This is a genomic window from Ruegeria sp. F12, from assembly GCF_056533885.1.
Map to the genome: position 1 here is coordinate 165,133 of NZ_JBQFOV010000001.1, position 56,051 is coordinate 221,183.

Annotated in this window: 54 protein-coding genes and 1 tRNA gene (2 of these 55 only partly in view); 28 read left to right on the plus strand and 27 right to left on the minus strand. The window is 59.3% G+C overall.

Going from position 1 to position 56,051, the window contains the following annotated elements; all coding sequences use genetic code 11:
- On the minus strand, positions 1-268 hold the 5' portion of the coding sequence (locus ACR0CA_RS00865; RefSeq protein ID WP_480897182.1) for a dipeptidase. Its footprint begins 1,118 nt before the window's first position; 268 of the gene's 1,386 nt are visible here — the first part of the coding sequence; it begins with the start codon at positions 266-268; the stop codon falls past the left edge of the window.
- Between the two features lie 314 nt (positions 269-582).
- Here ACR0CA_RS00865 and hemA point away from each other — a divergent pair, with 314 nt between their 5' ends.
- The 4 genes from hemA to ACR0CA_RS00885 all read left to right on the plus strand — a co-directional run bounded on the left by hemA (position 583) and on the right by ACR0CA_RS00885 (position 5,106).
- The gene (hemA, locus tag ACR0CA_RS00870) at positions 583-1,806 is read left to right on the plus strand and encodes a 5-aminolevulinate synthase (protein WP_170788775.1); all 1,224 of its coding nucleotides are present in this window, start codon (positions 583-585) and stop codon (positions 1,804-1,806) included.
- A 126-nt stretch (positions 1,807-1,932) separates the two neighbouring features.
- Positions 1,933-3,147: a helix-turn-helix domain-containing protein gene (locus ACR0CA_RS00875; protein ID WP_170788774.1), complete on the plus strand. Its 1,215-nt coding sequence runs from the start codon at positions 1,933-1,935 to the stop codon at positions 3,145-3,147.
- 72 nt (positions 3,148-3,219) lie between these two features.
- Positions 3,220-4,341: a flavodoxin-dependent (E)-4-hydroxy-3-methylbut-2-enyl-diphosphate synthase gene (ispG, locus tag ACR0CA_RS00880; RefSeq protein WP_170782593.1), complete on the plus strand. Its 1,122-nt coding sequence runs from the start codon at positions 3,220-3,222 to the stop codon at positions 4,339-4,341.
- Positions 4,342-4,437: 96 nt separating this feature from the next.
- Entirely contained in the window at positions 4,438-5,106 is a 669-nt protein-coding gene (locus ACR0CA_RS00885) for a DUF1194 domain-containing protein (protein ID WP_170782592.1), read from the plus strand.
- 42 nt (positions 5,107-5,148) lie between these two features.
- On the opposite strand, the gene ACR0CA_RS00890 is transcribed toward ACR0CA_RS00885, so the two are convergent.
- Entirely contained in the window at positions 5,149-5,907 is a 759-nt protein-coding gene (locus ACR0CA_RS00890) for a DsbA family protein (RefSeq protein ID WP_480897184.1), read from the minus strand.
- Positions 5,904-7,286 carry a M48 family metalloprotease gene (locus ACR0CA_RS00895; RefSeq protein WP_480897185.1) on the minus strand — a complete coding sequence of 461 codons (1,383 nt, stop codon included), beginning with the start codon at positions 7,284-7,286 and terminating at the stop codon, positions 5,904-5,906. Before ACR0CA_RS00895 ends, ACR0CA_RS00890 begins: the two co-directional genes overlap by 4 nt.
- Here ACR0CA_RS00895 and ACR0CA_RS00900 point away from each other — a divergent pair.
- The 6 genes from ACR0CA_RS00900 to ACR0CA_RS00925 all read left to right on the plus strand — a co-directional run bounded on the left by ACR0CA_RS00900 (position 7,285) and on the right by ACR0CA_RS00925 (position 15,911).
- Entirely contained in the window at positions 7,285-8,439 is a 1,155-nt protein-coding gene (locus ACR0CA_RS00900; protein ID WP_480897186.1) for a pyridoxal phosphate-dependent aminotransferase, read from the plus strand. The two genes, ACR0CA_RS00895 and ACR0CA_RS00900, sit on opposite strands and share 2 nt — an antisense overlap.
- A 66-nt stretch (positions 8,440-8,505) precedes the next feature.
- Positions 8,506-9,726, plus strand: coding sequence for an N-acetylmuramoyl-L-alanine amidase (locus ACR0CA_RS00905; RefSeq protein ID WP_480897187.1), 1,221 nt, complete (start codon positions 8,506-8,508; stop codon positions 9,724-9,726).
- Positions 9,727-9,821: 95 nt separating this feature from the next.
- Positions 9,822-12,308 (plus strand): penicillin-binding protein 1A, encoded by a 2,487-nt coding sequence (locus ACR0CA_RS00910; RefSeq protein WP_480897188.1) that lies wholly within the window; start codon positions 9,822-9,824, stop codon positions 12,306-12,308.
- 90 nt (positions 12,309-12,398) lie between these two features.
- Entirely contained in the window at positions 12,399-13,523 is a 1,125-nt protein-coding gene (gene prfB, locus ACR0CA_RS00915; RefSeq protein WP_170774573.1) for a peptide chain release factor 2, read from the plus strand.
- 186 nt (positions 13,524-13,709) lie between these two features.
- Positions 13,710-15,104 (plus strand): amidase, encoded by a 1,395-nt coding sequence (locus ACR0CA_RS00920; protein WP_480897365.1) that lies wholly within the window; start codon positions 13,710-13,712, stop codon positions 15,102-15,104.
- A 30-nt stretch (positions 15,105-15,134) separates the two neighbouring features.
- Positions 15,135-15,911: a DUF2189 domain-containing protein gene (locus tag ACR0CA_RS00925; protein ID WP_480897189.1), complete on the plus strand. Its 777-nt coding sequence runs from the start codon at positions 15,135-15,137 to the stop codon at positions 15,909-15,911.
- Here ACR0CA_RS00925 and ACR0CA_RS00930 read toward each other — a convergent pair.
- The 3 genes from ACR0CA_RS00930 to ACR0CA_RS00940 all read right to left on the minus strand — a co-directional run bounded on the left by ACR0CA_RS00930 (position 15,908) and on the right by ACR0CA_RS00940 (position 19,318).
- On the minus strand, positions 15,908-16,645 hold the full coding sequence (locus tag ACR0CA_RS00930) for a helix-turn-helix domain-containing protein (RefSeq protein WP_480502531.1): 738 nt from the start codon (positions 16,643-16,645) through the stop codon (positions 15,908-15,910). The genes ACR0CA_RS00925 and ACR0CA_RS00930 overlap by 4 nt on opposite strands.
- A gap of 293 nt (positions 16,646-16,938) precedes the next feature.
- Positions 16,939-17,499 carry an acetolactate synthase small subunit gene (gene ilvN / locus ACR0CA_RS00935; protein WP_170774568.1) on the minus strand — a complete coding sequence of 187 codons (561 nt, stop codon included), beginning with the start codon at positions 17,497-17,499 and terminating at the stop codon, positions 16,939-16,941.
- A 67-nt stretch (positions 17,500-17,566) separates the two neighbouring features.
- Positions 17,567-19,318, minus strand: coding sequence for an acetolactate synthase 3 large subunit (locus tag ACR0CA_RS00940; protein WP_480502530.1), 1,752 nt, complete (start codon positions 19,316-19,318; stop codon positions 17,567-17,569).
- Positions 19,319-19,744: 426 nt separating this feature from the next.
- Between ACR0CA_RS00940 and ACR0CA_RS00945 the strand changes: the two genes are divergently transcribed.
- On the plus strand, positions 19,745-20,587 hold the full coding sequence (locus tag ACR0CA_RS00945; RefSeq protein WP_480897190.1) for a HalD/BesD family halogenase: 843 nt from the start codon (positions 19,745-19,747) through the stop codon (positions 20,585-20,587).
- 83 nt (positions 20,588-20,670) lie between these two features.
- Here the strand turns inward: ACR0CA_RS00945 and ACR0CA_RS00950 are convergent, their stop codons facing one another.
- Together ACR0CA_RS00950 and ACR0CA_RS00955 are read right to left on the minus strand one after the other, a co-directional pair.
- On the minus strand, positions 20,671-21,318 hold the full coding sequence (locus tag ACR0CA_RS00950; RefSeq protein ID WP_170774562.1) for a response regulator transcription factor: 648 nt from the start codon (positions 21,316-21,318) through the stop codon (positions 20,671-20,673).
- On the minus strand, positions 21,315-22,748 hold the full coding sequence (locus ACR0CA_RS00955; protein ID WP_170774560.1) for a cache domain-containing protein: 1,434 nt from the start codon (positions 22,746-22,748) through the stop codon (positions 21,315-21,317). Before ACR0CA_RS00955 ends, ACR0CA_RS00950 begins: the two co-directional genes overlap by 4 nt.
- 247 nt (positions 22,749-22,995) lie before the next feature.
- Between ACR0CA_RS00955 and ACR0CA_RS00960 the strand changes: the two genes are divergently transcribed.
- From ACR0CA_RS00960 to ACR0CA_RS00970, 3 genes are all read left to right on the plus strand, one after another.
- The gene (locus tag ACR0CA_RS00960; RefSeq protein ID WP_170774558.1) at positions 22,996-24,078 is read left to right on the plus strand and encodes a TRAP transporter substrate-binding protein; all 1,083 of its coding nucleotides are present in this window, start codon (positions 22,996-22,998) and stop codon (positions 24,076-24,078) included.
- Positions 24,079-24,200: 122 nt separating this feature from the next.
- Entirely contained in the window at positions 24,201-25,127 is a 927-nt protein-coding gene (locus ACR0CA_RS00965) for a TRAP transporter small permease subunit (RefSeq protein WP_480548302.1), read from the plus strand.
- Between the two features lie 17 nt (positions 25,128-25,144).
- Complete coding sequence (locus ACR0CA_RS00970; protein ID WP_480897191.1) at positions 25,145-27,499, plus strand: TRAP transporter large permease; 2,355 nt, start codon at positions 25,145-25,147, stop codon at positions 27,497-27,499.
- 56 nt (positions 27,500-27,555) lie between these two features.
- On the opposite strand, the gene ACR0CA_RS00975 is transcribed toward ACR0CA_RS00970, so the two are convergent.
- From ACR0CA_RS00975 to ACR0CA_RS00995, 5 genes are all read right to left on the minus strand, one after another.
- Positions 27,556-28,914, minus strand: a complete 1,359-nt coding sequence (locus tag ACR0CA_RS00975) for a dicarboxylate/amino acid:cation symporter (protein ID WP_480897192.1) — start codon at positions 28,912-28,914, stop codon at positions 27,556-27,558.
- A 243-nt stretch (positions 28,915-29,157) separates the two neighbouring features.
- Positions 29,158-29,547, minus strand: a complete 390-nt coding sequence (locus ACR0CA_RS00980; RefSeq protein WP_480897193.1) for a VOC family protein — start codon at positions 29,545-29,547, stop codon at positions 29,158-29,160.
- Between the two features lie 6 nt (positions 29,548-29,553).
- On the minus strand, positions 29,554-30,378 hold the full coding sequence (locus ACR0CA_RS00985) for an arginyltransferase (RefSeq protein ID WP_480897194.1): 825 nt from the start codon (positions 30,376-30,378) through the stop codon (positions 29,554-29,556).
- Between the two features lie 78 nt (positions 30,379-30,456).
- Complete coding sequence (locus ACR0CA_RS00990; RefSeq protein WP_170774546.1) at positions 30,457-30,888, minus strand: RDD family protein; 432 nt, start codon at positions 30,886-30,888, stop codon at positions 30,457-30,459.
- Positions 30,889-30,954: 66 nt separating this feature from the next.
- Positions 30,955-31,377, minus strand: a complete 423-nt coding sequence (locus ACR0CA_RS00995) for a DUF2852 domain-containing protein (RefSeq protein ID WP_170774544.1) — start codon at positions 31,375-31,377, stop codon at positions 30,955-30,957.
- Positions 31,378-31,563: 186 nt separating this feature from the next.
- On the opposite strand from ACR0CA_RS00995, the gene ACR0CA_RS01000 reads away from it, so the two are divergent.
- The 4 genes from ACR0CA_RS01000 to ACR0CA_RS01015 are packed head-to-tail and all read left to right on the plus strand — an operon-like array spanning position 31,564 to position 36,390.
- Positions 31,564-34,353, plus strand: coding sequence for a [protein-PII] uridylyltransferase family protein (locus ACR0CA_RS01000; RefSeq protein WP_480897195.1), 2,790 nt, complete (start codon positions 31,564-31,566; stop codon positions 34,351-34,353).
- The gene (locus ACR0CA_RS01005; RefSeq protein WP_170354467.1) at positions 34,340-34,609 is read left to right on the plus strand and encodes a hypothetical protein; all 270 of its coding nucleotides are present in this window, start codon (positions 34,340-34,342) and stop codon (positions 34,607-34,609) included. Before ACR0CA_RS01000 ends, ACR0CA_RS01005 begins: the two co-directional genes overlap by 14 nt.
- A 39-nt stretch (positions 34,610-34,648) precedes the next feature.
- On the plus strand, positions 34,649-35,851 hold the full coding sequence (locus tag ACR0CA_RS01010; protein ID WP_170788754.1) for an RSP_2647 family RNA methyltransferase: 1,203 nt from the start codon (positions 34,649-34,651) through the stop codon (positions 35,849-35,851).
- Complete coding sequence (locus tag ACR0CA_RS01015; protein ID WP_170788753.1) at positions 35,848-36,390, plus strand: RSP_2648 family PIN domain-containing protein; 543 nt, start codon at positions 35,848-35,850, stop codon at positions 36,388-36,390. The genes ACR0CA_RS01010 and ACR0CA_RS01015 overlap by 4 nt, the downstream gene beginning before the upstream one ends.
- Positions 36,391-36,460: 70 nt before the next feature.
- On the opposite strand, the gene ACR0CA_RS01020 is transcribed toward ACR0CA_RS01015, so the two are convergent.
- The gene (locus ACR0CA_RS01020; protein ID WP_170782571.1) at positions 36,461-37,150 is read right to left on the minus strand and encodes a M48 family metallopeptidase; all 690 of its coding nucleotides are present in this window, start codon (positions 37,148-37,150) and stop codon (positions 36,461-36,463) included.
- A 159-nt stretch (positions 37,151-37,309) separates the two neighbouring features.
- On the opposite strand from ACR0CA_RS01020, the gene trhA reads away from it, so the two are divergent.
- Positions 37,310-37,858, plus strand: a complete 549-nt coding sequence (gene trhA / locus ACR0CA_RS01025) for a PAQR family membrane homeostasis protein TrhA (RefSeq protein ID WP_480897196.1) — start codon at positions 37,310-37,312, stop codon at positions 37,856-37,858.
- A 123-nt stretch (positions 37,859-37,981) separates the two neighbouring features.
- On the opposite strand, the gene ACR0CA_RS01030 is transcribed toward trhA, so the two are convergent.
- From ACR0CA_RS01030 to ACR0CA_RS01050, 5 genes are all read right to left on the minus strand, one after another.
- The gene (locus tag ACR0CA_RS01030; RefSeq protein ID WP_170788751.1) at positions 37,982-39,166 is read right to left on the minus strand and encodes a vWA domain-containing protein; all 1,185 of its coding nucleotides are present in this window, start codon (positions 39,164-39,166) and stop codon (positions 37,982-37,984) included.
- A gap of 2 nt (positions 39,167-39,168) precedes the next feature.
- Entirely contained in the window at positions 39,169-39,339 is a 171-nt protein-coding gene (locus ACR0CA_RS01035; protein WP_170788750.1) for a hypothetical protein, read from the minus strand.
- 3 nt (positions 39,340-39,342) lie between these two features.
- Positions 39,343-40,707 (minus strand): DUF2927 domain-containing protein, encoded by a 1,365-nt coding sequence (locus tag ACR0CA_RS01040; RefSeq protein ID WP_480897197.1) that lies wholly within the window; start codon positions 40,705-40,707, stop codon positions 39,343-39,345.
- A complete protein-coding gene (locus ACR0CA_RS01045) occupies positions 40,704-41,153 on the minus strand; it encodes a GNAT family N-acetyltransferase (protein ID WP_170774525.1) in 450 nt (149 codons plus the stop codon). Before ACR0CA_RS01045 ends, ACR0CA_RS01040 begins: the two co-directional genes overlap by 4 nt.
- A 97-nt stretch (positions 41,154-41,250) precedes the next feature.
- Positions 41,251-42,096: an AAA family ATPase gene (locus tag ACR0CA_RS01050; protein WP_170788747.1), complete on the minus strand. Its 846-nt coding sequence runs from the start codon at positions 42,094-42,096 to the stop codon at positions 41,251-41,253.
- 372 nt (positions 42,097-42,468) lie between these two features.
- Between ACR0CA_RS01050 and dksA the strand changes: the two genes are divergently transcribed.
- Positions 42,469-42,891: an RNA polymerase-binding protein DksA gene (gene dksA / locus ACR0CA_RS01055; RefSeq protein WP_170774521.1), complete on the plus strand. Its 423-nt coding sequence runs from the start codon at positions 42,469-42,471 to the stop codon at positions 42,889-42,891.
- A 70-nt stretch (positions 42,892-42,961) separates the two neighbouring features.
- Positions 42,962-44,113: an FAD-dependent monooxygenase gene (locus ACR0CA_RS01060; protein WP_480897198.1), complete on the plus strand. Its 1,152-nt coding sequence runs from the start codon at positions 42,962-42,964 to the stop codon at positions 44,111-44,113.
- Between the two features lie 4 nt (positions 44,114-44,117).
- Here ACR0CA_RS01060 and xth read toward each other — a convergent pair whose 3' ends face one another.
- A complete protein-coding gene (gene xth / locus ACR0CA_RS01065; protein ID WP_480897199.1) occupies positions 44,118-44,897 on the minus strand; it encodes an exodeoxyribonuclease III in 780 nt (259 codons plus the stop codon).
- Between the two features lie 284 nt (positions 44,898-45,181).
- Positions 45,182-45,505, minus strand: coding sequence for a HesB/IscA family protein (locus ACR0CA_RS01070; RefSeq protein ID WP_170774515.1), 324 nt, complete (start codon positions 45,503-45,505; stop codon positions 45,182-45,184).
- 76 nt (positions 45,506-45,581) lie between these two features.
- On the opposite strand from ACR0CA_RS01070, the gene ACR0CA_RS01075 reads away from it, so the two are divergent.
- The gene (locus ACR0CA_RS01075) at positions 45,582-46,754 is read left to right on the plus strand and encodes a deoxyguanosinetriphosphate triphosphohydrolase (RefSeq protein ID WP_480897200.1); all 1,173 of its coding nucleotides are present in this window, start codon (positions 45,582-45,584) and stop codon (positions 46,752-46,754) included.
- Here the strand turns inward: ACR0CA_RS01075 and ACR0CA_RS01080 are convergent.
- On the minus strand, positions 46,736-47,287 hold the full coding sequence (locus ACR0CA_RS01080) for a putative pterin-binding protein (protein WP_480897201.1): 552 nt from the start codon (positions 47,285-47,287) through the stop codon (positions 46,736-46,738). The genes ACR0CA_RS01075 and ACR0CA_RS01080 overlap by 19 nt on opposite strands.
- A gap of 133 nt (positions 47,288-47,420) precedes the next feature.
- Between ACR0CA_RS01080 and argS the strand changes: the two genes are divergently transcribed.
- The 6 genes from argS (at position 47,421) to ACR0CA_RS01110 (ending at position 53,027) form a co-directional block, all read left to right on the plus strand.
- Positions 47,421-49,166: an arginine--tRNA ligase gene (gene argS, locus ACR0CA_RS01085; protein WP_480897203.1), complete on the plus strand. Its 1,746-nt coding sequence runs from the start codon at positions 47,421-47,423 to the stop codon at positions 49,164-49,166.
- An 88-nt stretch (positions 49,167-49,254) separates the two neighbouring features.
- On the plus strand, positions 49,255-50,307 hold the full coding sequence (locus ACR0CA_RS01090; RefSeq protein WP_480897204.1) for an SPOR domain-containing protein: 1,053 nt from the start codon (positions 49,255-49,257) through the stop codon (positions 50,305-50,307).
- Positions 50,304-51,311, plus strand: coding sequence for a beta-N-acetylhexosaminidase (nagZ, locus tag ACR0CA_RS01095; RefSeq protein WP_480897205.1), 1,008 nt, complete (start codon positions 50,304-50,306; stop codon positions 51,309-51,311). Before ACR0CA_RS01090 ends, nagZ begins: the two co-directional genes overlap by 4 nt.
- Positions 51,301-52,095, plus strand: a complete 795-nt coding sequence (locus tag ACR0CA_RS01100) for a segregation and condensation protein A (RefSeq protein ID WP_480897206.1) — start codon at positions 51,301-51,303, stop codon at positions 52,093-52,095. Before nagZ ends, ACR0CA_RS01100 begins: the two co-directional genes overlap by 11 nt.
- Entirely contained in the window at positions 52,088-52,738 is a 651-nt protein-coding gene (gene scpB / locus ACR0CA_RS01105) for an SMC-Scp complex subunit ScpB (RefSeq protein WP_480548263.1), read from the plus strand. The genes ACR0CA_RS01100 and scpB overlap by 8 nt, the downstream gene beginning before the upstream one ends.
- 79 nt (positions 52,739-52,817) lie before the next feature.
- Entirely contained in the window at positions 52,818-53,027 is a 210-nt protein-coding gene (locus ACR0CA_RS01110) for a hypothetical protein (protein ID WP_480897207.1), read from the plus strand.
- Here ACR0CA_RS01110 and ACR0CA_RS01115 read toward each other — a convergent pair.
- From ACR0CA_RS01115 to ACR0CA_RS01135, 5 genes are all read right to left on the minus strand, one after another.
- Positions 53,024-54,103: a 2'-deoxycytidine 5'-triphosphate deaminase gene (locus ACR0CA_RS01115; protein ID WP_480897208.1), complete on the minus strand. Its 1,080-nt coding sequence runs from the start codon at positions 54,101-54,103 to the stop codon at positions 53,024-53,026. The genes ACR0CA_RS01110 and ACR0CA_RS01115 overlap by 4 nt on opposite strands.
- A 61-nt stretch (positions 54,104-54,164) precedes the next feature.
- Positions 54,165-54,241 (minus strand) — tRNA-Pro (locus tag ACR0CA_RS01120).
- 60 nt (positions 54,242-54,301) lie between these two features.
- Complete coding sequence (locus ACR0CA_RS01125) at positions 54,302-54,874, minus strand: MerR family transcriptional regulator (RefSeq protein ID WP_480897210.1); 573 nt, start codon at positions 54,872-54,874, stop codon at positions 54,302-54,304.
- An 18-nt stretch (positions 54,875-54,892) separates the two neighbouring features.
- Positions 54,893-55,195, minus strand: coding sequence for an integration host factor subunit alpha (gene ihfA, locus ACR0CA_RS01130; protein ID WP_120633007.1), 303 nt, complete (start codon positions 55,193-55,195; stop codon positions 54,893-54,895).
- A gap of 96 nt (positions 55,196-55,291) precedes the next feature.
- Positions 55,292-56,051: the 3' portion of a beta-ketoacyl-ACP synthase III gene (locus tag ACR0CA_RS01135; RefSeq protein WP_170774494.1), read on the minus strand. The gene runs 212 nt beyond the window's last position; only the last 760 of its 972 coding nucleotides appear in the window; the start codon falls outside the window, past its right edge; its stop codon occupies positions 55,292-55,294.

Sequence of the window (56,051 nt, forward strand, 5' to 3'; positions counted from 1 at the left end):
CATCATAGTGCCCGTAAAACAGTATATGCGGCGCGTCGTTATCTTCTCCGATATGCCCAACGACCATCGGGTGGCCCGTGGTTTCGCGCTTTTCTGCCTGAATGCCGATGGTTTTCAGGTCGGCCACCAGCCAGTCCGCAGCTTGGCTGACTTGAGCGTCAAAAGCCGGGTCAGTCGAAATCGAAGGGATGCGCAGCAATTCCATCAACCGGTCGATTGAGGTTTGCAGATCGGCGTCGATACGGGTGAGAACTGCGTCAAGCGTCATGAGGGGGACTCCGGCCAAAAGGATTTCTGGCGGCACCCTAACAGGGCGATCCTTGCCGTCCAGTCCGTTTACTGTCAAAAAAGGCGCAATAACTGACGCATGCGACTGCCCCCCTGCGTCGTTTCCTCGCGTTTCTTGGACGTAAGTTTACTTGTCGGGTAGGATGTGAGGCGATATTTGATGCAAATCAAATAAGCATTCCCAGACTCACTTATATGGTGCGATCACTTGGGACCATATCGGCGTCGGATGAAAACGGGGTCGGGGAAGATGTTCGGTCAATGCGGATTGGCCGGGCTTTTAAGGAGAAACCGGTGGACTATACTGCTCAGCTCGATACCGCGATTGCCAGGCTGCACGACGAAGGACGCTACCGGACCTTCATCGACATCGAACGTCGCAACGGCCATTTCCCGCATGCGGTACACACGCGCCCGGACGGGTCCACACAGAACATCACCGTCTGGTGCGGCAATGACTACTTGGGCATGGGCCAGAACCCGGTTGTCCTGAACGCGATGCACGAAGCTGTGGATTCGGCAGGGGCCGGTTCGGGTGGCACGCGCAACATCTCGGGCACGACGGTTTACCACAAGCAGCTTGAGGCTGAACTGGCTGATCTGCATGGCAAAGAGGCGGCGTTGCTCTTCACCTCGGCCTATATTGCCAATGACGCAACGCTGAGCACGCTGCCCAAACTGTTTCCTGGTCTAATTATCTATTCGGATGCGCTGAACCACGCTTCGATGATCGAGGGCGTGCGCCGCAACGGTGGCGCCAAGCGGATCTTCCGTCATAACGACGTCGCTCATCTGCGCGAACTGCTGGAGGCGGATGATCCGGCCGCTCCCAAGCTGATCGCGTTTGAATCCGTCTATTCGATGGATGGCGATTTCGGCCCGATCGAAGAAATTTGCGATCTGGCGGATGAATTTGGTGCTCTGACCTACATTGATGAGGTTCATGCGGTTGGCATGTACGGCCCCCGCGGTGGCGGTGTGACCGAGCGGGATCGCCTTGCGCATCGGATCGACATTATCAACGGCACATTGGCCAAGGCTTTTGGTGTGATGGGCGGCTATATAGCGGCAAGTGCGAAAATGTGTGACGCTGTACGCTCTTATGCGCCGGGCTTCATCTTTACCACGTCGCTGCCGCCTGCCGTTGCTGCGGGTGCGGCGGCCTCGGTTGCCTATCTGAAGACTGCCCCGGAACTGCGTGAGCTGCACCAAACACAGGCGAAAATCCTGAAGCTGCGACTGAAAGGGTTGGGCCTGCCGCTGATCGATCATGGCAGCCATATTGTGCCGGTGATCGTTGGCAATCCTGTTCATACCAAAAAGCTCAGCGATATGCTGCTGGACGACTATGGAATCTACGTTCAGCCGATCAATTTCCCGACCGTTCCGCGCGGAACCGAGCGTTTGCGGTTCACTCCATCGCCGGTTCACGGGCCGGATGAAATGAACGCTCTGGTGCAGGCGATGGACGAACTTTGGTCACATTGTGCGCTAAATCGCGCCGAACTCGCCGGTTAACCTCACGCCAAAGTGTGCAACGCGTTCATAGCGTGTTAGGCTTAAGCTAACAAAAGTAGCAGACGAATCGGTAGGCATGATTCGGCTCTGGCGTGAAACACGCGTAGGCAGAATGGGGCAGCAGGAATGATTGGGCGCAGATCTCAGCGCGGATCGGATGAGGACAGTGACGTCCGGCCGAAAGGCTATGACGATTATGAGGTCCGACTTGGCGACATGATGCGCGGCGAACGCGCGACGATGGGCAAGTCTCTTCTGGATGTTCAACGCGAACTGCGGATCAAAGCCACCTACATCGCAGCGATTGAAGAAGCGAACCCCGACGCTTTTGACACACCCGGCTTTATCGCCGGGTATGTGCGGTCTTATGCACGCTATCTGGGGATGAACCCGGATGAAACATTTGCCGCCTTCTGCAAGGAAAGTGGGTTCGAAGTGGCCCATGGCATGTCTGCACAAGCGTCGGTAGTGCGCAAGCCTATAGGCGGGCTGCCGGCCCGTGGCCCGATGGGCCATGATCCATTCATGTCGCCCAATACACCCTATATTCCGGGAAAAGAACCGCTGGTCAGCCAGATCGATCCGCGTGCCATCGGCTCATCGCTGGTGTTGCTGGCTGTGATCTGCGGGATCGGCTATGGCGGCTGGTCGGTGCTGAACAGAATACAGCAGGTTCAGGTCAGCCCGGTTGAACAGGCGCCGGTCGTTTTGTCCGATCTTGATCCTCTGGATGTTGCCCGCGCAACAATATCGACTGAAACCACGGCTGAGATCGAACCACCCAGCGTCGAGGCGCTGGATCGTCTGTATCGCCCACAGGCGCTGGATGTACCGGTTCTGGTAGCGCGTGATGCTCCGATCTCGACCCTTGATCCGCGCACGGTAGGGACTTTCCTGCCGCCCGAGCCGCCTCAGATTGAAGTGGCCGAGGTGCATACTGTTGAACGCCCGGTGCTGCCACAAGTGGTCGAGCAACTGGACACCACGCTCAAGATCGTCGCGGTCAATCCGTCTTGGATGCGCGTGACAGCCGCAGATGGCAGCGTCATCTTCGAAGGCACGCTGGGCACGGTCGAGCAAGGCAACACGTTCGAGGTTCCGCTGACCGAAGAACCACCGCAACTGCGCGCAGGCGCGTCGGGGTCGGTCTATTTCTCGATGAACGGTGAACATTTCGGCCCGGTCGGTGCGCCGGGTACCGTGGCTAAAGGCGTAGTCTTGTCCAAGGATGCCGTGGCGGAAAACTACACGGTCGCCGATCTTGAGGCCGAGCAGAACAGCGCGCTCAAACGCTTGGTTGCCGAGCTTCAGGCACAGGAACCCGTTGCCGGGTCCGAGTGATCTAGCCATTGCGATAGTGGGTTAAGCAAACTATCTAGAGGCGCAACTCTGGCTGTCTTGGACCCGACCCTCATGTCCCTCAATCACGTGCGCCCGTGGCGAAACATCTATCGCCGCAAATCCCGTCAGATCATGGTTGGCGACGTTGCCATCGGGGGCGATGCGCCAATTGCAGTTCAGACCATGACCAACACGCTGACCACGGATGTGGCCGCGACGGTAGCGCAGGTGCAGGCCGCAGCTGAGGCGGGGGCGGATATTGTGCGGGTCTCGGTCCCGGATGAGGCGTCGTCAAAGGCACTGAAAGAGATCGTGCGCGAAAGCCCTGTACCGATCGTGGCCGATATCCATTTCCACTATAAACGCGGCATCGAGGCTGCTGAGGCAGGCGCTGCCTGTCTGCGGATCAATCCGGGCAATATCGGCGACGAAAAGCGGGTGCAGGAGGTGATCAAGGCCGCCCGCGACCACAATTGCTCGATCCGGATCGGGGTCAATGCGGGGTCGCTGGAAAAGCACCTGCTTGAGAAATATGGTGAGCCATGCCCCGAGGCAATGGTCGAAAGCGGGCTCGAGCATATCCGCATTCTGGAAGACAACGACTTTCACAATTTCAAGATCAGCGTGAAGGCCAGTGACGTGTTCCTGTCGGCTGCGGCCTATCAGGGGATTGCCGAGGCCACAGATGCTCCCATCCATTTGGGTATCACCGAGGCCGGAGGACTGGTCAGCGGCACCATCAAATCCGCCATTGGGCTGGGCAATCTGCTGTGGATGGGGATCGGCGATACGATCCGCGTCAGCCTATCCGCGGACCCGGTGGAAGAAGTCAAGGTGGGCTATGAGATCCTGAAATCACTGGGCCTGCGCCATCGCGGTGTGAATATCATCTCATGCCCGTCCTGCGCGCGGCAGGGCTTTGACGTGATTAAGACGGTCGAAGCGCTGGAGCAGCGACTGGAGCATATCAAGACGCCGATGAGCCTGTCGATCATCGGCTGCGTCGTGAATGGCCCCGGTGAGGCGCTGATGACTGACGTTGGCTTTACCGGCGGCGGTGCGGGCTCGGGTATGGTCTATCTGGCGGGCAAGGCCAGCCACAAGATGTCCAACGATCAGATGATCGACCACATCGTTGAACAGGTCGAAAAGAAAGCGGCTGAACTGGACGCAGCGGCCGAGGCTGCGGAATAACCCAACAAGCGCGCGGTTCCGGGGAGGGATGTGTTCTCGACAGGGTGAACCGGTCTGTGTTGACAGGTCCCGCCGTTCTGGGGCCAAGTCGGGCCTATGAAGGCTACACTCGTCCTTGTTCTACTAATGTGGACCGCTCCCATCGGCGCGGCGCGCGCGTGTGAATTGGCATTGGCTTTTGCGTTGGATGTGTCGGGCAGCGTCGATGAGGCCGAACATCAGTTGCAACGCGATGGCGTCGCCGCTGCCTTGCTGGACCCTGACGTTGTAACGGCGATTTCGGCCCAACCCGGTGGCGTGGCCCTGATGGTGTATGAGTGGTCAGACTCGCGCCAGCAGACGCAGATTTCGGCCTGGCGTCTGGTCAAAGGGGTGGCAGGGTTGAAATCGATCGCTGCCGAGGTTCTGGCGGCCCCTCGAAGTGCAACGGGTGGAACCGGCATAGGCCCGGCGGTCGCGTTCGGAGCGTTGATGTTCGACTATGGGCCCGATTGCCGTCGGCGCGTCATAGATGTGTCAGGGGACGGCAAACACAATAACGGCTTTCGCCCCCATGTCGCGCGCGAGATGCAGGTGATGCAAGGTGTCACCGTGAATGCGCTGGTGATCGAGGGGGCAGAGCCCGAGGTGCTGGCCTACTACGTCGAGCACGTCATTTCAGGGCAGGGCGCTTTTGTGGAAATTGCGGCGGGGTATGAGGACTATGCCGCAGCCCTTCGGCGAAAATTGCTGCGTGAAATTCCGATGGCTGTAGCCGATCGGTAAGGGATAGGGCGGCGCACTATTGCGCGCCGCCTGTGTTTAAACTTAGCCTTGTTCAGCCCGCACGGCGTCTGCAATTTGCAGCATCTGGTCGGCAGTCAGATAGCCGCGCAGCATTTCGGTGCCAAGAACGAAGGACGGTGTGCCTTGGATTTGCATCCGCCGCGCCAATTCGCGGGTCTGGTTGATCTCATCGGTCACACGATCGCTGTCCATCGCTGCCAAAATGGCATCGCTATCCAGCCCCAGACCATCCGACAAACGGCGCAGAGAAACCTCGTTCGGCTCACCACCAAAGTCCAGCAGAGCGTCGTGCACCAGCTTATAAGCGTCATCGCCCGCCAAATGCTTGGTGGCCACGGCAAAGCGCGAAGAGATCACCGAGGCTTCGCCCAGGATCGGGAATTCCTTGATCACCAGACGGATATTGCCGTCTTCGGACAACAGCTCGGCCACTTCGGGGACAGCCCGGCGGCAATAGCCGCAGCGGTAGTCCATGAATTCGACCAGCGTGATGTCGCCATCGGGATTGCCACCCACCCAGCTGTAGCCATCATTGAACAACTCGTCGGCATTGACTGCGACCAGTTCTTGATCCGCGGCGGCCTCGGCCTGAGCGTTGCGTTGTTCAAGGATGTTGATCGCTTCGATGATGACCTCGGGGTTTTCCAGAAGATAGGCACGTACCTGTGCGCCGAACTGCTCTCTCTCGGCATCGCTCATGGTGTTGAGGTCCAACGCCTGCGCCGGGGCGGCAAGCAGGGAAAGCCCCAGAAGGGCCGGTGCAGCATGTCTGAGGATCATTTCCGTTTCCTTTTCGATTTCTTTGCGTTTTCCGAGGCAATCAGCACATCCTGTGCCCGTTGCCAACCTGTTGAACCCTCGGGTAGTTGCCCGAGAGCGCGTCTTGCGTGAATACCTGCATCGGTAAGCTTGCCTTGCAAGGCATATCTTTCCGCCGTAACGACTGAGGCCATGCCAGTGTTGCCGACCCGCGCATATGCCACGCTCAGATCTCGCAGAGAGCCAGTGTTGCGATGGTCGCGGGCGCGTGCCTTTTCAAGCACTTGCAGGGCGTCTTTCGTCCGATCCTGTGCTAAAAGCGCGCGACCGTAGCCTGCAAGGATCAAGGCGTTGTTTGGTGCCATCTCCATCGCGTGACCATAGGCCGCAACGGCCTCGGGCAACTGACGGTTTTCCAGCAGGATCTGGCCTTTCAGTTCATAGTAATAAGGATCGTCGGGGCGAATGGCCAAGGCGCCGTCAATGGCGCCCCTCGCCAGCGCAAGATTGCGGTTCTGGTGATGGGCCGCCGCCTCGCGCATCAGGCGAATGTCTTGCGCAGTTTCCTCTTTCGCGCGTCGCAATGTCCACGAGGGCGCGCGCAGGAAGGCGGATAACTTTCCTTTCACGCGGGCAAACCAATATTCTGCCTGCGCGTTGGGGACCGCAGACGCGCCAAATTCCCCTAAAAACGTCTGGGCCGCGCGCAGACGATCGCGGTTGGTGGGGTGCGAGCGCATATAGGGGTCCTGATTGGCCTCGCTCAGCAGCTCCTGACCCACGAATTTCTGGTGCAGGGCAACCATCCCGCTGGGTGAAATACCTGCCCATCGCAGATAGCTTGCTGCGCTGCGGTCGGCCGAGGATTCCTCGGCCCGTGTGTGCCCCAGAAAACTGCGCAAGGCCGAGCTCGAGGTGCCCGCAGCGATACCTGCCGCTGCTTCACCACCTCCGGCGACGGCAACGGCCAGCGCAAGCGCTGTTCCCAACCCGGCATTGCGTTTGGCGGCTTTCAGGTTTTCGAACCGGCGGGCGAGATGGCCGTTGGCAATATGGGCGGCCTCATGCGCGATCACCGCTTGCAGCATCTCAGGGGTGTCCACGGACAGGATCAGGCCGTAGTTCAGATAGATCGCGTTGTTGTCGATAACGAAGGCATTGAATGTGCTGTCATAAACGACCAGAATTTGCACCCGATTGGTGTTCAGCCCGGCGGCCCGCAGCACAGGAAAGGCCAGTTCACGTAGGCCGTTTTCGATGTCGGGGTCGCGGATCAAGCTTTGCGCATTGGTTTGAGCTGCGCTGACGAACCAAGTCATCACACATAGAAACAGGGCCGGGATTGACGCCAGCCTGGATACACGCTCAAAAGCCATACAAGCAACATGGGAGATGGGCATGAGAAACTCAACCCGGTCCGGCGTCGATCCGTTTATTGTGATGGACGTGATGGAGGCCGCACGAAAGGCCGAAGAGGCGGGTCGCCACATCATCCATATGGAGGTCGGCCAGCCCGGAACCGGAGCCCCCAAGGGCGCGACCGAAGCACTGGCGAAGGCCATGCAGGACAGCCCTTTGGGTTATACTGTGGCGCTTGGAATGCCCGCGCTGCGACAGCGGATCGCGCAGCTTTATGGTGAATGGTACAATGTCGATCTAGATCCCAATCGAGTTGTCGTGACGCCGGGCTCTTCGGGCGCGTTTCTGCTGGCGTTCACGGCCCTGTTCGACAGCGGCGACCGCGTCGGAATCGGCGCTCCGGGCTACCCGTCTTATCGTCAGATCCTAAAGGCTCTGGGCTTGGTTCCTGTTGATTTGCCAACCGCGCCTGAAAACCGATTGCAGCCTGTGCCTGCGGACTTCGCCGGGCTCGATCTGCAAGGGCTGATGGTGGCCTCTCCTGCAAACCCGACCGGCACCATGCTGAACCACGCGGCCATGGGCGCGCTGATCGAGGCGGCGCAGGGGCAGGGCGCATCCTTCATCAGCGACGAGATTTACCATGGGCTGGAATATGAGGCCAAAGCCGTCACCGCGCTGGAGCTGACGGATGAATGCTATGTGATCAACTCGTTTTCCAAGTATTTCTCGATGACCGGCTGGCGTGTCGGCTGGATGGTCGTGCCCGAGGATCAGGTGCGTGTGGTTGAGCGGATCGCCCAGAACATGTTCATTTGCGCGCCGCATGCCAGTCAGGTGGCGGCTCTGGCTGCGATGGAATGCGAGGATGAGTTGCAAGCCAATCTGGACGTCTACCGCCAGAACCGCGCTTTGATGCTGGACGGTCTGCCCAAGGCCGGGTTCACCAATATCGCACCACCGGACGGGGCGTTTTACGTCTATGCCGATGTATCCGACCTAACCGACGACAGCCGCGCCTTTGCGGCCGAGATTTTGGACAAGGCCGGCGTGGCCGTCACACCCGGTCTGGATTTCGATCCCGAACGCGGCCACGGCACCTTGCGCTTTTCCTATGCCCGCTCCACCTCTGATATCCGTGAGGGGCTAGACCGATTGCGTATCTTTATGACCGAGCGGGGCAATATTGGGTAGAGCGTTCACAAACCGGCGCGGCTGCGTTAGTCTGCTGGTCAAACGATCTCGGGATAACTTGAGGCCATGAGCAGGATTTTCTACGCCATAGTGCTGATCTGGGCGCTGACGGGGGCTGCGGTTGCGCATGAACTTAGCGCGCTGGCCCGTGTGTTGCCCGATGAAAGCCGCATCGTGGATGAGGGGCGCTCGGGCGTGCGGGTGCAACTTGGGCTCAGCCAAGGGGTTCCCTACCGTGTGTTCACGCTGCGCGACCCCTACCGGATGGTTCTGGACTTTCAGGAGGTCGATTGGACCGGGCTGAAAGATGCGGATTTCTTGCAGACGGATCGGATCAGTGGCGTGCAATTCGGGGGCTATGTCCCCGGATGGTCGCGCATGGTGTTGGACCTTGGCGCCCCTTTGGCGGTCGAGAGCGCTAATTTGAGGATCGACGAGGCAACGGGGACGGCCGCCCTGACGCTTGACTTGAAGGGAACCGACTTTGATACGTTTGTCGCCAGCGCCGGAGCACCCCGCCAACCGGAGTGGGACTTGCCCGAACCCTCGGTGTCCGCGCCAGATCAAGAGGCGGATGGCCCGCGCCCGCTGCGGGTGATGCTGGACCCCGGCCATGGCGGCATTGATCCGGGTGCCGAGGTAAACGGGCTGGACGAAAAGACCCTGATGCTGACCTTCGCCCGCGAATTACGCGAAGTTCTTTTGCGCACGGGGGGCTACGAGATCGTTTTGACTCGAACCGATGATCATTTCGTGTCGCTGGAGCGCCGTATCGCGCTGGCGCACCAGGCGGGCGTGGATGTGTTCATCTCACTGCATGCAGATATCCTGTCGGAAGGGCGCGCTCATGGGGCGGCGGTCTATACCCTGTCGGAAGAGGCTTCGGACGTGGCCAGCCACAAACTGGCCGAGCGGCATGACCGGGGTGATCTGATCTCGGGCATCGACCTTAGCGGGGCCGACGATCAGGTCGCCGATGTTCTTCTGGACCTGGCGCGTCAGGAAACCAAACCGCGCACCGATGCGCTGGCCGCAGCGCTGGCCAATGGCATGACGCAGCAGGGCGGGCCGATGAACAACCACCCGATCCGCACCGCTTCGTTTTCCGTTCTCAAAGCAGCTGACATCCCTTCGGTTTTGATCGAGCTTGGCTTTCTGTCCAGTCCCAGAGACTGGAAAAACATCAATAATCCAGAGTGGCGCTTGGGTATGGCACATGGCATCCGCGACGGGCTTGAAGTCTGGCGTCAGCAGGATGTGATCCGCCGATCCCTGATTGGCCAGTGACCCTACGGCGCAAAACGGCTAATATGGGGCATCGTGTTTTGACCCAACGCGCGGGCGTCCCTATATAGGCGGCACCGCGAGCAAAAGGCAGTGACGTGATCCGTTTCATATTTTCGATCTTTGGGGCGATCTTCAGCCTCGTGACCCTTGGGTTTTTCATGGCCGCGCTGGTGATTGGCGCGATCTTCTGGATGTATGGGCGCGACCTGCCCAGCCATGAATCACTTGCGCAGTATAAACCCCCCACGATTAGCCGGATCTATTCGGGTGAGGGTCAGTTGATCGACGAATTCGCGCAGGAACGCCGCCTGTTCACGCCTTCAGAAGAAATCCCTGATCTGGTGAAACAGGCCTTTATCTCGGCCGAGGACAAGAACTTTTACACGCACCAAGGCTATGACCCGCGCGGGATCATCGCAGCTGGCGTTGAGGCGGTGAAATCCAAGGGTGAAAACGTGCGTGGTGCATCGACCATCACCCAACAGGTGATGAAGAACTTCCTGCTGTCCGGCGACCGTCGCGCCGAGCGCAAGATCAAGGAGATTATCCTCGCCACCCGGCTTGAGGATACGCTGGACAAGGAACAGATCCTGGAACTCTATATGAATGAGATCTTTCTGGGGCAGAACTCGTATGGTGTGACGGCGGCTGCGCAGACCTATTTCAACAAGACGCTGCAGGAACTGGCCCCGCATGAGGCGGCGACCTTGGCGGCGATGCCCAAGGCGCCTTCAGACTACCACCCGGTGCGCGAGAAAGAGCGCCTGCTGGCGCGACGCAACTATGTGCTGCGCGAGATGAATCAGAACGGATACCTCGACTTGGCCACCTATGAGGCCGAAGTGGCGCAACCGCTGCGATCGGTCCAAAACGGCGATTTCGAAAGCTTCCGTACCGCATTGCCGCCGCGTGACTATTTCACCGACGAAATCCGTCGTCAGCTGAGCGAGGATTTCGGTGAGGGTGAGTTCTTTACCGGTGGCTTCACCGTCCGCGCCTCGGTGGATGAGGAAATGCAAGTCGAGGCCGCCAAGGCCCTGCGCACGGCGCTGCAGAAATACGACCGATCACGTGGGAAATGGCGCGGTACGGGTGAGGTGATTGCCGAAGATGCCCTGGCAGACGAAGCGCAATGGCGCGAGGCGCTGGCGATCATGGAAATCCCCCGCGACGTGGAACTGCCGACGCAATGGTATCCGGCCGTTGTGCTGAACGTCGCCGATCAGTCTCTTACCGTGGGTATCGAGGACGGCCCGGCTGACGGCATCGTTCCTCGCTCTGACATCCAGTGGATGCAAGGTAACTTCTTTGACAACTTCAAGCGCGGCGACGTCATTCTGGTAATGGCCGGGGAAGTGGGCCAGTGGTCCGCCCGTCAGGTACCCGAAGTGCAGGGTGGCTTTGTTGCGATGGACGTAAACTCGGGCCGTGTTCTGGCAATGCAGGGCGGGTTCTCGTATCAGGATTCGGTGTTCAACCGCGCCACGCAGGCACAGCGCCAGCCGGGATCGAGCTTTAAACCCTTCGTCTATGCCGCGGCGCTGGACAGTGGCTATAGCCCTGCCACCATCGTTGTGGATGCCCCAATTGAGGTGAACACGCCGCAAGGTCTGTGGCGGCCCAAGAACTCGTCGAACAAATTCTACGGTCCGACGCCCTTGCGGACCGGGATTGAACAGTCGCGGAACCTGATGACCATTCGTCTGGCACAAGAAGTCACGATGCCGGTGGTCGCGGGCTATGCCGAACGGTTCGGGGTCTATGACCGCATGGGGGCATTCCTTGCGAACTCATTGGGGTCCGAAGAGACGACGCTCTATAAGATGGTCGCAGCCTATGCGATGTTTGCCAATGGCGGCGAGCGGGTCGAACCCACTCTGGTTGACCGCATTCAGGACCGGTTCGGCAAGACGATCTACCGGCACGACGACCGGGAATGTCTGGACTGCAACTCGGCCTGGTTGGAGCCGGACGAGTCGCCGACCATCGTCACTGACCGTTGGCAGGTCATGGATGCGATCACCGCCTATCAGCTGACCTCGATGATGAAGGGTGTGGTGGATCGTGGAACGGCGTCGTCTTTTGTGAACCTGCCTGTGCCGACCGCCGGCAAGACCGGCACCACCAACGATTCGAAGGATGCGTGGTTTATCGGCTTTACCTCGAACATCGTGGCGGGCTGCTATATCGGTTACGACCGCCCGCGTCCCATGGGGCGGGGAGCCTATGGCGGCACCATGTGCGGCCCGGTTTTCCAAAGCTTTATGGAAACCGCGACCGAGAAATATGGCGGCGGTCCTTTCGAGGTTCCAGAGGGTGGTCATTTCATCAAGATTGACCGGTTCAGCGGCGCGCGCCTGCCACCGGAGGCGACCGGTGACTATGTGGTGGCCGAGTATTTCCGCGATGGTGTCGATGGGTTTATCGACCGTGTCTATGACGGTGGATTTGCGATGGGATCGGATCTGCCTTTGTTTGAAGAGGCCAGCTCGGGTCGTCAGGTGACAACCTCGACCGGGAACACCGTCACCGTCGGACCCAACGCCAGCCAGGGCGATGTGGCAACTGGCGGTCTTTACTGACACCTGATTGGTTTGCGGCCTCCGCTGTCTTGTGGTGGCCCCAACCTCTTGCTATCACGCAAGCCTGATTGAGCAAGTTGGGACCTGACCATGCGCGCCGAAACCCAGAATATCGTGGCGGAAATCGAAAAGTCGCTAGAGCTGCTGGCGCAGCGCATGGACTATGAGACCGCACCTCATCGTCTTGAGGAATTCAACGCGCGTGTTGAAGATCCGAACTTGTGGGACAATCCCGAGAATGCACAGAAGCTGATGCGCGAGCGGCAGATGCTGGTCGATGCGATTGAGACCTATGAAACCATCAAGACCGATCTGAGTGACAATATCGAGTTGATCGAACTGGGCGAGATGGAAGAGGACGAAGAGGTCGTTACCGACGCCGAGGGCGCGATCAAGGCGCTGCAGGCCAAGGCCGCCAAGAAAGAACTAGAAGCCCTGCTGGACGGCGAAGCCGACAGCAACGATACCTTCCTTGAGATCAACTCGGGCGCGGGTGGGACGGAAAGCTGTGACTGGGCCTCAATGCTGGCGCGAATGTATGTGCGTTGGGCTGAGAAGAAGGGTTACACCGTCGAGCTGCAATCCGAGACCGCGGGCGAAGAGGCGGGGATCAAGTCGGCGGCCTATAAGATTTCGGGTCACAACGCGTATGGCTGGTTGAAGTCGGAAAGCGGCGTACACCGGCTGGTTCGGATTTCGCCTTATGACTCGGCGGCCAAGCGACACACGTCCTTTAGCTCTGTCTGGGTCTATCCGGTGGTCGATGACAATATCGAGATCGAGGTGAACCCGGCGGATATTCGGATTGATACCTATCGGTCATCCGGCGCGGGTGGTCAGCACGTGAACACCACGGACTCGGCGGTGCGGATCACGCACATCCCGACCGGAATCGTTGTGACCAGTTCCGAGAAGTCGCAGCACCAGAACCGGGACATCGCCATGAAGGCGCTGAAATCGCGCCTCTACCAGCAAGAGTTGGACCGCCGGAACGCGGATATCAACGCCGCGCATGAGGCCAAGGGTGATGCGGGTTGGGGCAACCAGATCCGGTCTTACGTGTTGCAACCGTATCAAATGGTGAAGGATTTGCGGACCAACCATGAGACCTCGGACACAAAGGGCGTGTTGGATGGGGATCTGGACGGGTTCATGGCGGCGACTTTGGCGCTGGATGTGGCTGGCAAGTCCCGGTCCGAAGCGCAAGGTGAATAAGTCTGGCAGGGGGCTCTGCCCCCGCCGCGCGTGCGCGCGACTCCCCCGGGATATTTTGGGCCAGATGAAGGGGATCCTCGCGCGGCGGTGGACCGGAAAAGATACATTTAAACAGTGGGTTTAAATGGTGCGGCGGGGTCGTTAGGCTGATCGTATTGACGCGATATGACTGCCGATGGGACCGGGATGGAACTGAGCCAAATCACCGCAACTGAACTTTTGGGCGCAATGGCATCGGGGCAGGTCTCGGCTGCGGATGTCATGCGGTTGACGCTGGAGCGGATCGGGGCGGTCAATGGCCGATTGAACGCCATCGTGGCGCTGCGGGATGAGGCCGAATTGATGGCCGAGGCGCGGGCGATGGACGAAGGTCCGCGACGGGGCCCGCTGCATGGGTTGCCGATGGCGGTCAAGGATCTGGTCAATGTGGCCGGGATGGCCTCGACCCAAGGCTCGCCGCTGTTTGCAGGGCATTTACCGGAGGCTGACGATCTGATCGCGGCACGGTTGCGGGCGGCGGGGGCCATTCTGATCGGCAAGACCAATACGCCGGAATTCGGTTTGGGGTCGCACACGTTCAACCCGGTCTATGGGGCGACGAGCAACCCATATGATGCTGAGCGTAGCTGCGGAGGTTCCTCTGGCGGAGCCGCAGTGGCATTGGCTTCGGGGATGCTGGCGCTGGCGGATGGGTCAGACATGATGGGCAGCTTGCGCAACCCAGCGGCCTGGAACAATGTTTATGGGTTTCGACCAAGCTGGGGCCGCGTTCCGTCTCAACCCGAAGGGGACGGGTATTTGCATCAGTTGTCGACTCTGGGGCCTATGGCACGCAGCCCTGAGGACTTGGGCGTGTTGCTGGACGTGATCTCAGGGCCGGACGCGGGACAGCCGTTATCTGCGGCTTGCACGCCGGTTTCACGGGTCAGACCCGCCGATATGCGCGGCCTGCGGATTGGTTGGTTGGCGGATTGGGGCGGTGCCTTTCCGTTTGAAGACGGAATTTTGGATCAATGCGCGCAGGCCCTTGCGGTGTTTTCGGATCTGGGCGCGCAAGTGGAACCACTTGCGCCGCCATTCGAAGCGGAATTGATGTGGGATAGTTGGGTGACGCTACGCGCCTGGAGCGTTGCCGTCGGGTTGAGGCCTTTGACTGAACACCGTTCTAAGCTGAAAGACACCGCGCAGTGGGAGCTGGATCGGGGCTTGGCCTTGACGGCGATGCAGGTGCATCGCGCCAGCGTCATTCGCTCGGACTGGTATCGCAAGGCCGCAGAGGTGTTCGTTGATTATGACATGTTGGTGCTGCCATCTGCGCAAGTCTGGCCGTTTGAGCTCGACACGCCGTTCCCAACAGAAATCGCAGGGGTGAAGATGGACACCTATCATCGCTGGATGCAGGTCATGGTGCCTGTCAGTCTGATTGGTCTGCCTGCCTTGTCCGTGCCCGTCGGGTTCGGGGCCGAGGGGCTGCCGATGGGGATGCAGATTTTTGGACCCAAAGGGGCCGATGGGCAGGTTCTGTCCATTGGGGCGGCGTATCATGAGGTCACGCGTTGGCCGCAGAAAAGACCGGCCTGATAGAAGGACGGATGAGGGGAGGAGAATGTGATGGAGAAACCCTTTGGCGTTCCGAAAATGGGACCGGTCAGCCGTGAGATGCTGCGCGAATCCCTGCGCCGTGCCTGGGCTGATTTTCGCCGCGCGCCGGTTTTTGGGCTGCTGTTTGCAGGGTTCTATGTGCTGGCCGGCTGGGCGATTGCCTGGGTAACAATACAGACTCAGACTTCGTACTGGCTGGTGCTGGCGGCGATCGGGTTTCCGCTGTTGGGCCCCTTCGCGGCGGTGGGGCTGTATGAGGTCTCGCACCGGTTGGAACTGGGGGAGCCTTTGGATTATGGCGCGATCTTTGGTGTCGTGGCGCAGCAGGGGCGGCGTCAGTTGCCGTCGATCTGCGCAATCATCGTGGTCATGTTCCTGTTCTGGTTCTTTCTGGGTCACATGATCTTTGCTTTGTTCATGGGGTTGTCGACCATGACCAACGTATCCACTTCAGTCGAGGTGTATTTGACGGCCAATGGGCTGACCATGTTTGCGGTGGGCACGGCGGTGGGCGCAGTTTTCGCGACCGTGCTTTACATGATCACCGTCTTGTCCATCCCGATGCTGCTGGACCGCGAACTGGATTTCGTTACGGCGATGATTGCAAGCTATAGCTATGTCAGTGCAAACCTGCCGGTCATGTTGGGTTGGGGGGTGCTGATCGCCTTTCTGACCTTTGTCGCCATGATCCCCTGGTTTCTTGGCTTGCTGATCGTATTGCCGCTATTGGGGCACGCAAGCTGGCATCTTTACCGTCAGATTACAGAGGCCGAAGGACTTACCTAAAGCGGCTTTTCCAACCTGCGCGCGGTGCGGGCGGCGGGCAATGCCTCGGTCGGTTTGGTGCCCAGATGGCGCAGCTGGAGTTTGCGCATGGTGGTCGCATTTGCATTCGTCTTGGACAGGCAGATTGCGACGCCGCGCCAATACTCTTCTTGCGAGTCCGAATTGCGAGTCATCAGGTAGATGCGGCTGTTCTGGGCGGCGCGGCAGGACATCAGGATATAGATTTGATGACCGGCACAAGCGGCGATCCCCTGAACTTCGCGCGCTTTGGCTGAACTGTCTTTGCCATCCGAGGGGGGCTCGAAGCTGCGAATCAGGGTGCATTGGGGCAGGCGGCGGGCGTGCAGCAGCCGGCGCCGGGACGGGAAGGGGTTTTCAAGATCCGTCTCTGACACAGAATAGAATCCGGCGGGCAGCAGCGTCTCGGTCAACGTCGTGGGCCCCGAGCCCAGAAACTCGGTCAGGGCCGAAGCGGCGGGGTGTAGAGGGGCCTTGTCCAATGCCTCAAGAGGGTGCAGCAGAATACGGGCGTCGACATCGAAGAACCGGCAAATGCGGTCCAGAACATCGGGGCGGGGAAAGCTCTCTCCGCCCAAATACCGGTTGAATTGAGTCCGGTTGATGCCAAGCTGACGGCAGAGTTCGGAAACAGATGGGTATTGCTGCGCGAGCTGCCTGAGGTTTGCGCCGAACATCCTGCGCAAGTCAGCAGGGTTGCGGGTGTCGTTGGTCATTTCTGTCCCGGTATTCAAGTGTTTTTGTGAAACCGTACCATGTCTGACCAAACGGTCGCGCATGTTCTGAAATCGTACTTAGGACCCCAACAGGCGCATAGAAACGCCACGTTACGTGTCGAAGCTAACGCGCTAAACCGCAAAGGCAATAGGCTTTATTTTTATTTGTATAATCTTTTATTCAATTATTTTCTGTTATGTAAAAAATAAACAGACATAATTGCATATTGTCTGCAGTTTTGTGAATGTTTAGCCCCGTCCGATGCTTACATGCAATGGGCGGGGCAATTCATTCAGTCACCACGCAGCAAGGCCGCGACACCGGTACGGGCGATTTCAACCAGGCCCAGCGGGCGCATCAGGTCGGCAAAGGCGTCGATCTTGTCCGGGGCCCCAGTGATTTCGAAAATGAACGAATTCAGGGTGCTGTCTACTACATTGGCGCGGAAGATATCGGCCAGACGCAGAGCTTCGACCCGTTTGTCGCCTTCGCCCACGACCTTGATGATGGCCAGCTCACGCTCGACCGATGAACCCTCGACCGTCAGATCGTGCACATCCCGGACCGATACGATGCGACCAAGCTGGGCCTTGATCTGCTCGATCACCTGCGGCGTGCCGGTGGTGACGATGGTAATGCGGCTCAGGTGGCCTGTGTGATCGACCTCGGCCACGGTGAGGCTTTCGATGTTATATCCACGGCCAGAGAACAGTCCGATCACGCGAGCCAGAACACCCGGTTCGTTTTCGACCAAAACCGCAATCGTGTGCCGTTCCTGCACGTCCGAGAATGTGGGCCTTAGGTTATAGGCCGAATGGCGGGTGGAGCCTTGTTTGATATGTAGGGCAGACATTTAAGTCCCTTTCATCATCCTGCGAAGGTCGGGTACTGAAGCGCCCGACAAAATTCGACGAATTTTGTTAAACCAGAACCGAACCTTTGGAGTCGATCACGCCCTGCGTTTCGGCCTCGCCCAGCAGCATTTCGTTATGGGCCTTGCCCGACGGGATCATAGGGAAGCAGTTTTCGTGCTTTTCAACCAGACAATCAAAGATGACAGGGCCGTCATAGTTGATCATCTCCATGATCGCGTCATCCAAATCGGCGGGGTTGGAACACAGTATGCCCTTGGCCCCGAAGGCCTCGGCGAGTTTGACGAAGTCGGGCAGGGCTTCGGACCACGAATGCGAGTACCGCTCGCCATGCAGCAATTCTTGCCACTGGCGTACCATGCCCAGACGTTCGTTGTTCAGGATGAACTGTTTCACGGGCAGGCGGTACTGAACGGCGGTGCCCATTTCCTGCATGTTCATCAGCCAAGAGGCTTCACCCGCGACATTGATTACCAGCGCGTCGGGATGCGCCATCTGCACACCGATCGAGGCCGGAGTGCCATAGCCCATGGTGCCCAGACCACCGGATGTCATCCAGCGGTTGGGGTCTTCGAACCCAAGATATTGTGCTGCCCACATCTGGTGCTGGCCGACCTCGGTGGTGATATAGCGGTCGTGGTTTTTGGTTAGCTCTTCAAGACGTTGCAGCGCGTATTGCGGTTTGATCGTCTTTTCGCTGTTGGTATAGGCCAGGCAGTTGACCTTGCGCCAATCCGCGATCTGCGACTGCCATTGTTTAACCGCCGCTGCGTCGGTTTTACGCCCACGTGCTTTCCAGACCTTGAGGATATCTTCCAGCACATGTGCCACGTCCCCGACAATCGGGATATCGACGCGGATCACCTTGTTGATGGACGACGGATCAATGTCGATATGCGCCTTTTTCGAGTTCGGCGAGAACGCATCAATGCGCCCGGTGATCCGGTCATCGAAACGTGCGCCGATGTTGATCATCAGGTCGCAGTCATGCATCGCCAGATTGGCCTCATAGAGACCATGCATTCCCAGCATGCCCAACCAGTTCTCGCCCGACGCCGGATAGGCCCCCAGTCCCATCAGGGTCGAGGTGATCGGAAAGCCGGTTGCATCCACCAGCTCGCGCAGCAACTGGCTGGCCGCGGGGCCCGAGTTGATCACGCCACCACCCGTGTAGAAGACAGGTTTTTTCGCCGTCTCAATCGCGGCAACCAGTTCGGTGATCTCTTCGAGATCGCCTTTCAAAACTGGCTGGTAATGTGAGGTCGAAGGTTTCGGGCCGGTATAGTCGCCCGAGGCGAACTGCACGTCCTTAGGAATGTCGATCAGCACAGGACCAGGGCGGCCAGAGGTGGCGACGTGGAAAGCCTCGTGCATGGTCTCAGAAAGCGAATCCGTATCCTTCACCAGCCAGTTGTGCTTGGTGCAGGGGCGGGTGATGCCAACGGTGTCAGCCTCTTGAAACGCGTCCGAGCCGATCATGAAGGTCGGGACCTGACCGGTTAGAACCACGATCGGGATCGAATCCAGCAGCGCATCGGTCAGGCCGGTCACCGCGTTTGTGGCACCGGGGCCCGAGGTCACAAGCGCAACGCCGGGCTTGCCTGTCGACCGCGCATAGCCTTCGGCGGCGTGGACCGCGCCCTGTTCGTGACGCACCAGAATGTGGCGAATGTCGTTTTGCAGAAAAATCTCATCATAGATCGGTAGCACGGCGCCGCCGGGGTATCCGAATACCGTGTCCACGCCCTGATCCTTGAGGGCCTGAACCACCATCTTTGCGCCGGTCATCTCACGTGTCATCTGCTTTGCTCCGTTCGCGACATGTGTCTTGCGTGTTGCCAAAAAAAAGCCCCCGAGATTTTCGGAGGCGCATGGGTTGGATTATGGTTTACCGTCACCGGCCCATGCGCGTGTTTCCTACGATTACGACTAGCGCTTTCATCGCCAGAGGCTCCTTTTTTGCGTGCAGGGACATTATGAGCGGCGCGACGGGGCGTCAACAGGCAATCGCACCAATTTTCTATCTCAAGCAGTGAATTTTGCGACATTTTATTGCGCAGATTGCCGCATGATGGGAATTTTCGGGAAAATCTGGAGGGAAATCCACGCGACTCTGTGATTTGACCGTGTCGGAAAGTGTCAAAGTGATGTCCGAAACGAGCATGATAGCGGCAACATGCTGGGGCAACGTGGACCCGAGCATATAGGCGATGGAGGCGGGATATCATGCACGATCTTATTGACCTTGGACGGTATCCGATAGATTGCCCCGGCTCTCGAGCATATGAGCGGTTGATCAGCGATCTGAGGCGTGAGTTGGATCAGGATGGCTGCGCGGTGTTGCCAGGGTTTGTGCATTCCGACGGAGTCGCGCATTTGCGACAAGAGGCCGATTTGGTGGCGGAGCACGCCCATCGTTCATTCAGCCGAACCAATGCCTATTTTACCCGTGATGAACCCTCGCTGGATCGAAATCACCCGGTTCGGCAGTTTTTTGACCGCTCAAACGCCTTTATTCCAGCGGATAATTTTGCAAAAACGGGGCCATTGCGACGAATTTACGAATGCGCAGACTTCCTGCCGCTTATTCGCGCAGCGTTGGATGAGCCCGATGACTGCTTCTTTCGCTATGACGATCCATTGGCGGATGTGATCATCAATGTGGTGGAGGAGGGGCAGGGCTTTCCCTGGCACTTCGACACCAACAGTTTCACCGTGACTTTGGCCATCCAAAACGGCGAGGGGGGTGGCGCGTTCGAATATGTACCTAACCTGCGCAGCCCAACGGACGAGAATTTTCCAGCCGTCTCAGCCGTGCTTGGCGGGGAAAGGGCGCGGGTCCGGCAATTGGAGTTGCAACCCGGCGATCTTCAGATCTTCAAGGGCCGTTACGCGTTGCATCGGGTCGCAGCGGTGACCGGGACGCAACGTCGCTACGTGGGTATTTTTTCATTCGTTGAGGCCGAGGGGATGTGCGGCAGCGTCGAACGAACCCGGCAGCTTTATGGGCGGGTGCTGCAACATCATCTAGATCGGGAAGGGCTGCGGCAGGACCGTTTGCTCGACTGAAGCGGGCGGGGCTCCCGCCCGTTGTCGATGCGCCTGTGGCGTATCTTCGCCGGTTGGGCCGGGCAGCGCGTGCCGCGCTGCGGTCAGAACCCTGGGCTGGTGCCCTGCAAGACGCCGTGTTCCAGCGCATAGCGGGTCAGACCGGCGGTCGAGGATATCCCCAGCTTGCGTTTGATGTTCTTGCGATGTGTCTCGACCGTACGGACCGAGATGTCCAGTGTCTGAGCGACCTCTTTGTTGGACTTGCCCTGTGCGAGTTCCAGCAGGATCGTTTGTTCGCGCCCGGTCAGGGCCTCACGCGTGTTGTCGCCCTTGGGCTCAAGAGAGCCGCTGGCACCGGTGCACAGATATTGCTCGCCACGCATGACAGCGTCGATGGCCTGCTTGATTTCATCCGTGGGGACATCTTTGAGGACATAGCCTTTGGCCCCGTGGCTGAGCGCCGTCGAGATATATTCCGGGCTATCATGCATCGACAGGATCAGGATGCGCGTTTCTGGCAGGCGTTCGAGAATGATCTCGGTCGCGCTGAGGCCACCGAGGCCGGGCATATTGAGGTCCATCAGAATGACATCCGGCTGCAACCCAGCCACCTGATCGACCGCATCCTGCCCGCTACCCAGAGTGCCGACCACCTCGATCTCGTCATAGCTTTCCAATATCGACTGGATCCCCTCGGCAACCATTGGATGGTCATCGACGATCAGAACCCGGATCGTGGTGTCGCTCATGTTCCGGCCTTTCGGTTTGGGGTTGCGTCTTCCTGGGGCGGCAGCAAGTGGCTGAGAGGTAGGCTGACCTCGATCACCGTTCCGCTGCGTGGGCCGCGTGATGACAGAATGCGCAGCGATCCGTCAAGTTGTTCGATCCGTTCCTGCATGTTGCGCAGCCCGATCCCGGCACTGCCATCGCTGGGTGCGCTGCGCAAACCGCGGCCATTGTCGGTGATCCGCATGGTCGCGCCCTTTTTGTGGCCGCGCAGGTCGATGGTGACGCTGGTTGCGCCGGAATGGCGCTCGATATTGGTCAGCGCCTCCTGCGCGATACGGTAGAGTGCGATCTTGCTGTCCTGATCCAGACGGTTGCGAAAGACGACGGTCGAGAACTCGGTCTCGATCCCCGTACGCTCGCGGAAATCATCGGTTAGTGCCTTAAGGGCAGGGCCCAAACCCAGATCGTCCAGTACGCCGGGGCGCAGGTCACGGCTGATGCGGCGGACCTCGGTAATCGCGGTGCCCAGATGGTCGATCCCTTTGTCCAGCGGGTCGCGCGCGCCTGCGTCATCGCCGCGCGTCAGCCGGCGGCGGGCATTGTCCAGCGCATAGCGCACACCGACCAGGATCTGGCTGATCCCGTCATGGAGCTCACGGGCCACCCGTCCGCGCTCTTCCTCTTGCGCGTCAAACACGCGTTGAGTCAGCTCTTTCAGCTTGGCATCCGCCAGCCTGCGTTCGCGGAAATTCAGTAACATGCCCGAGGCAAACACGATCAGAACGGCGGCCAGAACGATACCGCCGATATAGGCAAAGGTGCGCTGCACGCGGGCTTCGACCTCGGCGCGGGCATTGGCGACGGTGGCGACGATATCGTCGATGAAGACCCCTGTGCCCACGGCCCATCGCCAATCCTGAAGACCAACCACATAGGCGATCATCTGCGCCTCTTCCCCGGTCGACGGTTTTTGCCACATGAAACTGTGCCAACCAGCCCCCTGCCGGGCGAGGCGGATGAACTCGTCCACAATCGGGGTGCCGTCGCTATCGGTCAGACCTTCCCAGTTGCGGTTGATGAACTGGGTCTGACGCGGGCTGACCAGATTGTTGCCGTCGTAATCATAGACAAAGAAGAACCCATCCTTGCCGTAGATCATGGCCGACAGAATCTGCGTGACCAGATTCTGAGCCACATTGTCGTCGGTCGAGGCGCGGCCGTAGATATAGGCGAACCCGTTGCGGGCCTGCGTGACGTAGTTGCGCAGCTCTTCTTTCTTGGCTTCGATCAGGCGACGTTCCAGCGCCTGAATTTCACGCTCGGCGGTGGCGCGGGCCTCGTAGGTGACGAAGAATGCAATCGCTGCCACGGCCACCAACAGAGGAATGGCCGCCACAAGCGACAGTTTCTGGCCATAGGTCAGCGAGATCAGATTGCGGATTCCCCTCATGGTCGAATCGTTACGCAAGCAGGCGTCAAAATGCAAAATCTTTGGGTCTGCGATCGTGACGTCGCCCGTTTCGCCGGAAAATGGGCCCCAGATTTACCGGTTTTGTCCCGCACCCACCTCAAAAACCGGCAATCCTACGTAGTAGTAGGTATTCACATTCAAATTCCCGTCATTAGGCTGGCCGCACTGAAAACGACTGCCCCCGCAAAGTTCGGGGGATTGGACTATGTAGGGGAGGAACACTCATATGGATCGTCGTTCATTTCTAAAAACATCTGCACTGGGCGGCTCGGCCGCTGCCGCCACCACGCTGGCAGCTCCGGCTTATGCACAGGGCAAACGCACCCTGACCATGGTGACCTCGTGGGGTCGCGGTCTGGCGGGCGTGTTCGACAGCGCGCAGCGTTGTGCCGACAGCATCAACACTATGTCCGACGGCAGCCTGAATGTCGAAATCAAGGCCGCTGGCGAACTGGTTGGTGCTTTCGAAGTGTTTGACGCGGTGTCGTCCGGTCAGGCCGACATGTATCACGCGGCCGACTATTACTTTGTGGGTCAGCATCCGGGCTATGCGTTCTTCACTGCCGTGCCCTTCGGCATGACCGCGCAGGAACTTGTGAACTGGTACTACCATGATGGCGGCATGGAGCTGCATGACGAGCTGGGTTCGATCTTCGGCCTGAAATCCTTCCTGGCGGGTAACACCGGTGCGCAGGCAGGTGGCTGGTACTCGAAAGAGATCAACGGCCCCGAGGATTTCCAAGGTCTGAAGTTCCGTATGCCGGGTCTGGGTGGTCAGGCGCTGGGCAAGCTGGGCGCATCGGTTCAGAACATTCCGGGCTCGGAAGTGTATCAGGCGCTGTCCTCGGGTGCGATTGACGGCACCGAGTGGATTGGCCCCTGGGCGGACGAAAAAGCCGGTTTCCAGGAAATCACCAAGACATACTACACCGCGGGCTTCCACGAGCCGGGCGCAGGTCTGTCGCTGGCAACGAACCGCGATGTGTTCGACGAACTGACACCTGCACAGCAGAAGATCATCGAGATCGCAGCGGGCGAAGCGCACCAGTGGAACCTGGCGCAATTCCTGGCCAACAACGGCGCGGCGCTGCAGCGCCTGCAGTCGGGTGGCGTGAAGGTTCTGGAATTCCCCGACAGCGTCTGGGATGCCTTCGGTCAGGCCAGCCAGGAAGTTCTGGACGAAAACATGGGCGACGAGCTGTTCAAGAAAATCCACGACAGCGCAATGTCGTCGATGGCAGCATCTTCGGCGTGGCAGAACCTGTCCTCGGGTGCCTACACCACGCAGCGCGACCGCGTTCGCGGCTAAGCAACCTACTCACGACCAAATGGTTTCCCCGCCCTGTGCGGGGAAACCTTTCCCGTTGCACGTGCCGGGCTTGGACATGCCCGCGATAACACCTCGTGCAACTGACGCGACCTGGGGACAACATGCAGGACGATAACGGTATCTCGTTCTTCGGCGCCCTGTGGAATGGGCTGCTATGGCTCATTCAGAACATTGCCGAAGCTTTCTATAATTTCGGATATGCCATCACGCATCCGCAACTCTGGCTGGATTGGTCGGACAAGGCGTCGATCATGCGTTTTGTCTATTACGGCGGTTCGGTCGAGTTCTTCTTTGTGGTCTTTACCTTCTTTTTGGTTCTGACCGCAGTTGGACTGTATTACCGCAACTTCATGTGGGGAATGGTGCGGGTCCTTGAGGGTTTCGCCAACACAACCGGCCGCTTTTTCGCCTGGGCCGGCTTGCTGATGGTGATCCAGCAGATCGTCATCGTGTTCATGCAGCGGGTCTTTACCCGGCCCGATATGTCCTTTGGCCTGGGTATCCCGTTTACGCAAGATATCAGTTGGTTCGCGGAAGAACTTAAACTTTATAACGCCATGGTTGTCTGCCTGTGCTGCACCTACACTTTCGTTCAGGGCGGGCATGTACGCGTTGACCTGATCTACGCCGGGATCAGCCACCGGGCCAAGCGTGTGGTCGATATGTGCGGGGCGGTTCTGTTCATGATGCCCATGGCCGTGCTGACCTGGATGTATGGCTGGTACTTCATGTGGCGACACCTGATCGTGCCGAAACCCTCGGCCAGTGATACGTTGGACCGTCTGGTCGCCAAATCCCGCGCGCTGCGCTGGAACGTGGAAACCATCGGTTTCAGCCCCAACGGGTTCAACGCCTACTTCCTGTTCAAGATCCTGCTGGTGGCATTTGCGGCCATGGTGTTCCTGCACGCCATCGCATTCCTCTACCGCTCGTTCCTGGAATACTCGGAAGGGTCCGAGAGCACCGGAAAATACCTCGACAAGGACAGCCTTGGTGAGGGTGAAGAAGCCTTCGAAGGCACGCATTAAGGACGGAGACCAAGACTATGCTATTCGGACTTGATGGCGTCGAGATAGGCCTCATTATCGTATTCTTCTGCCTTTTCGGAGGCATCCTATCCGGTTTTCCGGTGGCATTTGCTATCGGCGGGGCAGGGATCATTTCCTTCGGGATCATCGCTGCGCTGGACAGTGCGGGGCTGCTGATCCACCAGGCAATTGATACCAGCTCCCAAGCGTACCGGGACCTCGTCAATTCGGGGGTCAAACCAGAAACGGTATCGGTATTCCGCTTCCCGGACTTACCAAGGATCGCCGAACCGGTCTTTGTGCAGGGCTGGGAAACCGCGCTGGACCGCAATGTGTCATTCATCGTGAACCGTATGAACGAACGCGTGCTGGCCGGTCAGTCGATTGAAACCCTGCTGGCCGTTCTGATGTTCGTCCTGATGGGTATCACGCTGGAACGCTCGAAGATCGCAAACGATCTGCTGACCACGATGGCGCGTGTCTTTGGCCCGCTGCCCGGTGGTCTGGCTGTGTCGATTGTGGTTGTGGGGGCGTTTCTTGCGGCCTCGACCGGGATCGTGGGTGCGACCGTGGTGACGATGGGCCTGCTGGCGCTGCCAACCATGCTGCGCAACAACTACTCGCCGGAACTGGCGACCGGTGTGATTGCGGCCTCGGGCACGTTGGGGCAGATCATTCCGCCGTCGATCGTGATCGTTTTGCTCGGGACACTGGCCGGTGATCTGTATTCGACCGCGCAGGAAACCCGCGCGCAAGATGCAGGCTGTACTGACGCGCTGACCTATCTGGGTGAACCTGCCGTGGTCTCAGTTGGGACATTGTTCCAAGCCGCTTTGCTGCCGGGGATCATGCTGGCGCTGCTTTATGCGCTTTATGCCTTTGGCTATGCGCTGCTGAATCCGGAAAAGGCCCCGGCCGTTGAAATGTCAGGCGGCAGTGGTGAGCCGATCACCCGTGCCGAAGGTCTGACCTGGTTGCTGGGTGCACCGGTTGCGCTGATCGTGGGCATGATGGTTCTGAGCAGTGCTGGTGTTGTCGGAAGCCAGAATATCGGCGTCTCGGCTTTCTCGGATATCGGTGAGGGCGCATCGCTGCGCACGAACGTGTCTGAGGAATGCAAAGCCTCGATGATCGACCTGCATGGGCAACTGGCCTGGGATCAGGCCGTAGCCGAGCAAGAGGCCATCGACGCCGCAGGTGGGGCCGCCGAGTCGACCCGCCTAAGCGAAGAGGAACTGGCCGCTGCGCAGCAAGCCAAGATCGCTTCGGCTGCGCCGATCGGCACCGGTGTGGCCGTCATGGTCGTGCTGCTGGGTCTGACGCTGGTCATGGGTCGCGGCATCGCGCCATCGAAGCCGACGCAGCCGCTGATCGTAGGGGCCATCGGCCTGTTGCTGATGCTGTTGTTCGATGTGCTGTTCATCGCTCCGACCACGTCCTCGGGTGTGACCTTTGTGCTGCTGGCGGTGCCGTTTGCGCTGGCCATCTATGGCTGCAAAGAGGCCGCCGCGCGCTGTGCGACCAATGATCTGATCCGTGTGGTCTTCCCGCCGCTGGTTCTGATCATCGCGGTTCTGGGCTCGATCCTGGGTGGTGTGACTAACCCGACGCCCGCTGCGGCGCTGGGGGCAGGCGGGGCGATCATGCTGGCCGCTTACCGCAAGCTGCAGGATCAGGGCCGCTCGGCCAAGGTGATCATCTGGGCGACTTTGGCCGTGATCGTGGCCTTGCTGATGGGCGTGAACTTCGATCTGCGCATCAACCAGAGCGATGTCAGCGTCGAGACCTGGATTGCCTTCATCGTGGCCTATGGCGCCTACCTGTTTGCCCTGTTCGGCCTGCTGTTTGGTTGCTGGGTCTTGTTCACCAGCGGGGTTCTGACGCCCGTGGTGCGCGAGACGGCCAAGGTGACCTCGATGGTCTTTACCATCCTGATCGGCTCGCAGTTGCTGAACCTTGTGGTGATCTCGTTCGGGGGGGAACACTATATTCAGCAATTCCTGCGCAGTTTTGACAACGAGTTTACGGTCTTCCTGATCGTGATGCTGGTGCTGTTCATTCTGGGCTTCGTGCTGGACTTCCTCGAGATCATCTACATCGTGATCCCCATTGTGGGTCCGGTGATCTATGGCGGGTCGTTCGATCCGAAATGGGTGACGATCATGGTGGCGGTGAACCTGCAAACTTCGTTCCTGACGCCACCTTTCGGGTTCGCGCTGTTCTACTTGCGCGGTGTTGCTCCGAAAGAAGTTACGACGGGCCATATCTATCGCGGGATCGTGCCCTTCGTGCTGATCCAGGTGGTGGGAATCGCCATCCTGTGGTTCTTCCCGTCCATCGTGACCATCGTGCCGGATCTGATCCCGAACTGATCAGGCCGACAGAAGAATGACAGACCGGAGGCCCTGTGGCCTCCGGTCTTTTTTGTTCAGGCTTTTGCCTTTGGACGCGTCAGTTCCGCAAAAGCAGCTTCGGCCTCGTGGTCGATATCCAGCGTGGCGGGGGTCTGCGTCCCAGCATCGGGGTCATTGAAGACCGCCCGGTCCAGCTTGCCGACACGCTGCGCAACGATGGTGGTGACAACCGCGTCGCCGGTGATGTTCACCACCGTCCGCATCATGTCGATGATCCGGTCAACGGCGAGGATGATGGCGATCCCGTCCAGTGGCATACCCAGCTGGTTCAGAACCATTGCCAGCATCACAATCCCCACGCCGGGAACGCCTGCCGTTCCGATGGATGCCAGAACCGAGATCGAGATGATGGTCATATAGCCACCCAGCCCCAGATCAATCCCATAGGCATTGGCCAGGAACACGGTTGCCACCCCATGCATGATCGCGGTGCCGTCCATGTTGATCGTCGCGCCCAACGGGATGCCGAACGAAGCAACCGAGCGGTCCACACCGATGCGCTGCGTCACGCATTGCATCGAGGCCGGGATCGTCGCGTTTGAGCTTGAGGTCGAGAAGGCAAATACCTGCGCCGAGCGCATCTTGCGCAGAAACGCGCGCGGGCTGAGACCGGTGCACACATAAAGCAGCACCATCAGCGTCACGCAGAGGTGAAAGACCAGCGTGAGGCTGATGGTCGTCAGGTACCCGATGACCGGAGCGAACAGGCTGAACCCTTCGACCGCGAAGGTCTTGGCGATCAGGCAAAAGACACCGATCGGGGCAAAGGCCATCACGATCTCGACGATTTTCATCGCCAGTTCGTTCATGAAGGTGCAACCCTCGACAAAAGTTTTGGCGCGGCTGCCGATCATCAGCACGGCGATACCGACAACGATCACGTAGAAGATGATTTGCAGCATTTCGCCATTGGCCAGCGCCTGAACCGGGTTCTTGGGGATGATGTTTGCCAGTATCTGCCACGCAGTATCCTGCGTTGCGACGGACACATCCGCGCTGGCCATATGCAGGCTGTCAAATCCCATGCCGGGATTGATGATGTTGGCGAACACCAGCGCCGTCATCACCGCCAGCGCCGTAGTCGCCAGATAGGTGACAAAGGTCAGCCCGCCTACGCGGCCCAACACCTTGAGATCACCAATCCCAACCACGCCGCACAGCAGGGAAAACACCACTAGCGGCACGACCAGCATTTGCAGCCCGTTCAGGAACATCTGACCGACCATGGTGAACAGGCCATTGACCATATGCTCCTGAAGGAACGGGATGTGCCAATAGTTCAGGGCCAGTCCAAGGGCTGAGCCAAGTACAAGGGCCGTCAGGATTTGCGTTGTCAGGTTGGCCGCAAGCAGCCGTCGAATAGCATGAGTCATTGTCCGTCTCCCTTTACCAAAGCCAAACCCGCAGGTCGGGAACCTGTTGCATCACGGGCTATGTCATTGAAGCCCAGCCGTGCGGATCTAAACGGGGTCGAACGGCTGAGGGTCAGGATTACTTGGTGACGTAGGGTAAGGATTCAATCGCTGGGCGTAGGGAAGTCGCCATTTAGATGATTAATAATTCTTCATCTTTTCTGTCTGATCTGCCCTGAGACAGTCGAAATACCGGACCACGCCCTAGCTGAACTCAATCAAATCCCAGCGATTTCCAAACGGGTCACGCCAGACCGCGACGGTTCCATAAGGTTCATGACGCGGGGTTTCCTCGAACGTCACGCCGGCCGCTTTCATGGCGGTGTAGTCGCGTTGAAAATCATCGGTTTGCAGGAAAAAACCAACCCGGCCGCCGGTCTGGTTGCCAATCGCCGCCGCCTGTTCCGGCCCGTCGGCCTGCGCCAGTAAAAGCGAGCCCAGCTCGGATCCCGCAGGGGCGACACGCACCCATCGCTTGCCTCCGCCCAGGTCGATATCCTGCAACAGCGAAAAGGACAGGGTTTGGGTATAAAATGCAATCGCCTCATCATGGTCGGGTACGACCAGTGTGACCGCGTGCAAGCTTTGCCGCATGGGGGATCAGCCTTTGGTGGGGTGACGATCGGGCAGTTGGATATTGGCGACTTGCTCGGCAATCGGAGCGGTGGACAGCGGATGATGTCCTGCAGCTGCAAGATCGGAGGGATCACTGACGCGTGTCCATTCGCCCCGAATATAGACCTCCAACCCCGTGAAACGGGCCTTGTAGCCCATCTTGGGGCTGCCCGGCACCCAATAGCCCAGGTAGACATAGGGCAATCCAGCTTCGCGTGCGATGTCGATATGGTCGAGGATCATATATGTCCCGAGGGAATTCTGCGGCTGATGTGGGTCGTAAAAGGAATAGACCATGCTCAGCCCGTCATCGAGTACATCGGTCAGGCTGACAGCGATCAGCTCATGCGAGTTTGGGTCAGCGTATTCTACGACGCGCGACCGGATCGGAGTTTCCTCGATCATCGCGGCGAATTCGAACACGTCCATATCGGCCATGCCACCATCGGAATGGCGGGTGTCCAGATAACGGCGGAACAGCTCATACTGCTCATCTGTGGCCCAGGGCGAGTTTGCCTTGCGCTGCAAATAGGCGTTGCGCTTGGCTGCGCGTTTTTGGTTTTTGCGGGGTTTGAAGGCCGACACGTCGATCCGTGCCGACAAACAGGCCGCGCAATCGGCGCAAGAGGGACGGTAGAGCACGTTCTGAGACCGCCGAAACCCTTGTTGTGAAAGGGAATTGTTCAACTGGTCCGCGCCTTCACCTTGCAGGGCGGTGAACAGTTTCCGCTCCATCTTGCCCTCAAGATAAGGGCAAGGCTGTGGGGCCGTCACATAGAATTGTGGCGCAATGGGCAGCGTGTGTCGCATGAACGTTCCGTGTTTCCTGGGGCGGATGATAACAACCGATCCCGGAACCGCCAAGTGATTCACGCGGCCCTGTTTGTCTTATGCGCGCTGGTTGATCATTACTGTTCCAAGGAACGAATCCGTCAGGCCCTGACAGCGTGCGCTGGTCAGCATCATGATGACCGAAACAATCTGCACGACAAAGAATGCCATGCTAACGAAATACCCCGCCGTGTGGGCCACCGCTTTGCCCAGATCCATCCGCGCGCCGAATGCGTCGCGCAGCTCGATCCCCATAAAGCGCATGCCCAGCGTGGCCGACCCGTTGGTGATTGTGACCACGCGGTAGACAAAGCTGATGACGCCGTAGATCAGCGGCAGGAAAAACAGCCCCGCGCCAAGGGTCAGGAAGACCGGCACGATACACAGCAGCGAAATCAGCGCGATATCGAACAGCCAGGCAACAAAGCGTTTAGTCGCCACCGATTGATAGAATTCCGGCTGGCGATCGGGATCGGGTAGATGGGTCATATAGGGATATCCGCGTCGTTGAATAGGATCACCCTGTCCCGAAATCCGGGGCAGGGCAAGGTCGGATCAGGCCGTCGCGCCGGTTTCGGCGTCGTCGCGGTTTTCGCGGGCGCGTTCATCCATGAACTGGTCGAACTCGGCCTTGTCCTTGGCTTCGCGCAAACGGCGCAGGAAGGCTTCAAATTCTTTCTGCTCACGTTCCAGTCGCGCCAGAGTGTCGGACTTGTAAGCGTCGAACGCGCTGTTGCCCGAAGGTTTCATGGCGCTCATGTGGCTGTTCCAGGATTTGCGACGGCTGCAGGATTTGCTGAACATGCGTTTGCTCCAGATCATATAGGCCAAAAGGGCAAGGCCCACGGGCCAGAAGAAGATGAAACCAAGCACCATTGCGGCGATCCAGGCGCCTTTGCCTTTGTCGTCCAGCCAGGCCTCGATACGGTGCAACCATCCCGGATTCGAAGGGACGGCGGGGTCGGATAGTGCGGTCATGTGGTGTCTCCGGGTTTATGTAAATCGCTTTCACATTGAATAGATGGGGGCTGCCAGTTGGGTTGCAAGGGGGTGATGTAAAAATGTTTTACATTGTGTTGGTGTCAGTGACGCAGAGTGCCAGTTTCCACTTGTACAAGCCCTTGAAATCAGGCCATCTCTGATCATTGTGATGCAGGAGGCCGCATGACCGACGCTCTGACAATTCACCGAATGCCGCGCCCGTTCGATCCGGCTTTGGGCGATGAGGCGCGCGCAACGGTCCCCGATGCTACGCCGCAGCAGGGCGAATTGATTGCGGGCGTTGCAGGCTCAAGCCCCTACCTCAAAGGGTTGATTGATCGGGAAAAAGACTGGCTGGCGCAGGCGTTGCACAATCCCGATCAAGCCTTGGCCGAGGTAATGTCCGCCGCGCGCGCACTGCCACCGGATCAACTGAAGCCCGGTTTACGGCAAGGCAAGCGGCGGATGGCGCTGCTGACCGCGCTGGCCGATGTAGCAGGGGCATGGCCGCTAGAAAAAGTCACCGCTGCGCTGACGGATTTCGGCGCGCTGGCGGCTGATGTGGCCGCCAAGGCCGAGATCGCGGCGCTGATCCGGCGCGGTAAACTGCCCGGTATGGTCGAGGACGACGTTGAGGCCGCCGCCGGGATGATCATTCTGGCCATGGGCAAGATGGGCGCGCATGAGCTGAACTACAGCTCGGATATCGACCTGATCGTGCTGTTCGATGAGACCCGGTTTGACCCGGATGATTTCTATGAGGCCCGGCATGGCATGGTGCGTGCCACGCGGAACTTCTGCGCCACGCTCAGCGACAAAACCGCCGATGGCTATGTGTTCCGCACTGATCTGCGCCTGCGCCCTGATCCGGGGGTGACTCCCGTATGTATGGCCGCCGAGGCCGCCGAGCGGTATTACGAAAGTCTGGGCCGCACTTGGGAGCGTGCCGCCTATATCAAAGCGCGCCCCTGTGCAGGGGACATCGCAGCAGGACAGCGGTTTCTGGACACGCTGCGCCCCTTTGTCTGGCGGCGGCATCTGGATTTTGCCGCCATCCAGGACGCCCACGACATGCGACTGCGCATCCGCGAGAATAAAGGGACCGGCGGCGCTCTGACCATTCCGGGCCACGACATGAAGTTGGGGCAGGGTGGCATCCGCGAGATCGAGTTCTTCACCCAAACCCGCCAATTGATCGCCGGAGGGCGTGACCCCGACCTGCGCGTCCGCGGCACGGTGCCGGGGCTGGCCGCGCTGGCCGAAAAAAGCTGGGTGCCGCCAGAGGTCGCCGACAAACTGACCAACCATTACCGCGCTCATCGCGAGGTCGAGCATCGCATCCAGATGATCCACGACGCCCAGACCCATAAGGTGCCGCAATCCGACGAAGGAATCGAACGCGTCGCCTGCCTAATGGGGATCAGCAGCGAAGATCTGACCTCCGACCTGACCCGCCGCCTGACCGAGGTGCATGAACTGACCGAAGGGTTCTTCGCCCCCGGAGCTGCGGCCCCCGCGCCGACCCCCGAGGTCGCCTTTGACGAAGGCGTCATGGCGCGCTGGCCGACCTATCCGGCGCTGCGCTCGCAACGGGGCGCGCGTATATTCGAGCGACTGAAACCAGAACTGCTGTCGCGCCTCGCCAAGACCGCGAAACCGGATGAGGCGCTTCTGGCACTCGACGGGTTCCTGTCGGGCTTGCCTGCAGGCGTGCAACTGTTTTCGCTGTTCGAGGCCAACCCACATCTGATCGATTTATTGGTCGATATCGTGGGGACATCTCACGCGCTGGCCACGCACCTTTCGAGCAATGCCTCGGTTTTTGACGCGGTGATTGGCGGCAGCTTCTTTGACGACTGGCCGGGGCAGGCGGCCTTACAGGCCGATCTGGAGCAGGCGCTGGCGCAAGAGTCGGATTACGAGACGCAGCTAGATTTCGCCCGACGCTGGTGCAAGGAATGGCATTTCCGCATTGGTGTTCACCACCTGCGCGGGCTGATCGACGGGGCGCAGGCCGGGCAGCACTATGCCGATCTGGCTAGTGCCGTGATTGCCGCGCTTTTGCCGCATGTGGCCGGGCAATTCGCCCGCAAACACGGGCCGGCGCCGGGACGCGGGGCGGCGGTGCTGGGCATGGGCTCGATCGGGGCGGGGCGGATCAATTCGCAATCCGATCTGGATATGATCGTGATCTATGACCCGCTGGATCAGGACATGTCCGACGGCCCGCGCCCGCTGGCCACGCGTACCTATTACGCGCGGTTCACGCAGGCTTTGATTACGGCCTTGTCTGCGCCCATGTCGCAGGGGCGGCTCTATGAGGTCGACATGCGTCTGCGCCCTTCGGGCAATCAGGGGCCGGTGGCAACCAGTTGGGCCAGTTTCACCAACTACCAGCAGAATGAGGCATGGGTCTGGGAACACTTGGCCCTGACCCGCGCCCGCGTTGTGGCTGGAAATGCTGATCTGGCGCAGGATATCGAAACCTTCCGCGCTGAATTCCTGACCCGCCCGCGCGATACTGCGCAAGTGCTGCGCGAGGTGGCCGAGATGCGCAGCCGTCTGGCCGCCGCCAAATCTCCGGCTGGTATCTGGGATGCCAAGAACGGTCCGGGCCGGATGATGGATATCGAACTTATGGCCGAGACGGGCGCGTTGCTGTCCGGTCTGCCGCAGCGCGATGTGCAAACGGGGCTGGACGGTGCGGTCGCTGCCGGGCTGCTAGAGGTCGCGCAGGCGCAAACGCTGAAGGACTGCTATGATCTATGCTGGTCGGTACAATGCGCGGCCCGGCTGCTGTCGGGCAAGGTGATCGAGGCAGACAAGATCGGCGAGGGCGGTACGGCTTTTCTTTGCCGGGCCACCGGGTTTGAACAGGTCGACCAGCTTCAGGCCGCGCTGCAGGACAGTTACGACACCGCCGCCGGGATCATCGGCCGCGTGATTTCGGAGGATACCCATGGCGCGCAGTGACGACCCCAACGACCACAAGGGCCTGATCCGCGAGGCATATAATATCGAGGGCATCACTTTGCCCGAATGCCGCAGTATCTTCTTGGATTGGGCGCTTAGCCTGCCTGCGGATCGGGACCAGACGCAGGCGCTGACCGATCTGCACTCGATCTACGCGGTGCAGGCGGATCACCCGATGACGCAGGTGCTGGCCGAGGGGCTGCAGGCAGCACAAAAACCCAAACGCCGGGGCGGCTGGAAATCCCGCAACCGCTAGGGCTTTTCCCCGCGCGCCGGAGCCACTAAGAGAGGCGGCATGACCCAAACCGCTGACCGCCCCCGTATCCGCCTGAAACCCAAAGCCAATGCGCGCGGCCTGCGCCACGGGTTCCCCTGGGTCTATGCCAATGATATCGTCACCGACCGCCGCACCCGCAAAATCCCGGCGGGGGCTTTGGCCGTGTTGGAGGATGAAAAACGCGCGCCCATCGCGTTGGTTGCAATAAACCCCGAGTCCAAGATCATGTGCCGCGTGTTGGACCGCGATCTGGATGCTGATTTAAACGCCACGTGGTTCGAAACCCGCCTGCGCCGCGCGCTGGACATGCGCGAGCGTCTGTTCGACGCGCCTTATTACCGTCTGATCCATGCCGAGGCGGATGGTTTTCCCGGCGTCATCATTGACCGCTTTGGCGATGCCTGCGTGATCCAACCCAACGCAGCCTGGGCCGAAGCGCATCTGGACACCCTGACCGACGCGCTGGTCGCCGTAACGGGCGTGACCACGGTATTGAAAAACGCCACGGGCCGGACACGCGGGCTTGAGGGGCTGGACGATGCCAACCTCACCCTGCACGGCACGGCCCCCGACGCGCCGCTGTCGGTGCCGATGAACGGCGCGACCTATATGGCCGACCTGACCGGCGGCCAGAAAACCGGGCTGTTCTATGATCAGCGCCCCAACCACGCCTTCGCGGCGCGTCTGGTTCAACCCGGCGCGCAGGTGCTGGATGTGTTCAGCCATGTGGGCGGGTTCGGTCTGGCGATGCTGGCAGGCGGAGCGGGGCAAGCGCTGTCCGTCGATGGTTCAGCCGCCGCACTGGATCTGGCCACTCAGGGCGCGCAGGCGTCTGGCTGTGCCGACCGGTTCCAAACCCGCCAAGGCGATGCCTTCGACGTTCTGACCCAATTGGGTGAAGAGGCCGAGCAATTCGATGTTGTGATCTGCGACCCGCCTGCCTTTGCGCCCTCGAAACAGGCGCTGGACGCGGGGCTGCGCGCCTATGAGCGCATCGCGCGTCTGGCCGCGCCGCTGGTCAAACCGGGCGGTTATCTTGGCCTGTGTTCCTGTTCTCACGCCGCCGATCTGGGTCGTTTCCGCGACGCCTCATCCCGCGGGATCGGCCGGGCCGGGCGGCAGGCGCAACTGATCCACACCGGCTTTGCTGGCCCCGACCACCCGCAACTGCCGCAACTGGCGGAAAGCGGCTACCTCAAAGCCGTGTTCTACCGGCTGTGAGGGCGGTTCTGGATACATGCGTCATCTACCCCACGGTGATGCGAGAGATGCTACTGGGCGCGGCAAAACTGGGCCATTTCGAACCCATCTGGTCGGCGCGCATCCTCGAAGAATGGGCCCGTGCCGCCCGCAAACTGGGCCCCACGGGCGAGGTACAGGCCCGCGCCGAAATTGCCCTGACACAATCGCACTGGCCCAAGGCGGAACGCGCCGCGCAACTGGGCGTGGAACAGCGCCTCTGGCTACCCGATGCCGCCGATATCCACGTTCTGGCCACCGCCATAACCTCGTCGTCAGATGCGATCATCACCATGAATGCCAAGGACTTCCCCCGAAACATCCTGTCGGATGAGGGCCTGATCCGCCATGACCCAGACACGCTGCTGCATGGCTTCTGGAAAGCCGACCCGCAAGGCCTCTCGGATACCGCCCACCGAGTCCTCACGCAGGCCAACCACCTCTCAGGTGACCAATGGACCCTGCGCGCGCTGATGAAAAAAGCCCGCCTCCCGCGTTTGGGCAAAGCTCTCACGACCTAATCCCGATCTGCCCTTCATCTGGCTAAAAATATCCCGGGGTGTGTGAGGGGCTGGCCCTCACAGCCGAAACCTATCCACCCGCACCCCAACGCTGCTCCAACGCCTCCAGCGCCGCAATTCGTTCATCTGTCTTGGGATGGCTCATCAACCAGGCGGGCGTGACACCTGCGCGTTGCTCGGTCAGTTCCTCAAGCTTGTGAAACAGAGATTTCTGCGGCCCGATCCCAATTCCTGCCTTGGTCAACAACGCGGCGGCGTATTCATCCGCCTCATATTCATCGCCACGTGACAAGCGCGAGGCCAGCAGATGCGCGAGCATATTAGCGAGCCATGCGCCAACAAACGGAATGAACCGGTTCAACACCATCATCAACGCCGTCCGCAGTGCATTCTGACCGGAAAAATCAATCATCCGCCGCCGCGCATGACCCAAGGCCACATGGCCCAGCTCATGCGCGATCACGCTGGCCATCTCCTCGGCCGAGACGTCTCCATTGCGGAACTTGCGATAGAACCCGCGTGTGATGAAAATCCGTCCATCCGGTGCGGCCAGCCCATTCACAGGGTCGATCTCATAGATATAAACCGGCACACGTTCGATCTCGAGCGCGGCGGCCAATCGGTCAGTCATTCGTTTTAGAGCGGGATCCGCCAACTCTGTAGATTTCGCATCCAACTCGCGATGGGTGCGCCAGACGGAAATCCGGTACATGACAACGGCATAGGCAATCGCCAGCAAGATCGGAGTTAATCGCAGCATACCTCAGATATGGGGGGCGATCGGGGCGAGGGCAACAAAAAATCGGGGCTGAAACGATCACGATGCCCTAGCTCGCGTGACATCAATCTAGGGTGAGGTCGCCTGAAACGACTGAGCCTTTGCTTGCCGCGCGAGGGGTTGCGCCATACCCTTGTTATCATGTGGTCTTTTGCAGAAATCCGCCCATCTTACAGCCGCGCCGAGCGTATCAGCGACGGGTTTGTGCATATTCTGTGCGTCAGCGCCGCCAGCATCGCGGTTCCTAAGCTCATTTTCTTGACGGTTCAGTACCGCACCGAGCCCGCCGCGATACTGGGCGTTTCAGTTTATGGCGTCACGCTTATTCTGATGCTGTCGCTTTCGGCAGCTTACAACATGGTGCAATCGGACAGGTGGGGGCATGTATTGCAGCGGTTGGACCATTCCGGAATCTATGTGAAAATTGCTGGAACCTATACCCCATTCATATTGATTTCGGGCGTACAGTCGCCGGGTTTGTTGATTGGTTTGTGGTCTTCGGCAACGCTTGGGTCGGCCCTGAAGATGATTGACCCGCATCGCTTTCGATGGTTTGGGTTGGGGCTCTACGTTTTAATGGGGTGGGCCGTCGTCTGGGCGGGGCAATCTCTGCTAGCGGACCTGTCCCATCCCGTTATCTGGCTGATGGTCGCAGGCGGCATTGTCTACACGACCGGGATTGCCTTTTAACTGTTGGACTGGCTGCCTTTTCACAACACGATCTGGCATGTTTTTGTTCTGACAGGCAGCGTTCTGTTTTTTGCCGCCGTTTCCGCGCATACGGCATGGGCCCCGGCGTTACCGAGCGAACCTTTATCGCGTTAGCTCGCGCATGCCCTGTTCCAGCCCAGCCAAGGTCATCGGCACCATGCGGTCCTCGAAAATCTCGCGGATCATGTTAACGGAATGAGTGTATTCCCAGTATTTCTCGGGCACTGGGTTGATCCACAGGTTTGAATTCCACTGGTCTCGTGCGCGTTGCAGCCAGACCTGACCTGCCTCTTGGTTCCAGTGCTCATTCGCCCCGCCGGGGTAGGCGATTTCATAGGGGCTCATGGAGGCATCGCCTACGAAAATACATTTGTAATCGGGGCCGTAGGTGCGCAGCACCTCATGGGTGGGGGTCTGCTGATCCCAGCGGCGGGCGTTGTCGCGCCAGACGCCTTCGTACAAGCAGTTGTGGAAGTAGTAATATTCCAGATGCTTGAACTCGGTCCGCGCGGCCGAGAACAGCTCTTCGACCACCTTGATATGCGGGTCCATTGAGCCGCCCACGTCCAGAAACAGCAGCACTTTGACCGCGTTGTGACGTTCGGGCCGGGTTTTGACGTCCAGATAACCGTGTTCGGCGGTGGCGCGGATGGTGCCGTCAAGGTCCAGCTCATCCGCCGCGCCCTCGCGTGCCCAACGGCGCAGGCGTTTCAGGGCGACTTTGATGTTGCGGGTACCCAGTTCGACCGTGTCGTCCAGATTCTTGAATTCGCGCTTGTCCCAGACCTTGACCGCGCGCTGATGGCGGCTTTCCTTCTGGCCGATGCGCACGCCCTCGGGGTTATAGCCATACGCCCCGAACGGAGAGGTCCCGGCAGTGCCGATCCATTTGTTGCCGCCCTGATGGCGGCTTTCCTGATCCTTGAGACGCTCTTGCAGCGTCTCCATCAGTTTTTCGAACCCGCCCATGGCCTCGATCTCGGCCTTTTCGTCCTCGGACAGGTGCTTTTCGGCCATCTTGGCCAGCCACTCGGCGGGGATGTCCACGGCCTCGATCACCTGATCAAAGCTGATCTCTTCCAAGCCCTTGAAACTTGCAGCAAAGGCCTGATCGAACTTGTCGATATTGCGCTCGTCCTTCACCATCGAAACGCGGGCGAGGTAGTAGAATGCCTCGACATCATAGGTGGCTAGGCCCTTTTTCATGCCTTCCAGAAAGGTCAGATATTCGCGTAGTGAGACGGGAATACGGGCTTTGCGGAGGTTTTCGAAGAAGGGCAGGAACATGGCTACGCGATCAGTCGGACGAGAATGAGGGACAGGACGAGACCCACCAACGAAAAGGCGATGCCGTAGCCCGCAGCGTATTGCGCCATATCCGCGCCGCTGCCATTACGTCTGCGTGCCGTCAGTGCCCCGAGGATTGCCCCCAGTATCGCCATTCCCAGAACTACGACCATGCGTTAACCGCCTCTGTTATTGGACGGCGCTTCTGCAACCTCTTGCATCAACGACCGGACCACCGTTTCCGAGCCAAAGCCGTAGCGTGCCCATCCCAGACTGTCCAGCCTGACGGAACGTGCCTCGACCGGGCGTCCGGCCTGATTCAGCGCCTCGGATTTCAGCAGCAGCAGCGTCGCAAGTTGCGAGGCATTCTCGGCGCGGGTCATCACGTCGATGGCTTTGTCCAATTCGGGCAGGAAGTCGGGACCGCTGCCTTGCGCCAGCGCATAGGCGCCAAGCTGCGTGGTAATGTAGGCCTGATGCACCTCAGTACTCGGTGACGTGCGCAGAAATTGCAGCGCGATATCATATTCGCGCAAAGCGGCTTGCGGGTTGTCAAATTGCCCCATGCGCCCCATCAGGTAGTGCGGATAGGCGCGGCGGTGGTCGGTCCAGCCCTGTTCCTGTCCGATCTGCGCGGCGCGCTGGGCAGAGCGTAGCCGGGCCTGCACGTTGCGGTTGGGGTTCAGCGATTTTTGCACCGCCCTGATCCATTCACGCGGGGTTTCTGAAGGGGGACCTACGGGCTGGACTTCGCCGTTTGGGTTCAGACGGCGTAGAATGCCGGGGATAACGGCTTCGACTTGTTCACGGCTCATGCCGCTGCGCAAGTCAGGCGAATAGGCGGCGCGCAGCATCAGCATATCGAACCCGGTCAGAACGGTATGTATGTTGTCATCGTTAAAGACTGAATCCGGCAGGTGATACAGGTCGTTCAGCGGCCCCAGAGCCTGTGCAATCTCTTCGTGCAGGCAATCGCGCTTTTCCTGCGGGCTGGCATCGTAGGGGATGAAAATCCCCAGTCGCTGCCGGTCTTGCAGCCGGACCCAACTGCTTTTCTTCTTGCGCCGATCCCGGCTGTATTCCTCGAAACTGGAGGCGTTCGGGACGACGAAACAGGCGGCTTGCGGCAGGATATCCTGAATTTGGTCCTGAGTGACGGCCTCGATGGTGATATTTGCCTGACCTTCGGGGATTTGCTTGATGTCGATCCGGGCTTCGCGGCGCAGACGGTTGAGCAACCGGGTCAAGTCCTGCTGCATCGACGGAGTAACCTGGCCGGTCAGGCGCACCGTTACGGGCCCCTCGAAGCGAGTAAAGACCGGTAGGGGCGTGCCGCTTTCCAGCGCAAAGTGAAGTGATACGAAATCGCGCGCCATATCGGCATTTGCCCGACCGGGCGGGGTAGGGCGCGGGGTTACAAAGGCCTTTGGGGGCGGTAGCCCTTCAACTGTGGGCTTCACCCGGCTGGGTGGTTCTGGGACGGAAACAGCCGTACATCCAGCCAATGCCAAACCGAACATAAGAGCAGCCCAGCGGATCATGCGCGTTGATACCGAATGAAAGGTGTCTGTTTGCCGATCCGATCATACAATTTGCGAGCGGTATGGTTGAATTCTTGCGTCAGCCAATAGACCGATGGCGCGCCTTGTCGGTCAGCCTCGTCATACACGGCTTGAATTAGCGCGCGTCCAACGCCGGTTCCGCGCGCCTCGGGACGGGCGAACAGATCCTGAAGGTAGCAGACACTTTCCTCTTTCCACGCATGGCGGTGAAACAGGTAGTGCGTCAGGCCGACCAAACCATCGGAGCTTTCGGCAACAAAGCACGAGAAATCATGCGGATCATCCCCTAAAAGCCGCGCGAATGTGCTGTCATAGGTGCTGTCGGGTACGGATGTTTCGTAGAACGCCAGATAATCGCGCCACATCTCAGCCCATTCGGCCCGGTCATCGGGCCGCAAGGCACGGATCGTAAGGGTGTCAGACACTCAGATTGCCCCATCTGCTCGGATGCCCGACAGTCGGGCGATCATGTGCCAATGCTGACAGCCCGCTTGCCGTAAGGCAAGGCTGATCACTGGATGTTCAGCGTTTGCTACGCGCCATAAAGGCCAGACGTTCGAACAGATGAACATCCTGCTCATTTTTCAGCAGCGCGCCATGTAACTTGGGCAGCGCATTCGCCCCGTCGCGTTTCAGATCCTCGGCGGTCAGATCCTCGGCCAGCAGCAGCTTGAGCCAGTCCAGCACTTCCGAGGTCGAGGGCTTTTTCTTCAGCCCCTGCGTCTCACGGATTTCATAGAACTGTGTCAGCGCGGTGGTCAGCAGGGCATCCTTGATCCCAGGGTGATGGACCTCGACGATGCGGCGCATCGTGGTCTCATCTGGGAAGCGGATATAGTGAAAGAAACACCGGCGCAGGAAGGCGTCGGGCAGTTCCTTTTCGTTATTCGAGGTGATGATCACAATAGGCCGGTTCTTGGCTTTGATTGTCTCACCAGTCTCGTAGACATGGAACTCCATCTTATCGAGTTCCTGCAGCAGGTCGTTGGGAAATTCGATATCGGCCTTGTCGATCTCATCAATCAGCAGCACGACCTTTTCGTCGGCGTCGAACGCCTGCCACAGCTTGCCCTTGCGGATATAGTTCGACACGTCATGCACGCGTTCATCGCCCAGCTGGCTGTCGCGCAGACGGCTGACGGCGTCATATTCATACAGGCCCTGTTGGGCGCGGGTGGTGGACTTTACGTTCCACTCGATCATCTTCAGACCCAGCGCACCAGCTACCTGCTTGGCCAGTTCGGTCTTACCGGTGCCCGGCTCGCCCTTGACCAGCAAAGGCCGTTCCAAAGTGACCGCGGCGTTGACTGCGATGGTCAGATCATCGGTGGCAACATATTCGGCTGTGCCTTGAAAGCGTGCGGTCATTGGGGCCTCATGATAGGTCGCGCAGGTTGTGCCTTTGGGGTTACAGAGGGGCGAAGATTTTTACAACCCACGTCGCTGCGTCGCCCGATGCGGAATTGACCAGCAACTCCAAGGGCTTTGCTTGATTCGTGCGCTAACACACCCTGAGGCAATATAAAGTTTGCCCAGAAATCGCCCGCACTTTTTCACAGAAAAACAAGGTTTTGTTATTAGTTGTCTCATATTTAGACGCTTTAGGATTACACAACACAGGCGCGTCGTTTGCATAGTGACAATCCCCGCGCCGTCAGATAAACGCTCCGCAGAAGGGAATGCCTCATGTCTGGTGAAGAGAGAGCACTCGGCGTTGCAGGCCACACCGAGGGAGCAAAAATGAAGCAGGAAGTATTTCTGCCCGAAGATTATCGTCCAGCCGAAGACGAACCATTTATGAACGACAAGCAGCTTGAGTATTTTCGTCGTAAGCTGCTGGACTGGAAGACTGAACTTTTGGCAGGCAGCCGCGACACGATCGAAGGTCTGCAAGACAACACTCGTAACATTCCGGACGTTGCAGACCGCGCGAGCGAGGAAACCGATCGCGCGCTGGAACTGCGCACCCGCGACCGTCAGCGCAAGCTGGTGGCCAAGATCGACTCGGCTCTGCGCCGGATTGATGAGGGCGAGTACGGCTATTGCGAAATGACGGGTGATCCGATCTCGCTGCGGCGTCTGGATGCGCGCCCGATCGCGACCATGACGCTTGAGGCGCAAGAGCGTCATGAACGCCGCGAGAAGGTCCACCGCGACGATTGATCGCTGCGAAATTCGGAAATCTTTGACGCCGGGGCCTGTCGCCTCGGCGTTTTTGCGTTAAGCCTTGCGCATGAATATCGACGGTTTGAGTTTTGCCGTAATCGGCGGCGGTATTGGTGGTTTGGCGGCTGCTCTGGCCCTGCGCCTGAAGGGCGCGCAGGTGACTGTGCTGGAACAGGCGCCAGCCCTGACCGAAGTGGGCGCGGGCCTTCAGATCAGCGCCAATGGCATGGCTGTTCTGCGTGCGCTGGGTGTTGAGCACACAGAGCCGCGTGTAGGACAACGCTCAAACGGAACGGTTCTTCGCGACTACCGCCGAGGCCGCGTCATCAGCCGTATTCCGCCCCCGACGGCCGGCCCGACCTACTACTACCATCGCGCCGATCTATTGGATCTGTTGGCGAAGGCCGCGCGAAACGCGGGGGTCGATATTCGGTTGGGTGCTCAAGTGTCGCAGGTGATCAAACATCCTGGCGAAGCCGAAGTGGTTTTACAAAGCGGTGAGCGATTGCGCACCGAATGCGCCATTGCCGCAGACGGAGGACGCAGCATTCTGCGTCCGATCCTGAACGGAGAAGAACAGCCGCAATTCACCCGCCAAATCGCCTGGCGTGCAACGATACCATGGGCGCAACGCGACCGAGCGCCATGTGCGTCACTGACATTGGGCCCGGGTCGCCATGTGGTCTTGTACCCTCTACGTGACCAGCAAATGATGAATGTGGTAGCAATCGAGGAACGCTCGGACTGGACAGATGAAAGTTGGCGCAGGGAAGGTGATCCTGACGATCTTAGGGCGCGCTTTCAGGATTTCGGCGGCCCAGTTCGGGAGGTGCTGACCGAGGTTGCGCAAACCCACCTTTGGGCCCTTTACCTGCGGCCGGTGGCGCAAAGTTGGCAGAACGGTCGGCTTGCTTTGCTGGGGGACGCTGCCCACCCCACACTACCTTTCATGGCGCAGGGGGCATGTCTTGCATTGGAGGACGCCTGGATCTTGGCGCGTGCATTTTCTGAGCAATCAGGAGTGACCCAGGCGCTTTCGGTCTACGAGACCACCCGCCGCCCCAGAGCCCGCAACGTCGTGGCCACCGCTGGTGCCAATGCCCGCAATTTCCACTTGCGCGGACCGATGCGTCTGGGCGCGCAACTGGCCTTGTCCGTTATCGGTGGGAAATTGGCACGCAAATACGACTGGATCTACAACTACGACCCGACCGAATAAGGAATTAAAGATCGAGTTCCACCCAAACCGGAACGTGATCTGAAGGCTTTTCGTGCCCGCGTATCTCGGAATCAATCCGGCAATCGCGCATCAGATCTGCCGCCTGCGGGGTCAACAGGAAATGGTCGATGCGGATGCCGTCATTCCTGTTCCATGCCCCGGCCTGATAATCCCAAAAGGAATAGTGCCCTGGCCCCTGTGTGCGCGCCCGGAACGCCTCGGTAAAGCCGAGGTTCAGGATTTTACGAAATGCCGCCCGGCTTTCAGGCCGAAACAGAGCATCCTCACGCCATGCTTCGGGACGTGCGGCGTCTTCGGCCTGAGGAATGATGTTGTAGTCCCCGGCCATAAGTGCCGGCTCTTCAGCAGCGATCAACTCCTGCGCGCGCCGATAAAGGCGCTTCATCCAGGTAAGCTTATAGTCATATTTCGGTCCCGGAGCCGGATTGCCGTTAGGCAGATACAAACCGCAAATCCGCAACGAGTGCTTTCCGACGACCGTCGCCTCAATCCACCGCGCTTGTTCGTCGTCATCGTCGCCCGGTAGCCCTCGTGATACATCCTCAAGCGGGAATTTTGAAAGGATTGCCACTCCGTTAAAGCTTTTCTGCCCGTGGGTTTCGACATTGTAGCCACGGTCTTCGAAAAGTTCCCTGGGAAAGTTCTCATCCACCGACTTGATCTCTTGCAGCAACACGATGTCGGGCTGCGCGTCATCCAGCCAACGGGGCAGAGCCTCAATCCGTGCTTTGATACCGTTGATGTTGAATGTGGCGATTTTCATGCGCAATCCTCCAGAGCCATTGGCAACCTATCGCGCAGAATGAACGCAGCGGCAAGATGGCGGAGGGCTGGGGAGCGAGGCTCTGCCTCGCGCTCCGGGATATTTTTAGCCAGATGAAGAAACGGATCGTTAACCAATCCGTGCGATCTCTAATCTGCGGTACAGGCGGGGACGCCGATGACCGCGCCAGGTGAAGCTCTCCGGCATTGAGGTCGGAGAGCGGATCCCTTCTTCATCTGGCTATAAATATCCTGGGGGTGTGGGGGCAACGCCCCCACCTTTGCTTACATGGAAAATGATGTGCCGCAGCCGCACGATGAGGTCGCGTTCGGGTTTTCGATCACAAACCGTGCACCGATCAGTTCCTGTGTAAAGTCTATGACCGCGTTCTCCAAAAACGGCAACGAGACCGAGTCCACGATGACTTTCTGTCCTTTACCCTCAAGGATCAGATCATCCTCTTTCGGTTCGTCCAGGGCGATCTCGTATTGGAACCCGGAACAGCCGCCGCCTTCTACCGCGACGCGCAGGGCTTGTCCCTGATCCGCAGCGCCGATTTCAGCCAGACGGTCGAAGGCGCGTTCGGTGACTGTTGGGGGCAGATTCATGCCACGCTCCAAAGGTTTATTTCTGTACCACACTACCATATAGAAAACTCAAGGACAGGCGACAAGGACAAGACCTTTGGAAAGAGCGGGTTTTGCCTCGGACCCCAGTCGCGCGCGAGGGCGGTTGGTGCCAGAGGAAGAGAGCAGTTTTCGGTCATGCTTTCAGCGCGATCGTGACAGGATCATTCATGCCAGCGCATTTCGGCGGCTCAAGCACAAGACGCAGGTTTTTGTAGAGCATGAAGGGGATAGCTATCGCACCCGTCTGACGCACTCCATTGAGGTGGCGCAGGTGGCGCGGACCATCTCGGGCGCTTTGTGCTTGAATCCCGAACTGACCGAGGCGGTGGCTTTGGCCCATGATTTGGGTCACACCCCCTTTGGCCATACGGGCGAGGATGCACTGCATGCCATCATGGTGCCCTATGGTGGCTTTGATCACAATGCGCAGGCCATTCGTATCGTGACCAAACTCGAACGACACTATGCGGAATTCGATGGCTGCAACCTGACCTGGGAGACACTGGAGGGTATCGCCAAGCATAACGGCCCAGTTGAGGGCGTGCTGCCTTGGGCGTTGGCAGAGTGTAACGGCGCGTTTGATCTGGAGTTGCACACTCATGCCAGTGCCGAGGCTCAGGTGGCCGCGCTCTCGGATGACATTGCCTACAACAACCATGATTTGCTGGACGGGCTGCGAGCGGATTTGTTCAGTGATGACGAAATTCAAACCCTGCCGATTGTGGGTGCGTGCTATGCCGAGGTCGATCGCGCCTATCCAAATCTTGACCCGTATCGGCGCAGGCATGAGGCTCTGCGGCGGGTCTTTGGGGTTATGGTATCCGACGTAATAGACACATCTGCCGCGTTGATTGCCGAATCCGGAGCGCACTCGGTGGAAGATATCCGCAATTTGGGTCGCCCAGTGATCCAGTTCTCGGCGCAATTATGGGCGCAGTTGCAGGATATCCGTGCGTTTCTGTTCACCCGGATGTATCGCGCGCCTTCGGTGATGGAGGTGCGGGCCGAGGTCAGCAAGATCGTCGAGGAGCTGTTCCCGATCTATCTTGCGGATCCGCGTCAAATGCCTGCCCGCTGGCACTCCGATATTGAGGCTGCCGAGGACGAGACTGTTCTGGCCCGGATCGTATCAGATTACATCGCCGGGATGACCGATCGCTTTGCGATACAGGACTATGTGCGCCTGACAGGGCGACCCGCGCCGACGGGTCATTCGATCCCGATATAGGCCAGCGCCCAGACCTGTTGGCTGGCTTGCGAGTCGGTTGCGTCGGCATCGTCGGTTGGCGGGAACACGATCATGGTGGGGCCATATCCTCCGACGCCCATCGGTTCACCGTCGGCATGGGTGGCTAAAATGGGTTTGTACGTCGAAATGCTGTCCCATGGGATTTCCGCCTGATACCCGTCCATTGCCATGGGACGTGCGGTTTTTCCTTGGGCTCCCGCAAGGATCATAACGTCCGACAGCAGCGGGCCACTGAAAGTGTAGTTGCGCTGATGATCGGGCGGGCCATAGGGAATAGTGATTTGAATCTGGGGTAGGCTGTCCAGAAGGGCCGCGTCAAACCCTGCTGCACCCTCATGGGTCACTTCGAGAAACCCAAGCAGCCCGCCATCATTCTCGCCCCGCGCCGGCAGGTTGGTTTCGCTGACAGCGCCACCCAATGTCACCAGCACATGTCCTTGCGGTGCGGGCATCTCGGCCAGAACGGGCAGGGCGGTGGACAGAAGCAGACTGAGGGATAGGGCGAGGCGCATCAATGGTCTCCGAATTTCGCGTTTCGGTCTGACTGTAGCGGGGATCGCGCCCAAACCAAGGTCAAACTTTAGGCATCCATTGACCTTACCGCGCTGCGTGATAAACCGCCGGGCAAGCAAAAGGACATCCGAAATGAACCTGTTTTCCGAGATACGCGCCCTTGTACTGGACGCGCTGGCGCAGATGCAGTCCGAAGGCGCGCTGCCCGAAGGGCTGAGCTTTGACAACGTGGCCGTTGAACCCCCGCGCGACGCGGCACATGGCGATATGGCGACCAACGCGGCGATGGTGCTGGCGAAACCTGCTGAGATGAAGCCGCGCGACATTGCCGATGTGCTGGCTGGTAAGCTGGCCTCTGATGAACGGATCACCAGCGCCGAGGTGGCAGGGCCGGGGTTTTTGAACCTGCGGCTGGCGCCGTCGGTCTGGCAGGGTGTGCTGACCGCCGTGCTGGAACAGGGCACCGATTATGGTCGCTCGACCATGGGACACGGGCAGAAGGTGAACGTCGAATATGTCTCGGCCAATCCCACCGGTCCGCTGCATGTAGGCCATACGCGGGGCGCGGTCTTCGGTGACGCCTTGGCAAGCCTGCTGGCTTATTCTGGCCATGAAGTTACGCGTGAGTATTACATCAACGATGGCGGCGCGCAGGTGGATGTACTAGCGCGTTCGGCCTATGAGCGGTATCGCGAGGCCAATGGCCTCAGCCCCGAGATTGCCGAGGGCCTCTATCCCGGTGACTATCTGATCCCGATCGGTGAGGCGCTGAAAGAGAAATACGGCGACAGCCTGATCGACAAGCCTGAAAGAGAATGGCTGGAAGACCTGCGCAACTTTGCCACCGATGCGATGATGGACCTGATCCGCGCCGATCTGAAGGCGCTGGGCGTCGAGATGGATGTGTTCTTTTCTGAGAAATCTCTCTATGGCACGGGCCGGATCGAGGCTGCGCTGCAATCGCTGACCGACAAGGGCCTGATCTATGAAGGCGTGCTGGAGCCGCCCAAAGGCAAAAAGCCCGAAGATTGGGAGCCGCGCGAGCAGACTCTGTTCAAATCGACTGAACATGGCGATGACGTGGACCGCCCAGTCAAGAAATCGGACGGCGCGTGGACCTATTTCGCGCCCGATATCGCCTATCACTATGACAAGGTGAGCCGTGGCTTTGACGCTCTGATCGACGTGTTTGGTGCCGACCACGGCGGCTATGTCAAACGGATGAAGGCGGCTGTGTCGGCGCTGTCCGATGGCAAGGTGCCGCTGGATATCAAGCTGACCCAGTTGGTGAAGCTTTGGAAGAATGGCGAGCCGTTCAAGATGTCTAAACGGGCAGGGAACTTTGTCACTCTGCGCGATGTGGTGGATCAGGTGGGGCCGGATGTTACGCGTTTCGTCATGCTGACCCGCAAGAACGACGCGCCGCTGGATTTTGATTTCGACAAGGTGCTGGAGCAAAGCCGCGAGAACCCTGTGTTCTACGTGCAATACGCCCATGCCCGCGTCATGAGCGTTTTGCGCCGCGCGACTGAGGCCGGGATCGCCGCAGATGATGCGACCCTCAAAGGGGCCGATCTGAGTAAGAACGATCACGCATCCGAGTTGACTGTTGCTAAAAAGCTGGCCGAATGGCCGCGTCTGGTGGAAATCGCTGCCCGCACGAACGAGCCGCACCGCGTTGCGTTCTACCTTTATGAACTGGCCGGAGACTTCCACGCGCTGTGGAACAAGGGCAACGACGAAACCCAACTGCGGTTCATTCAGGATGGCGATGTTGCCACAAGCCAGTCAAAAATCGCTTTGGCCCGTGCCGTTTCTGTTGTGATTTCAGCGGGCTTGGGTATTCTTGGCGTTACCCCGGCGCAGGAGATGCGGTAACAAACACCGCCCGAACCGCCGGTACGAGGTAGGCAAGAAATGACCCGCGCGCCTTATTTTCCGGCGCGAAACGGGCGGTGAGGCGGACATGGCAAATAACGTTTACTCGGGGCAGATGCGTCCCGAGCAGATGCATTACACGAATCAACCCTCGGTTCAGGGTGGGTACGAGTATCCCGACGACATGCACGGGTATGAAGAGACGCCGCAAGCCGCGGGTCTGGGTCGGATCGTGAATTTTCTGGGGGCGGCTGCGTCCCTGGCTTTGGTCGCTGGTATCGCCGTTTGGGGCTACAAACTGGTCATGCGCGATGTCAGCGGTGTTCCGGTTGTGCGCGCCATCGAAGGGCCGATGCGTATCCAACCGGAAAATCCAGGTGGGACCCCTGCAGATCATCAGGGGCTGGCGGTAAACGCCGTGGCCGCTGTTGGCACCGCGGCGCCACCTGCAGATCGATTGATTTTGGCGCCGCGCCCCGTTTCGCTGACGGATGAAGACACGCCCGTTGAACCGCTGAAGCCCACTCCGGCGGTGCATCTGGTAGAAGAAGAAATCTCGGATCAAGAGGCGGCGCAACTGCGCCAAGGTGCCGTGGATGCGGTGGTTGGTGAACTGGCGGATAAGCCAATTGAACAGCCACAGGACGGTGTGCAACTGGCGTCGCTGGCGCTTGACGACGAACCGGCGATTGACCCTGCGGATTACGCAGCGCAACTGCCGGACCCCGCGATTGCAGCTCTGCCCGGTGTACGACGCTCGCTGCGGCCGATCACGCGCCCTGCACGCCGGATCAGCGCCGCGATCACACCAAACAGCAGCACCGAAGATGCCATCAACGCGGCAGTCAAAGCCGCCGTTGGCTTGGATGTTGACGCCGATACCCTTTCAAAGGGCACCCGTATGGCGCAGCTTGGGGCCTATGAAAGCACGCAGGTCGCGCAATCGGAATGGGATCGTCTGAATGGTCGGTTCGGTGAGTATATGGATGGAAAACAGCGGGTTATCCAAAAAACCTCAAGCGGTGGGCGCACATTCTATCGGCTGCGGGTTTTGGGGTTTGATGATCTGAGCGACTCGCGTCAGTTCTGTGCTGCGCTTCAGGCGCAGGGGGCGGACTGTATCCCGGTCGCAGCCCGGTGACATTCGGCGCTGCGATCTCGGACGCGGAGGGGCTGCGGCTTACATCCGACGAGAAAAAACTGTTCCGCGAGATGAACCCGTTCGGGTTCATCCTCTTTGCCCGAAATATCGACACCGCCGATCAAGTGCGCGCCCTGTGTGACGACTTTCGCGAGGCGGTGGGCCGCAACTGCCCGATAACGATTGATCAGGAAGGTGGACGCGTTCAGCGCCTGCGCGCGCCCTTGGCACGCGAATGGGCCCCGCCGCTGGATCACGCGGCTCGTGCCGGGGAACAGGCCGAACGTGCGATGTATCTCCGCTATCGGCTGATCGCGCTGGAATTGTTCGAGCTTGGGATCGACAGCAACTGTGCCCCGATGGTTGATCTGGCGCGTGACGACACCCATGCGTTCCTCAAGAACCGCTGCTATGGCTCTGATCCTAAACAGGTTGCGAAACTTGGCCGCGCGGTTGCCAAAGGGCATCTGGACGGCGGTGTTCTTCCGGTCATCAAACACATGCCCGGGCATGGCTTGTCCACGCTGGACAGCCACCATGACCTGCCGCATGTGGATCTGACTCAAGAAGCACTGGAAGGGGCCGATTTCGCCCCGTTCCGCGCGCTGAACGACCTGCCGATGGGGATGACCGCACATCTGGTCTATGACCGGATCGACCCGCAAGCGGCGACGATTTCACCGACGATGATCGGCCTGATCCGTGACAAGATCGGGTTCGATGGGCTGATCATGACCGACGATATCTCGATGAAAGCGCTGTCCGGCACGCCCGAAGAAATCGCCGGGCAAGCGCTGGCTGCGGGCTGCGACGTGGTTCTGCATTGCAACGGTACCTTTGAAGCCCGCGCCAAGGTGCTGGACGCCGTAGGAGAGATGACCCCACTAGCGCAAAAACGCGCCGAAAAAGCGCTGTCGATGCGGCAAAAGCCTGTGGAACTTGACATCGAAGCCGCCGAGGCGGAACTATCTGCCCTAATGGGCGGGCAGGTATATGAACGATAACCTTTTTAGCGAAGATCCGGTCTCGGTCGCGGATCGGCTTGCCGCCGAGGCGCTGATTGTTGACGTCGACGGGTTCGAAGGCCCGTTGGACGTGCTACTGACCCTGTCGCGGACGCAGAAAGTTGACCTGCGCAGAATCTCGGTTCTGGCGCTGGCGCAGCAATATCTGACCTTCGTTGAAAAAGCCCGTGCGCTGCGGATCGAACTGGCGGCGGATTATCTGGTCATGGCCGCGTGGCTGGCCTTTCTGAAATCCCGCCTGCTGCTGCCGCCCGATCCCGATGACGAAGGACCGTCTGGTGAGGAATTGGCCGCGCATCTGGCGTTCCAACTTGAACGCCTACAGGCCATGCGCGACGCGGCTGCGCGACTGATGGCGCGGGATCAGTTGGGGCGTGATTTCTTCAAACGCGGGCAGGGTGAGGATGTCACTCGCATCCGCACCGTGACCTATTCAGCCACGTTGTTGGATCTGATGCAGGGTTATGCGCGCATCCGCACCCGCGATGAATTCCGACCCTTTGTCATGGACCGCGATGCTGTCTTTACCATGGAACAGGCGTTGGAACGGATGCGCCCCTTGATCGGGTTTGCGGGCGTCTGGACAGATATGGAGACCTATCTGCCCGACGGTTGGGATGCCGATCCGGTGCGGCGGCGCTCGGCCACGGCGGCGACGTTTGCGGCCTCGTTGGAGCTGGTGAAAGAAGGACATATGGAGATCAAGCAAAGCGAAACCTTTGCACCGATCCATCTGCGCAAGAGGACCGAAACACGTGACTGACACCTCTGAGGAAACCGGCACCCTGTTCGAAGCGCCCCCCCTGGCCGAACAGGAACGTATGGTCGAAGCCGTGCTGTTCGCGAGTGCTGAACCCGTTTCGATCAGCGATCTTGAAGCCCGGATGCCCCACGGCAGCGACGCGGCACAAGCGGTTGATCTGCTGCGCAAACGCTATGAGGGGCGCGGCGTGCGCGTTGTGCGTGTAGGGGAGGCCTGGGCCATCCGCACCGCCCCTGATCTGGGCTTTTTGATGCAAAAGGAAACGGTTGAGACACGAAAACTCAGCCGTGCCGCCATCGAAACTTTGGCCATCGTGGCCTATCACCAGCCCTGCACGCGGGCCGAGATCGAGGAAATCCGTGGCGTCTCCGTCTCGCGCGGGACCATCGACCAGTTGCTGGAAATGGAGTGGATTCGTTTGGGCCGCCGCCGCATGACACCGGGCCGTCCGGTGACATTTGTCGTGACGCCGCAGTTTCTGGATCATTTCGGGCTGGAAAACGCGCGCGACCTTCCGGGGCTGCAAGAATTGCGCGCCGCGGGTTTGTTGGAAAACAGGCCACCTCCGGGCACGATCCCCTTGGGGGAGGGCCGCGACGAGGAAGAAGACGAAGATCAGGTGGAACTGTTCGAGGAAGAGTGATCAAACGGCCCTTTTGTTGCCAGACAGATCACCTATTTTGAGGTTCAGGAAACGGAGTTGAGCAATGAATGCCAATCGAATGATCGATATGATCGTGCGTCAGGTGATGCGCCGTCTGGTCAATAAAGGCGTGGACAAGGGCTTTGATATGGCCAGCCGTATGGGCGGCAAATCGGATCAGGGCGGTGATACAGGCCAACGGAAAAAAACCAGCAGTCCACGCCCGTCTCAAAACATGAGGCAAGCGCAGAAAATGACCCGCCAAATGCGCCGTTTTATGAAGTTCTAGCCAACCGGCTTGAAGTGTTTGGACAGCTTCAATCCCTGTCCCTGATAGTTCGAGGCAATGCCCGCGCCGTAGAGTTGCGTGGGCATCTCGGCCATTTTCTCATAGACCAAACGCCCGACGACCTGTCCGTGTTCGAGCACAAACGGGGCCTCGTGGCAGCGCACTTCCAGCACCCCGCGTGACCCTGCGCCCCCGGCGGCCGCGTGGCCGAAACCGGGATCGAAGAAGCCGGCGTAGTGCACCCGGAATTCACCGACCATGGCCAGATAGGGGGCCATTTCAGCGGCATACATGGGCGGGATATGTACTGCCTCGCGACTGACCAGAATATAGAACGCGCCGGGGTCGAGGATGATGCGACCATCCGTGGTGCGTACCTCTTCCCAGTATTCCTGCGGGTCGTATTCGCCGATCCGGTCCAGATCAATCACACCCGTATGTGGCTTGGCGCGATAGCCCACCAGATCGGTATCGGGCAGTTGCAGATCGACCGAAAAGCCCAACCCATCCTGAATCACTGCCGGTCCATCCACCAATGGCGACTCGGCGTGCAGCGCGTTTAGTTCCGCATCGCTCAGCACCGCTTGGCCCTGACGGAACCGGATTTGGTTCAGGCGCATTCCGGGCCGCACCAGGACCGAGAATGATCGCGGGCAAATTTCGGCATATAGAGGCCCGGTATAACCCGCAGGCACCCGGTCGAACTCGGTGCCGCCATCGGTGATGGTGCGGGTCAGCAAGTCCAGCCGCCCGGTCGAGCTTTTGGCATTGGCCACGGCGGTCACGCTGTCGGGCAGGGCGAGTGATTCCATCAGTGGCACCAGATAGACGCAACCCTTTTCCAGAACCGCACCGTCGCTAATGTCGATGCGGTGCATCTCGAACTCGGCCAGACGGTCGGCGACCGAGCGCCCTTCGCCTGCCAGAAATGAGGCGCGCACGCGGTAAGCCACTGTTCCCAAACGCAAGTCAAGGCTGGCCGGTTGTACCTGCGGGTCGATTATGGCGGGATCGGCGGTGATCTCACCGCGTGCAATCATGCCTTCGATCTGCTGGTTTGGGCATACACCTGTCATTCCGATCCCCCCTGATGCCAGAGCGGGATCTGGCCTGTCTGCCATAAACGTCGTTGTGATTTGGTCGGGCTAGCAGGACTCGAACCTGCGACCTTCCGTCCCCCAGACGGACGCGCTACCAGGCTGCGCCATAGCCCGACGTTGGAGTGTTCATAACGGTTTTCCCGGCAGGGGCAAGAGGAAAACATTGCCTTTTTCTTATCCCGCCGATCGATTCTCAATTCGGTTCAGAAGGGCGCGCAGGTCACGGGCAACAGGCGCGATCTGACGCAGCAGCTGATCGTCAAATTCAGTCCGATTCCACGCTTGGGTTGCGATGCCACCCAGCAACGGCGCCTCATCCAGCTTGTCCAAAACAGGCTGCGGCGGCACGGGCGCTGCGGGCACCGGTGCCTCGGGAAAATCAAGCGAGATCTGTTCTTGGGGTGCGGGCGCGGGCTTTGCTGCAAAGGGAACGACCACGTTGTCTTCGGTTGCGGCAGGCTTGGCCTCATCCTCCAAACCCTGAGACAATGAGGCGACGTAGGCCACGCCTTGTTCGCGTAAAATGCGTTGCACGCCTTTGATGGTGATCCCATCCTCGTGCAGCAGCTTTTTGATACCACCCAGCAAGCGCATGTCATTGGGGCGGTAATAGCGCCGCCCACCGGCGCGTTTGACCGGTTTGACCTGCGTGAAGCGGCTTTCCCAGAATCGCAGGACATGGGCCTGAACGCCCAGCCAGTCCGCTACTTCACTGATCGTGCGAAAGGCGTCTGGGGACTTGCTCATGGCGCTGCCGTCCTGATCCTATTTGCGGTTTCCTGCGGCGACGCGATCCTTCATCAGATGCGACGGGCGGAAGGTCAGCACGCGGCGCGGCTGAATAGGAACCTCTTCCCCGGTTTTGGGGTTGCGGCCGATACGGGCAGTTTTGTCCCGAACGCTGAATGTTCCGAAAGACGAAATCTTAACCTGCTCACCCCGCACCAGCGCGTCGGACATATGGTCCAGAACGCTTTCGACCAGCTGTGCGCTTTCATTGCGTGAAAGGCCAACCTCGCGAAAAACGGCCTCGCTCAGATCCATTCGGGTCAGTGTTTTGTCGCCCATGCCAATCCCCCTGTTGATGGTAGAGCATAGGGTCAGGGCAAATTCACTGTCAATATCAATGAATTGCAGGTCTGTGTGTAAGCCGTTTTGCGCCTGTTACCACCGAAGGAGGACTGATCCCCAGGCCAATCCACCCCCGATTGCCTCAGTAACAAGCAAATCACCCGGTTTGAACTGGCCGCGTTGCTTGGCCACGGACATGGCCAAGGGAATCGATGCCGCAGAAGTGTTGCCGTGATCCTGTAGGGTGACTACGACGTGATCCATGGGAACGCCCAATTTCTTGGCGGTGCCCTGAATGATGCGGATATTGGCTTGATGGGGGACAATCCAATCCACATCCTCGTGACCCAAACCCACTTTTTCCAAGCAAGTCTCAGCAGTTGAGGTCAAACGTTCAACCGCCTGGCGGAACAGTTGATTGCCCTTCATCCGCAGATAGCCCGTTGTTTGCGTCGACACGCCGCCGTCTACATACAACAAGTCTTTATAGCGTCCGTCGGAATTCAGATCAGTAGCGAGAATACCGCGATCTTCGGCCGTGCCGTCACCTTCTTGGCGTTCAAGAATCAGCGCGCCCGCACCATCGCCAAAAAGCACGCAGGTGGACCGGTCCGTCCAATCCATGATTCGCGAGAAGGTTTCGGCCCCGATTACCAGCACCCGCTTGGCCTGATCCGAAAGGATCAGTGCGTTGGCATTAGTCAGAGCGTAAACGAATCCCGCACAGACGGCCTGAACGTCAAAGGCAAAGCCTTTGGTCATACCCAACCGCGATTGCACCATGGTAGCCGCTGAAGGGAAGGTCAGGTCCGCCGTCGATGTGGCCAGAACGATGGCGTCGATGTCGTCGGCC

What these genes read in the sequence shown, in the direction of transcription:
- ACR0CA_RS00875 (WP_170788774.1), top strand. Translation starts at nt 1,933, where the DNA reads ATGATTGGGCGCAGATCTCAGCGCGGATCGGATGAGGACAGTGACGTC.
- ispG (WP_170782593.1), top strand. Translation starts at nt 3,220, where the DNA reads ATGTCCCTCAATCACGTGCGCCCGTGGCGAAACATCTATCGCCGCAAA.
- ACR0CA_RS00885 (WP_170782592.1), top strand. Translation starts at nt 4,438, where the DNA reads ATGAAGGCTACACTCGTCCTTGTTCTACTAATGTGGACCGCTCCCATC.
- ACR0CA_RS00890 (WP_480897184.1), bottom strand. Translation starts at nt 5,907, where the DNA reads ATGATCCTCAGACATGCTGCACCGGCCCTTCTGGGGCTTTCCCTGCTT.
- ACR0CA_RS00900 (WP_480897186.1), top strand. Translation starts at nt 7,285, where the DNA reads ATGAGAAACTCAACCCGGTCCGGCGTCGATCCGTTTATTGTGATGGAC.
- ACR0CA_RS00895 (WP_480897185.1), bottom strand. Translation starts at nt 7,286, where the DNA reads ATGCCCATCTCCCATGTTGCTTGTATGGCTTTTGAGCGTGTATCCAGG.
- ACR0CA_RS00905 (WP_480897187.1), top strand. Translation starts at nt 8,506, where the DNA reads ATGAGCAGGATTTTCTACGCCATAGTGCTGATCTGGGCGCTGACGGGG.
- prfB (WP_170774573.1), top strand. Translation starts at nt 12,399, where the DNA reads ATGCGCGCCGAAACCCAGAATATCGTGGCGGAAATCGAAAAGTCGCTA.
- ACR0CA_RS00920 (WP_480897365.1), top strand. Translation starts at nt 13,710, where the DNA reads ATGGAACTGAGCCAAATCACCGCAACTGAACTTTTGGGCGCAATGGCA.
- ACR0CA_RS00925 (WP_480897189.1), top strand. Translation starts at nt 15,135, where the DNA reads ATGGAGAAACCCTTTGGCGTTCCGAAAATGGGACCGGTCAGCCGTGAG.
- ACR0CA_RS00930 (WP_480502531.1), bottom strand. Translation starts at nt 16,645, where the DNA reads ATGACCAACGACACCCGCAACCCTGCTGACTTGCGCAGGATGTTCGGC.
- ilvN (WP_170774568.1), bottom strand. Translation starts at nt 17,499, where the DNA reads ATGTCTGCCCTACATATCAAACAAGGCTCCACCCGCCATTCGGCCTAT.
- ACR0CA_RS00940 (WP_480502530.1), bottom strand. Translation starts at nt 19,318, where the DNA reads ATGACACGTGAGATGACCGGCGCAAAGATGGTGGTTCAGGCCCTCAAG.
- ACR0CA_RS00945 (WP_480897190.1), top strand. Translation starts at nt 19,745, where the DNA reads ATGCACGATCTTATTGACCTTGGACGGTATCCGATAGATTGCCCCGGC.
- ACR0CA_RS00950 (WP_170774562.1), bottom strand. Translation starts at nt 21,318, where the DNA reads ATGAGCGACACCACGATCCGGGTTCTGATCGTCGATGACCATCCAATG.
- ACR0CA_RS00955 (WP_170774560.1), bottom strand. Translation starts at nt 22,748, where the DNA reads ATGAGGGGAATCCGCAATCTGATCTCGCTGACCTATGGCCAGAAACTG.
- ACR0CA_RS00960 (WP_170774558.1), top strand. Translation starts at nt 22,996, where the DNA reads ATGGATCGTCGTTCATTTCTAAAAACATCTGCACTGGGCGGCTCGGCC.
- ACR0CA_RS00965 (WP_480548302.1), top strand. Translation starts at nt 24,201, where the DNA reads ATGCAGGACGATAACGGTATCTCGTTCTTCGGCGCCCTGTGGAATGGG.
- ACR0CA_RS00970 (WP_480897191.1), top strand. Translation starts at nt 25,145, where the DNA reads ATGCTATTCGGACTTGATGGCGTCGAGATAGGCCTCATTATCGTATTC.
- ACR0CA_RS00975 (WP_480897192.1), bottom strand. Translation starts at nt 28,914, where the DNA reads ATGACTCATGCTATTCGACGGCTGCTTGCGGCCAACCTGACAACGCAA.
- ACR0CA_RS00980 (WP_480897193.1), bottom strand. Translation starts at nt 29,547, where the DNA reads ATGCGGCAAAGCTTGCACGCGGTCACACTGGTCGTACCCGACCATGAT.
- ACR0CA_RS00985 (WP_480897194.1), bottom strand. Translation starts at nt 30,378, where the DNA reads ATGCGACACACGCTGCCCATTGCGCCACAATTCTATGTGACGGCCCCA.
- ACR0CA_RS00990 (WP_170774546.1), bottom strand. Translation starts at nt 30,888, where the DNA reads ATGACCCATCTACCCGATCCCGATCGCCAGCCGGAATTCTATCAATCG.
- ACR0CA_RS00995 (WP_170774544.1), bottom strand. Translation starts at nt 31,377, where the DNA reads ATGACCGCACTATCCGACCCCGCCGTCCCTTCGAATCCGGGATGGTTG.
- ACR0CA_RS01000 (WP_480897195.1), top strand. Translation starts at nt 31,564, where the DNA reads ATGACCGACGCTCTGACAATTCACCGAATGCCGCGCCCGTTCGATCCG.
- ACR0CA_RS01005 (WP_170354467.1), top strand. Translation starts at nt 34,340, where the DNA reads ATGGCGCGCAGTGACGACCCCAACGACCACAAGGGCCTGATCCGCGAG.
- ACR0CA_RS01010 (WP_170788754.1), top strand. Translation starts at nt 34,649, where the DNA reads ATGACCCAAACCGCTGACCGCCCCCGTATCCGCCTGAAACCCAAAGCC.
- ACR0CA_RS01020 (WP_170782571.1), bottom strand. Translation starts at nt 37,150, where the DNA reads ATGCTGCGATTAACTCCGATCTTGCTGGCGATTGCCTATGCCGTTGTC.
- trhA (WP_480897196.1), top strand. Translation starts at nt 37,310, where the DNA reads ATGTGGTCTTTTGCAGAAATCCGCCCATCTTACAGCCGCGCCGAGCGT.
- ACR0CA_RS01030 (WP_170788751.1), bottom strand. Translation starts at nt 39,166, where the DNA reads ATGTTCCTGCCCTTCTTCGAAAACCTCCGCAAAGCCCGTATTCCCGTC.
- ACR0CA_RS01035 (WP_170788750.1), bottom strand. Translation starts at nt 39,339, where the DNA reads ATGGTCGTAGTTCTGGGAATGGCGATACTGGGGGCAATCCTCGGGGCA.
- ACR0CA_RS01040 (WP_480897197.1), bottom strand. Translation starts at nt 40,707, where the DNA reads ATGATCCGCTGGGCTGCTCTTATGTTCGGTTTGGCATTGGCTGGATGT.
- ACR0CA_RS01050 (WP_170788747.1), bottom strand. Translation starts at nt 42,096, where the DNA reads ATGACCGCACGCTTTCAAGGCACAGCCGAATATGTTGCCACCGATGAT.
- dksA (WP_170774521.1), top strand. Translation starts at nt 42,469, where the DNA reads ATGAAGCAGGAAGTATTTCTGCCCGAAGATTATCGTCCAGCCGAAGAC.
- ACR0CA_RS01060 (WP_480897198.1), top strand. Translation starts at nt 42,962, where the DNA reads ATGAATATCGACGGTTTGAGTTTTGCCGTAATCGGCGGCGGTATTGGT.
- xth (WP_480897199.1), bottom strand. Translation starts at nt 44,897, where the DNA reads ATGAAAATCGCCACATTCAACATCAACGGTATCAAAGCACGGATTGAG.
- ACR0CA_RS01070 (WP_170774515.1), bottom strand. Translation starts at nt 45,505, where the DNA reads ATGAATCTGCCCCCAACAGTCACCGAACGCGCCTTCGACCGTCTGGCT.
- ACR0CA_RS01080 (WP_480897201.1), bottom strand. Translation starts at nt 47,287, where the DNA reads ATGCGCCTCGCCCTATCCCTCAGTCTGCTTCTGTCCACCGCCCTGCCC.
- argS (WP_480897203.1), top strand. Translation starts at nt 47,421, where the DNA reads ATGAACCTGTTTTCCGAGATACGCGCCCTTGTACTGGACGCGCTGGCG.
- ACR0CA_RS01090 (WP_480897204.1), top strand. Translation starts at nt 49,255, where the DNA reads ATGGCAAATAACGTTTACTCGGGGCAGATGCGTCCCGAGCAGATGCAT.
- ACR0CA_RS01100 (WP_480897206.1), top strand. Translation starts at nt 51,301, where the DNA reads ATGAACGATAACCTTTTTAGCGAAGATCCGGTCTCGGTCGCGGATCGG.
- ACR0CA_RS01110 (WP_480897207.1), top strand. Translation starts at nt 52,818, where the DNA reads ATGATCGATATGATCGTGCGTCAGGTGATGCGCCGTCTGGTCAATAAA.
- ACR0CA_RS01115 (WP_480897208.1), bottom strand. Translation starts at nt 54,103, where the DNA reads ATGACAGGTGTATGCCCAAACCAGCAGATCGAAGGCATGATTGCACGC.
- ACR0CA_RS01125 (WP_480897210.1), bottom strand. Translation starts at nt 54,874, where the DNA reads ATGAGCAAGTCCCCAGACGCCTTTCGCACGATCAGTGAAGTAGCGGAC.
- ihfA (WP_120633007.1), bottom strand. Translation starts at nt 55,195, where the DNA reads ATGGGCGACAAAACACTGACCCGAATGGATCTGAGCGAGGCCGTTTTT.